The sequence below is a fragment of the Methanocaldococcus villosus KIN24-T80 genome (assembly GCF_000371805.1).
Taxonomy (GTDB): Archaea; AGJL01; Methanococci; order Methanococcales; family Methanocaldococcaceae; genus Methanocaldococcus; species Methanocaldococcus villosus.
In genome coordinates this window covers 857,891-915,561 of sequence record NZ_AQUK01000001.1, presented here as the reverse complement: position 1 = coordinate 915,561, position 57,671 = coordinate 857,891, and the positions used below count along the sequence as shown (strand labels likewise).

The following is a 57,671-nucleotide window of genomic DNA, read 5'->3' as shown; positions in this document are numbered from 1 at the left end:
TACATCTCCAAAATGTGTGGTAGATTAGGTTATAAATTCCAAATAAGAGTTTATCCTCATCAAGTTTTAAGAGAGCATAAGATGGCTACTGGAGCTGGAGCTGATAGGATTTCAGATGGTATGAGATTAGCTTTTGGAAAACCAATAGGTACTGCAGCAAGAGTTAAAGAAGGGCAAGCTATTATGAGTATTTGGGTAAATCCTGATAAATATGAGGCAGCTAAAGAAGCATTAAGAAGGGCTGCTATGAAGCTACCTATTCCTTGCAGAATTGTTGTTGCAAAGGGTAGAGAACTTTTAAAAATCTAAATATTTTTTTAAGATTTATATCTAAATATTTTAATAGATTGATTTAGATATTAATAAAATAAAAATCTTTTTATATTATTTTTCGGTGAAATAATGAATATAGAATTAAGAAAGATGGAGCATATATTAATATGCTTAAATTGTAATGTTGAATATGATAAAACAACATTATTAGAAGATATTGAACTAGTTCATAGAGGTTCAGGAAACGTAAATTATGATGATATAGATACTGAAATAAAATTATTTGGAAAAACATTATCTGCCCCTATAATTGTCTCAGGAATGACTGGGGGATTTAGAAAGGCTAAAGAAATTAATAAAAATATAGCAAAAGCTGTTGAAGAGTTAGGTTTGGGAATGGGGGTAGGTTCTCAGAGGGCTGGGATTTTAAATAAAGAGCTTGTGGATACTTACAGTGTTGTTAGAGATTATACTGATAATCTTGTTATTGGTAACTTAGGAGCTGTAAATTTTGTAAAAGATAATTGGGATGAGGAGATTATAGATTATGCTGTAGAAATGATTAATGCTGATGCAATGGCTATACATTTTAACCCTTTACAAGAGATTATCCAACCTGAAGGGGATTTAACATTTAAGAATATAAATAGAGTATTAGAAACTATTAAAAATTATAAAAAAAGCTATAAAAATATTCCATTTATAGCTAAGCAAGTAGGAGAAGGTTTTTCTAAAGAGGATGCATTGACATTAAAAGATTTTGATGCAATAGATATACAGGGAGCTGGAGGAACATCTTGGGCTAAAGTTGAGTTTTATAGAGTAAATAACAACGAAAAAAAAGAGATATTAAAAAACTTTATTAATTGGGGTATTCCTACAGCTCTATCTATATTAGAGGTTAAAAAAGTTTATGATAAAACACTAATAGGATCAGGAGGAATTAGAAGCGGGATTGATATAGCTAAATGTATAGCCCTTGGTTGTGATTGTTCAGCTGTAGCTTTACCTATATTAAAAGCTGCTCTAAAAGGGCATAATGAGGTCATAAAACTATTAGAAAAATACATTGAAGAGCTAAAAATTACCATGTTTTTAGTTGGTGCTGAAAACATTGAAGAGCTAAAAAATACACCTTATTTTATAAAAGGGGAATTGTCAAAAATTGTAAGAGGGAAAGGATGAAATTAGAGATTGTTGCTATTGGAGGTTATGAAGAAGTTGGAAGAAACATGACTGCTATTAATGTTGATGGGGAAATAATAATTATTGACATGGGTATAAGATTGGATAGAGTTTTAATACATGAAGATACTGACATATCCAAATTACACAGTTTAGAGCTAATAGAAAAGGGTATAATTCCAAATGATACAGTTATAAAAAATTTGGATGGAGAAGTTAAAGCTATAGTTCTATCTCATGGTCATCTAGATCATATTGGAGCTGTACCAAAATTAGCCCATAGATATAATGCTCCTATAATAGGAACTCCATATACTATTGAACTTGTTAAAAGAGAGATCTTAAGTGAAAAAAAATTTGATGTTAGAAATCCACTAGTTGTTTTAAATGCTGGAGAGGCTATAGATTTAACACCAAATATAACTTTAGAATTTGTGAGAATTACTCACAGTATTCCTGACTCTGTTTTACCTGTCTTACACACTCCATATGGGACTATAGTTTATGGTAATGATTTTAAATTAGACAACTTTCCTGTTGTTGGAGAGAGACCTGATTATAGGGCTATAAAAAGATTAGGAAAAAATGGTGTTTTATGTTTTATAAGCGAAACTACTAGAGTTAATCATGAGGGAAAAACTCCTCCAGAAATTATAGCTTCAGGATTATTAAAGAATGACCTATTAGCTGCTGATAATGATAAAAATGGTGTGATAGTAACAACATTTTCTTCACATATAGCTAGGATAAAATCTATAACTGAAATAGCAGAAAAAATGGGAAGAACTCCTGTTTTATTAGGAAGAAGTATGCTCAGATACTGTGGAATAGCTCAAGAAATAGGTATAGTTAAATTTCCAGAAGATTTAAGAATTTATGGAGATCCCTCCTCAATAGAGATGGCTTTAAAGATGATAATGAAAGAAGGTAAGGAAAATTATTTAATAATTGCTACAGGACATCAGGGAGAGGAGGGTGCAGTTCTATCAAGAATGGCTACAAACAAAACTAGTTATAAGTTTGATAAATATGATTGTGTAATATTCTCTGCTGATCCAATTCCAAATCCAATAAATGCTGCCCAAAGATATCTTTTAGAGTCAAGATTAAAACTTTTAGGAGTTAGAATATTTAAAGGAGCTCATGTTTCAGGACATGCTTCTAAAGAAGATCATAGAGACATGCTAAGATGGTTAAATCCTGAACACCTTATCCCATCTCATGGAGACTTTAACTTAACCGCTGAATATACAAAATTAGCTGAAGAAGAAGGGTATAGGCTTGGAGAAGATGTTCATCTATTAAGAAATGGACAGTGTTTAAGTTTTGAAAGAGTTATCTAATCAAATAAAATAGCATTTTTTTTAGGATCTAACTCAAATACAATTTCTCCATCTTTGAATACTCTAACAATACCTCCAGACTGAGAAACAGTTATAGCTATGGCATTTGTATTTTTTGTAATATCTGCAGCAGCCATATGTCTTGCCCCCAAACCACTAGGGAGTTTAACATTCCCTTTAGTTTCTAAATATCTCCCAGCAGATACAACTTTACCATCATCAGTTATAATAAAAGCCCCATCTATAGAACAGAGTTCTTTTATAGTTCCTTTAACATCTTTATCAAAAATCTTTGCATTATGTCCAGCAAATGGGTTTAATATCAATGGTTTTGAATTGTTCATAACATTTAAAGTATCTCCAATGACAAATATTGTCCCTACCTGCTTACCTTCTCTACCTTCTCTACCTATTTCTATAGCTAACTTTAATACTTCTTTAAATGTTTTTCTTAACTTCTCATCTAATGTTTCTAAAAGCTTATAGATCTTTAAAGATTTAATATGCTCTCTAATATTAATAACCATTATTGTATCTAACATTTTTAATTTAGGATCCCCCAAGACAGCAACAACAGTGTCTTTTTCTTTTAATAGATCTTGTTCAATAGCTTGTAATACCCCACTAGTAATTATCATTTGCCTATTTTCTTCTTTATATCTCACATATAGAGGGATTATATCTTTCTCATTTTTTAGTTTATTATATGTAGATATATTTGGAGTGATTACAATAATTTTTAATTTATCTATATTTAAAAATTTAAATATACTTTTACTACTTTTCTCTACTTTAATACTCTTTAATATTTCATAAGATTTTCCACTTTCAGTGAATAGAAGAAAAGCTTTAGCTTTTATATCATAAGCTAACTCAATACCATGTTTAATAATATATTTACTTATCATAGTTTTCACTTTTTTGCTTCTCTAACTAATAATTCAGCTATTTTTTTATCAGCATTTACTCCTAACTTTCTAAATCCTTCAGTTCCAGGTGCAGAGTTGAGTTCAATAACATAATACTTCCCCATTTTTGGAAGAATATCAACTCCTAAAATTTTAGCTTTAGATATTTCTGCACATTTTAATGCTATTTCTTTCACCTCATCATTTAAATTGATCTTTTCAACATTATTTCCTAAATGTATGTTTGTTCTAAAGTCTTTACTTACTCTACTATAACCTCCAACAATTTCATCATCTACAACTAACACTCTTATATCCTTATAATACCCATTATTTTTAAAGTTTATAAATTCTTGAATTATTTTACACTCATATATAGCATCTTTAGTTAACCTCCACAACTCTTCCTCATTCTTTGCCAAAAAAACACTAACTCCACATTTTGAGAATGATTTTTTTATAACTACTGGAAATTCTAACCCATACTTCTCCATAAATTTTATAGCATCATCATAATCTCTAATTAATGCAGTTTTGGGAGTAAGGATGTTATTCTTATGTAATATTCTAATAGTTTTGAATTTGTCAGATGTTAAATACACAGTTTCTAAAGAATTAACAAACTTGGCATCTAAACTATTCATAACTTGCCATGAATAAAGGGTAAGCTTATCATTATAGAATCCAATTCCACATCTTGAATGAATAAGATCAGTTTCTAAAGAAAAGTCATAAGTGATCAAATTATCATTTTCAGCCAATAAAAATATTTCTGCTTTCGCATTAAGCTTTTCTATCTCTTCCTTTAAAGCCCAAACAGTTCTTCCTTTAGCTTCTGGAGATAAAATGGTTATCTTAACCATACCTACTCCTCTAATGGAGCTCTTGCAAATGTGATATATCCAGTATGCCCAATCATTCTAGTAGATGGCCTTACACCTTTGTCTGAAACTTCTATCATCCTTTCCATTAATTCATAAGTCTCTATATCCCAAAATCCTTCCTCTTTTAACTTACTAACTGTCTTCTTCACTTGATCTATATATGGAAGATATGTTATTATCCTCCCTCTCTTTTTATTCAATACCTCTTTAGCATTTTCAATAACATTCCATGGATCGGGCATATCTAAAACGATAACATCCACATTCTTTTCATCTATTTTTTCTCTAACATCTCCAAATTTTAAAATTACATTAAAAAGCCCATCTTCTACTTCAATATCATCCTCAAAATCCTCATCTAAACCTAAAATTTTTTGATTCTTCTTTATTAAACCTACTCTTAATAAGTTTTTCCTAGCAACTTTAATTGCTTCTGGTTTTATATCATAACTTATAACTTTCCCCCCCCTTCCTACAGCATTTGCCAAATACATTGTTAAAACTCCTGCACCTGTTCCAGCTTCAACTATAGTTTCTCCTTCTCTAATCCCACCTCTTGCAATAATAAAACCAATATCTTTTGGCAGCAGTGCTGTTACTGTCCTTTTCATTCTTTTTAATACATCATAAAGGGTTGGCTCAACTAAATAAAACTTATGACCTAAATGAGATTCCAGCCTTTTTCCAATTTCTTTAGTTTCTACCACTCCCAAATCAGTACAAAATTTTTCAACACTTTTTTTTAATAGATATTTTTTCCCTCTTTCGTCTACTAATAATTTATAATCCATAATCTCACAGCCATCTATCTAATGTTTCCCCTTTTAATCTTTTACAAGTTTTCCATTTTTCTCTTGCTATTGGTGGTAATTTATTGTGTATTTCATAATATCTTTTTAAAAATTCTACAGTCTTTATATCTGAAGGATATCCACTTCCAAAGTCTCCAAATTCTTTCTTATATTCATTAATAATATTATCTCTAATAACTTTAGCTATTATAGAGGCTGCTGAGACAACGAAGATACTTATCATCAGCCTTATGTTCAGCTATAATTTCTATATCCAAGTCTTTAAATTTTCTCTTAAAAGATAACAAATTGGAAGAACATGCATCTATATAAACCTTTTCTATTTCAAACTTATTAATAAATTTCTTAATAATCTCTTTAAAAGCTTCTATTTCAATATCATTAAGATTTTTCTTATTCATCATTTTATTGAGCTCCTCTGGAGTTATGATTATCACATCATAATATCCAATTGATTCTAAAATATTTTTTAATCTTTCTCTTTCTTTTTTATTTAATTTCTTACTATCTTTTACTCCAATATTCTTTAATTTTTCTTCATCAGTGGCATAACCACAAATTACTAATGGACCAATAACACATCCTCTTCCAGCTTCATCTATTCCCAATATCATATAAAATCCCCTCCAATATACTTAAAAATTTTTCTATTTCTTCAAATTTTCCTATAGATATTCTTAAATATCTTTCATCAAGCCCATCAAAAGATGAACAGCTTCTAACTATAACACCTCTTTTTAATAACTCCTCATAAACCATTTTTCCATTTTCAATTTCAGCCAAAACATAGTTTGCCTGTGAAGGATAAACCTTTATTCCTAATCTTTTTAGACCGCTGTATAACATTTCTCTACTTTTTATTCCATTCTTTATACTAAAATCTAAGAATTCTTTATCTCTCAAAGCTTCTATAGCTGCAACTTGAGACAATCTTGTCAAACTGAATACAGGTTTGACCCTCATCATATAATTTATAATCTCTTCATTAGCTATTCCATAGCCAATTCTCATTCCTGCTAATCCAAAAACTTTTGAAAATGTCCTTAAAACTATAGCATTATTATATTTTAACACTTTCCTACTCCAATCATATTTTTTGTCAGCATATTCAATATATGCATGGTCAATAACTACAATGGCTTCAGTTTCTTTTAAAATCCTTTCAATATCTCTGTTTTCTATAACATTTCCTGTTGGGTTGTTAGGAGAACATAAAAATATTAGTTTAGTCCTATTGGTTATATTATTTAAAACACTTTCAACATCTAACTTAAATCCATTCTTTTTATCAAACTTAGCAAACTTTATTTTAGCATCGTATATTTGAGCAGAAACTCTATATTGTGTAAAAGTTGGAATTGGGATAATAACCTCATCTCCTTTATCAACAAATGTTTTAAAGAGAGTGTCTATCACCTCATCCGCCCCATCACCACCAACAATGATATTATTTTTATCAACATTTAAAAACATGCTTAATTCTTCCATTAAAATAGGGTTTATTGGTTCAGGATAATGATGAATATTATTGATCTCTTTCAATATAGCCTCTTTCACCTTTGGAGAACATCCCCAAGGATTCTCATTAGACCCTAGTTTAATGATCTCTTTTAATCCATACATTCTTTTTAATTCCTCTATTGATTTTCCTGGAACATATGGTTTTAATTTCTTCACAACCTCCCTTATCATTATAACACCTTTTGAAATTTTTAGAAAAATTAAAATTTCTAAAAATAAAATATAAATTTAATATTTTTAAAAGGTGAGTATATGGTAAAGATAGCTTTTATATCAACAGTAGATAATGATGACCTAACTTTTGAAGAAGCTTATAAAGAGATAAAAGATATTATAGAGTTTAAAATTTTGGATGCTAAATGTTCAGAAGAAGAATTTAAAGAGTTTTTAAAGTTTGTTAAGGATGCAAATATAGTATTTACAAAACTAATGGGTGGAAAAGAAGCATTTAAATATTATGATGAATTAAAAGAATTTTTATTAAAAAATAACATTCCTTTTTTACCATTACCTACTACAAGTGAGTTTTATCCAGAATTAGAAAGAGATGTCACAGTAAGTGAAGAGATAAAAGAAGAAGTTAGAAAATATTTAAGTTATGAGGGAGTTGAAAATTATAAGAATCTTTTATTGTACTTGGCTAACAAATTTGGAGATTGCTCTATACCTTATGACAAGCCAAAACCTATGCCTTGGCAAGGAATTTATTATAAAGGAAAATGTTATGAGAACTTAGAAGAATATTTAAAATTATTTAAAGATTTAAATAAACCAAAAATAGGAATTCTCTTTTATAGAAATTGGTTTATATCTAGAAATATTGAATATGTTGATTATTTAATAGAGATTATTGAAAAGAAAGGAGGAATTCCAATAGCTCTCTTTTCTTCTCACTTAAAAAATGAATTTGGTAGTTTAGGAATAGATGAGAATTTTAAAAGGTTTTTCTATTATAATAACAAGCCAATTATTGATGTTTTAATAAACACTACTATGTTTACACTCTCAATGGGTGTTAAGAATGATATTACTAATGAACCTGAATTTTTAATAGATTTAAATGTTCCTATTTTGCAGGGAATAGTTAGTACTGATTATATTGAGAACTGGATAAAGGGATATAGCATTAACCCAATTGATCTAGTTATTGGTATGGCAATGCCAGAGTTTGATGGGGCAATAATTCATTTTCCAATTGCTGGAAAAGAAAAAGTTAAAGATGGAGATGTAGGAGTTCCAATTATAAAATATAAAGCTATAAAAGATAGGGCTGAGAAGATTGTTGATTTAGCTATAAAATATGCAAATCTAAGATTGAAAAATAATAAAGAAAAGAGAATAGCAATAATACTTCACAACTACCCTCCAAGAAATGATAAAATAGCCAGTGCATTTGGTTTAGATAGCCCAGAAAGTGTTGTTAGGTTGTTAAAAGAATTAAAGAAGAGAGGATTTCATGTAGAAAGATTGTATAAAAATGGAAATGAACTAATAAATGAGCTTTTAAAATATCCTACAAATGATAAAAATTTCATAACTGATGAAATAATTAAAAAAGCTGTTGGAAAAATAAAGAGGGAGGATTATAAAAAATGGTTTAACTCTCTTTCTGAAAAAGTTAAAAAAGAGTTAATAGAAAATTGGGGAGAAATTCCTGGTAATGTTATGAATTTCAACGGAGAATTAATTATTCCTGGAATAATAAATGGAAATATCTTTATTTCTGTTCAACCACCAAGAGGGTTTAATGAAGACCCTTCAGCTATTTATCATGATCCAAAAAAACCACCAACACATTATTATATTGCATTTTATAAATGGATTAAAGAAGTTTTTAAAGCTGATGCTATTATGCATATTGGTAAACATGGAAGTTTAGAATGGCTCCCAGGAAAAGGAGCAGGATTATCTAAGGATTGCTATCCAGACATTTGTATGGAACTACCAAATATTTACCCATATATAGTCAATAATCCTGGAGAGGGTACACAGGCAAAGAGAAGGGGATATGCAACAATAATAAGCCACCTAATCCCTCCAATGACAATCTCTGAATTATATGGTGATTTAGAAGAGTTAGAAAGGATGATAGATGAATATTATGAAACTGAAAAAGAGAAAAAAGAATTTTTAAAAGAAGAAATAAAGAAAAAGATAAAAGAATTGAAATTAGATGAAGATCTAATAGATAAAAACATAAATGCAAATGATTTTGAAGAACTTTTAAGAGAGGTTCATAATTATCTACAAGATTTAAAAAATAGACAAATAAATGATGGTCTTCATATTTTAGGGAAACCTTTAGATGGAGAAAAACTAATTAATATGATATTTATGATTGTCAGATATCAGTTTGAATATCTAAAAACTATAGCTAAAATATTAAACTACGATTGGGATGAGTTGAATAAAAATAAAGGTAAGAATCATAAAATTATTGATAAAATAAATAAGATAGGTATAGAAGTCATTAAAGAATTTATTGAAAATGAGTTTAAAATAGAAAAAATAAGTGTTATAAAAGTTAATGATGAACTAAAGAAAATTCTTGAGATAATTAAGAACATTTATGATAATTTAATGAGAGTTAAAGAAGAAATAGATTATGCTGTCAATGCTCTACATGGTTATTATGTACCTCCCAAAGTAGCTGGTGCTCCTACAAAAGACATAAACTGTCTACCAACAGGAAGAAATTTCTATTCTTGCAATCCTCAAGAAATTCCTACAAAGGCTGCTTATGAAATGGGAAAAAGATTAGCTGAAGAGTTATTAAAAAAATATTTAGAGGAGGAAGGAAAATATCCTGAAAGAGTAGGATTGATTGTATGGGGCTCTCCAACTATGAGGACTAAAGGAGATGATGTGGCTGAATTTTTATACCTTTTAGGAGTAAAACCGGTTTGGAATAAAATGGGTAGAGTAGTTGATTTAGAGATAATTCCATTAGAAGAACTTAAAAGACCTAGAATTGATGTTATTGCAAGAGTATCAGGGTTCTTCAGAGATGCTTTTCCTCAACTTTTAAAGCTGATGGATAAAGCTGTCAATATGGTAGCTAATTTGGATGAACCTGATGATATGAACTTTGTTAAAAAACATTATAAAGAGGAAATTAAAAAGTTTAAAAAGTTTTATAGGATTTTCAGTGATAAACCTGGGACTTATGGGGCAGGAATATCTAACCTATTAGAGAGTAAAAATTGGAAAAGTTTGGAAGATCTTGCTAAAGTCTATGTAGAGTGGGGAGGTTATGCATATGGGGAAAACACTTATGGGGAAGAGGCTAAGGAACTGTTCAAATATAATTTATCAAAGATAGAGTTAACTGTTAAAAATGAAGATAGTCAAGAGTGGGATATTTTTGAAGGAGATGATTTTAATAGCTACCATGGAGGTATGATAGCTGCTGTAAGATATTACTCTAAGAAAAAACCAAAAAGTTATGTTGGAGACACTAGTTGTGGAATTAAAATAAAAAATCTAAAAGAAGAAGGTAAAGAAGTGTTCAGAACAAAAATATTAAATCCTAAGTGGATTAATGGATTAAAAAGACATGGTTATAAAGGAGCAAGTGATTTTTCAAAATATATAGATCATATCTTTCAATGGGATGCTACATCAGATATAGTAGAGGATTGGATGTATGAGAAGATAGCTGAAAAGTATGTTTTTGATAAAAAAATGGAAGAGTTTTTTAAAGAAAACAATCCTTATGCTCTTTTAAATATAACTGAGAGATTATTAGAAGCCATAGAAAGAGGTTTATGGAAAGCTGATGATGAAATGAAAGAGAAGTTAAGGAAGAAATATTTAGAAATAGAGGGTATGATAGAGGAAAGATTATGAAATTTTTAATTTTAAAAGTAACAGATAGATGCAATTTAAACTGTAAATATTGCTACTCTTTAAATAAAAATAATGAAGATATGAAATTTAGAATAGCTAAGAAAGCCATTAACTACCTCTTAAATTTTGATGATAATATAAAGATCCAATTTACTGGAGGAGAACCATTATTAAATTTCAAATTAATTGAGAAGGTTGTTAATTATACAGAAGATAAAGGAAATTTTAGATATGCTATTCAAACAAATGGTACTTTGTTAGGTAATTATGTAGAAGAAATTAAGGAGTTAGGTATAAATGTTGGGGTTAGTATTGATGGTTTGGAAGTTAATGATGAATTGAGACCTTATAAAGATGGTAGATGTTCAACATTAGATACAATAAAAGGGATATACTTATTGGAAAAATATGATATACCCTTTGGAGTTACTATTGTAGTAACAAATAAAAATCTCCCCTATTTGGAAGAGTTTGTTGGTTATTTAATTGCAGTAGGGGTTAAGAGTTTTAGTTTTGATTTATTAAAACCTAAGAAGAGAGAGGATTTAAAATTAATGCCAAATATTAGGGAGTTTGAAAAAGTTCTTAATAACTTATCTAAATATCCAGTATATATAAAAAATCTTTATCAAAGAAAAGATAATTACTGTTTTTTAAATAAAGGGGATTTATTATTTGTTAATGAAATTGGAGACATCTATCCATGCCCTACTTTAGAAGGATATTTTTATATGGGAAATATTAAGAATTTTAATGGAGAATTATTTAAGGCTAAATCTAAGGGATGCTTTGCAAGAGAATATTTATATAAAAAATTATTAAGGGAAGAAAAGTTATGGGCAGGATTGAATATTTAAAAAAAGAGTATTCTGATGAAGAAATATATGAAATATTAGAAAAACCTGTTAGAGAATGGTTTAAAAGGAAATATGGTTCATTTACTCCTCCACAGAGATATGCAATAAAAGAAATTCATGAGAAGAAAAATGTATTAATTTGTTCCCCAACAGGATCAGGTAAAACATTATCAGCTTTTTTGGCTGGTATTAATGAATTAATAAAATTAAGTATGGAAAAAAAGTTAGAGGATAAGATATACATTTTATACATATCTCCATTAAGGGCATTAAATAATGATATTGAGAAAAATTTAAAAGAACCATTAAAAGAGATTAAAAAGATAGCTAAAGAAATGAACATTGATTTAGATGAAATTAGGGTTGCTGTTAGAACAAGTGACACCACTAATTATCAAAAACAGAAAATGCTTAAAAAACCTCCTCATATTTTAATAACTACTCCAGAATCTTTAGCTATAGCTTTAAATTCTCCAAAATTTTCAAAATATCTGGAAGATGTTAGATATGTTATAGTTGATGAAGTTCATGCTTTAATAAATAAGAGAGGGGTTCATTTAACTTTATCTTTAGAAAGATTAAATTATAAAGCTAACTTTGTTAGAATTGGATTATCAGCAACAATATCTCCATTAGAGGAAGTAGCAAAGTTTTTAGTAGGGGATAGAGATTGTTATATAGTAGATGTCTCATATAAAAAAGAGATTGAAATAAAAGTTATATCTCCTGTAGATGATTTTATTTACAGTTCTTCTGAAGAGATTACTAACAATTTATATAAACTATTAAAGGATTTAATTTTAAAGCATAAAACCACATTAATATTCACTAACACAAGAAGTGCTACTGAAAGAGTAGTTTATAATCTAAGAAAGTTAGGTATAGATGCTGAAGCTCATCACTCATCTCTTAGTAGAGAGCACAGATTAGATGTTGAAAATAGATTAAAAAAGGGAGAAATTAAAGTAATTGTGAGTTCAGCAACTTTAGAGTTGGGTGTAGATATTGGAAGCATAGATTTGGTTATCTTACTAGGCTCACCTAAGAGTGTAGCAAGAGCTTTACAAAGAATTGGAAGAAGTGGGCATAAGTTACATGAAAAGAGTAAGGGAATCCTGATTCCATTTGATAGAGATGACCTAGTAGAAAATACAGTTCTTTGTTATAATGCAATAAATAGGAAAATAGATAGAGTTAAGATTCCAAAAAATTGCTTAGATGTCCTTTGTCAACACATTGTAGGCATGGCTTTGGAAAAGATTTGGGATGTAGATGAGGCTTATAATTTGATAAAAAAAGCTTATCCTTATAAAGATCTTAAAAAAGAAGATTTCTTAGATGTTTTAAAATACCTTTCTGGAGGTATTGAAGAAAAAAATGTATATGCTAAAATATGGTTTGAAGATAATAAGTTTGGTAAGAGAGGTAAGAGTGTTAGGGTTATATATTATATGAACACTGGGACAATTCCTGATGAAGCTAGTATAGAAGTTTATGAAGGTAGTAGATATATTGGTGAGATTGAAGAAGAGTTTGCTGAAAAATTGATGAAGGGAGATATATTTGTTTTAGCAGGGAAAACATATAAATTTTTAGGAGGGAAGGGTAATAGGATAATGGTTAAATCAGCTCCTGATGAAAAACCAACAATTCCATCATGGTTTTCTGAACAGCTACCTTTAGCCTATGATCTAGCCTTAGATATAGAAAAATTTAGAGAAGAAGCATTAAAAGAAGATTTGGAAAAACTAAGAGAAAAATATAATGTAGATGATAAAACAGCTAAAGCTATAAAAAGTTATATGATAGAGCAAGAAAAATATGCTATTTTACCTAATGAAAAGAGATTATTAATAGAGAGCTTTATAGAGGGAAAAAGGAGATATTATGTTTTCCACTTTGTTGCGGGTAGAAGAGCTAATGAAGCTCTAGCAAGAGCATTTGCTAATTATATATCAAAAATAAAGAATTGTAATGTTAGAATTTTAGTTAATGATTACAATATTGCTTTAATTTTACCTAAAAAAATTAAATTGAATAAAAAGGAAATAGAAAAACTTTTTAATATTGATATAATAGAAAATGTGAAAGAATCAATAGAAAGGAGTGAAATTTTAAAAAGAAGATTTAGGCATGTAGCAGTTAGAGGATTTATGGTGTTAAGGAGATATTTAGGTAAAAAACTATCAGTTGAAAAACAGCAATATAATGCTGAAGTTTTATTAGAATATTGCAAAGAGGTTAATCATCCATTATATAGAGAAACAGTAAGAGAGATATTAGAGGATTATTTAGATATAGATAATGCTTTAGATTATTATAAAAAAGTTAAAAAAAGAGAGAAAATATTTTTAGAGCTACTATACCCTTCCCCCTTTTCTTTCAATATATTTTCATCATCTTCAGATGTTGTATTAATGGAGGATAAAAGGAAAATGATAGCTGAATTGCATAAGAAGATAATGGAATTTATAAAATCCAAAAGATGTTAATACCTTATACTTAAATTTTATATAATTAAACAAACATAAACTTACTATAAAATTATTATGATTTGGTGATTGTATGGCTAAAAAGGAATTAGCTAAATTTCAAGGTAAAGGAATATTATTAAACCAATACACCATAAAAAGTCCAGTATTAAAATGGGAAAAGTTAGAAATTACTTTATATGAAGACTCTCTGTTATTTGAATTTAAAGATAAAAAGATAGAGGTAGAATTACAGTATGTTGAAGATGTTGGAGCAGGATTACCAAGAAGGGCTATTGAAGTTGCAAAAACTAGCTTAGAAGATATAACATACCACTCCTCAATAACTTATAAATTACCTGAATCAGATAAAACAATGATAGGTTTTGCTCCAGAAACATCTATATATGGTAGAAAACCAATAGAAAATTTCTTGAGAAAGTTATTTTATGCACTTCTAAATAAAAAGGAAGTAAAAGTTCAATATGGAGCTATAAAAGGAGGAACTGTTGATCCTAATGTTAAATGGGAGGATGGTTATTTAGTATTTGCTAAGGTTAAATCTCTACTCTCTCCTGGAGAAGTGTTAGCTGTAGCAGTTTTAGAAGATGGAAAACCTAAAGTTTATAATCTTTTTACAAACTTAGAATCTATTAGGATAAAGAAAAAAATGGTAGGAGAAGAAGAAAAAGATGTTCTTGAAATAAAACAGATTAAAGGAAATGAGAATATAACATCATATTTATATGTAGAGCCAAGAGAAAGGTTATTTATATTAAGATATATTGAAAACCTAACTAAATATAAAAATGTAGTTAAAGACTTATTACCAAAAACTGAGGATGAATTAACATCTGAGTTTGCTGCTGAAGAATTCTCAGGAGAAAGAATAAAAAGTGAATTAGAAAAACTAACTCCACAAGAGCAAGAAATATTGATGGCACTATACACAGGAATCTCATCATTAGATTTACCAAATATGTTAAATATGGATGTTGATGAAGTAGAGAGGATATTAGATGATCTGATTGAAAAGGGGTTAGTTACTTTAGTAAGAGTAAGAAAAGAAGTGGAATTGTCTGAAAAAGGTAGGGCAATAACTAATTATATAGTTAGTAATTTCTAAAACATAAAATTTATAAATACTTTTTTAAAATATTTTACTAAAACTTTTTAAATAGAGAGGGAGAAAATGAGCAAAGTTGTTAAAGTTTTGGTAGTTGATGATTCTGCATTTATGAGGAATATATTAAAAAGAATATTAACACAGACAGGAAAGTTTGTGGTTGTTGGAGAAGCTTCAAATGGTAAAGAGGCTATAGAAAAAGCTAAAGAACTACAGCCTGATTTAATAACAATGGATATTGTCATGCCAGAAATGGATGGAATAACAGCCACAAGAGAAATAAAGAAGATATTGCCAAATGTTAAAATTGTAATGTGTACTTCTGTAGATCAGGAAAAAAAGGTTATAGAAGCTTTAGAAGCTGGAGCTGATGGGTATATTGTTAAACCTTTCCAAGCACAGAAGGTTATTGATGAATTAAATAAACTCTTCCCTGATTAAATAATCCTTAATTTTTATATGTGATAAATATGAGATTCGGAAATGTAGAAATATCTCCAAAATCGTGGGATATAATTGTGAAAGCTATTATTGAAAGTACATTAGGGGACTCAAAAATGTCTGCAAATGCTCTAACTACTTTAGATCCTAGATATTTCAAAAAAATAGAAGATATAGGAAAATTTGCCTCTGAAAAAGCTATGAGATTTATAACAGATATGACAGGTTACTCTGCAGAGTTAAAAGTTTTTAATATTAGACTCATTACTCCTCCAGAAATTATAAGTGAGTATGGTGATGAAATAAAGATATTTACAAAAATAAACTTTAGTGGAGAGATTTCTGGTACTGGGGTTTTAATTTTCTCTGAAAAAGGAGCTTTAGAGATATCTAAAGCAATGTTATTAGGAATGGGTATGGAATGTGACAATGATGAAATGGATGATATGAAAATATCTGCTATAAATGAGATATGTAATATACTAATTTCAGCTTATGTTGACTCTTTTGCTAATTTTATGGACACTACTCTAACTATGACTCCACCAGAATTTATAACAGGTATGGGAGGAGAAATTTTAAATAAAATCTTCAAAGATAATAATATTAAAGATGATGATATTATAATGGCCTTCAAATCAACAATGCACATATGTGAAGTTGGAGAGAGCTTTGAGGTATTAATAGTGTTACCAAATGAATCTGTTGATAAATTGTTTAAAGCAATAACTGAAGGTAAAGTAAAAGATAAATTAAGTGTAAAATTTGAAAGTTAAATACTTAAATTTTTTGTGATATTATGGGATTTATTAAACCAATAAATAGGCTTATTAAGCTAGGTAAAGAAGCTACTGAGAATATGGCACATTCTTTTATGGAACTAACTGGAGAAAATGTAGAAGTAAATTTTTTAGGGATAAGGTTTGCTTTAATAGAATATATACCTGAACAATTTGGGGATGAGAATTATAAAGCTGCTAGAATTGACTTTGAAGGAGTTTTATCAGGTAAGGGGTTGATATTAATACCTGAAAAAGATGCCATTAAATTAGAAAAACTATTACTAATAGATATACTTTGGGATTCTCTTGTAAGTAAGTCAGAATTACCAGATTATGAAGAGATGGAAAGGTCACTAATTGGTGAAGTGGGGAATATAGTTATTACTTCCTTTCTAAATGTTTTTGCTAATAGATTAAATGGTGTAATTAATTTCACCCCTCCAGAATTCATTAAAGATATAGGATTCACTATTGTTGAATCTTTAATAACAGAGGTTGCTGAAAAGACTGATGTTGTTATGTTATACGACACAAAAGTTGAGATTATTGGTAGATTTCCTCTAAAATGTTACTTAATAATAATTGTTGATCCAGAATCTATTAAAAAATTAGATAAAGTAGTTGATATGGAAAGCTAATTTATTCTTCTTTTGGTTTTTGATATATCCTTTCCCTAGCATTATATGTTTTAAATAACTTTTTAGCCTCTCCATGTAATATCTCTGTTTTACCCAACACTAAAAATCCTCCAGGATTTAGAGCTTCATAAAATTTTAAAAATATTTCTTCTTGTATCTTTTTATCAAAATAAATGATAACATTTCTACATAATATCATATCCATATTTTTTAATGGAGGATCTTTTATTAGATCATGTAATTGAAATTTTACATATTTTTTAATGATCTGTTTTATCTGATATTCTTCCTCATTTAGTTTGATAAAATACTTCTCAATTATATGAGGGGGTAAATTTTTTAATTGTTTTATGTGATAAATTCCAATCCTAGCTTTATTTAAAACCTCCTTATCAATATCAGTCCCAATAATTGATGCCAATAATAACTTTCTTTTATGCTTCTCTATTGCTTCATTTAATATAATAGCTACTCCATAAGGCTCTTCCCCAGAAGAACAACCTGCACTCCAGATTCTCAGCTTTCTTATTGATCTATCAGCTACCCAATTATCAATAATTTTCATTATCTCCTTATATACAGTAATATCTCTCCAAAATTCAGTAACGTTAACTGTTAAAGTGTTAGCTAACTCCTCATGCTCTTCTTTATGGGTTTTAAGATATTCATAATATTCTTTAAAACTTTGACATTTTGTAGCTTTCATTCTTACTCTTATTCTTCTTATAATATAACTCTCTTTATATTGAGTAACATCAATTTTTAAAGTGTTTTTTATAAATGATAGTATTCTTTTAAAATACATCTTTTCTATAGGATCCAAACTTTCTACATCATCCCTTGATATCATCATTATTTCACTTTTTTATTGTTTTTAATTCAATTATTATTCTATTAATATTTATATATCTTTTATATTGTTCATATTTTATGAATTATAATTCAAAATAGTAAATTTTAAATAATACTTTTATGCTATTAACATATTGATGCCATACTGGAGGTGAAAAATTTGAGGAAAATCTTAATAATCCTACTAACAATCCTAATCTCTACATCTTTCTTGGCAGGATGTGTTAATGAAAAAAGTTCTCAGAAAGAAACTCAGAAAATAATTACCATTAGAACTACAGGAGCTACTTTTCCAAAGTATCAAATAGAAAAGTGGATTGCTGACTTCCAAAAAGAGTATCCAAATATAAAGGTTGAATATGAAGGTGGAGGTTCTGGGCATGGTCAGGATGCATTTTTGAAAGGGTTAACACATATAGGTAGAAGTGATCCACCAGTTACTGAAAAGATGTGGAAAAAATTCTTATCTACAGGAGATCAGCCATTACAATTCCCTGAAATTGTTGGTGCTGTTGTTGTAACTTACAATGTTCCAGAAATAGGAAAAGCTACATTAAATTTAACTCCAGAAGTCATAGCAAAGATATTTAAAGGAGATATAAAATATTGGGATGATCCAGCTATAAAAGAATTAAATCCTGGTTTAAATCTACCTCATAAAGAGATTGTAACAATACACAGATCTGATGCTAGTGGAACTACAAAGATATTTACAACATATTTAAACTTAGCTACAAATGGATTGTGGCCAAGTGATTATGTTGGTAAAAATTGGCCATCAAATTTAGGAGGGATTGGAGGTAAAGGAAACCCAGGAGTTATAGCAATTTTAGAAAAAACTCCTTATTCAATAGCATATACTGAGCTTTCATATACTATAAAGAATAATTTACCTGTAGCAGCTATTAAAAATAAAGCTGGAAACTTTGTAACTCCTACAGATGAAACAATAAAAGCAGCTGTAGCAGCTGTTAAAGCAAATATTCCTGATCCTACAGAAGGTTATAAGGAAGATCTAAAACAGTTATTAAATGCTCCTGGAAAAAATGCATATCCAATTGTAGCATTTACACACTTCTTAGTTTGGGAGAATAAAAATAAAAAGCACTATTCCACAGAAGAAGCTAAAGCTGTCAAAACATTTGTAAAGTGGGTATTGACTGAAGGACAGAAGCCAGAGCACTTGGCTGAAGGTTATGTAGGCTTACCACCAGAAGTAGCTCAAATAGGCTTAAAGGCTATAGACATGGTTAAGGAGTAAAAAACATAATCAATAACTTTTTTATACCTTATTTTTTACTTTTTTAAATGTAATTAACATTTGGAGGGATTATATGAATTTTAAGAAAATATTTAAAAAGATTGATAGTTTTGTTATTATAACCTTTCCAGCAATTTTAATTGTTTTTTTAATTTTTATTACAATGTTATTATCATATTTTATTAATGCCTATCCAGCTATAGAGAAGTTTGGAATAGATCTTTTTATAAAAAATATATGGATAGCAGCAGAGGAAGCTTCAAGAGAAAAATATGGATTAGCTGCTGCCATATGGGGAAGTGTATATACAGCTACAATAGCTGTTATTTTTGCTATTCCTATAGCAATATGTTTTGCGATTTTTGTTAATGACTATGCTCCAAAATGGCTAAAGCAGATTTTAGTTATTATCTCAGACATTATGGCAGGATTACCTACAATAATATATGGTATTTGGGGGGCATTCTTTTTAGTTCCTATATTAAAAGACACTGTAATGAAGATATTATATGAACATTTCTCTTTTATTCCATTATTTAATTACCCTCCAATAACAGGTTATTCATATTTTGCTGCAGGAATACTGTTAGGTATTATGGTCACTCCTTTTGCTTCAGCTATTATTAGAGAAGCTTATGCTATGATACCACAAGTTTATAAAGAAGGGCTGTATGCTTTAGGTTGTACAAAATATGAGGCCACAAAACAACTTATTAAATACATATCACCAGCTATAGTCTCAGGATTTATATTAGCATTTGGTAGAGCTTTAGGAGAAACAGTTGCTGTTTCATTAGTTATAGGAAACTCATTTAATTTAACATACAAACTCTTTGCTCCGGGTTACACAATCTCTTCATTAATAGCTAATCAATTTGGAAATGCCAATCTCTATGAATATATGCTCTCTACCTTGTATGCTGCAGGTTTAGTGCTATTTATAATTGGATTAGTGGTTAATATTATTGGAGTGATTTATTTAATGAAATGGAGGAAGCAAATAAGTCATTGAGGGGTTTTTATGAGTCATAAAAGAATTAGAATGATAAAAGATAAATTATTTTTGATTGTTATAGGATGTTTGACATTCTTGGCTGTTTTACCATTATTCCATATTATATTTTCTATAATATTAAAAGGTCTACCTGTGGTTTTAGAGGGAGGATTGAAATTTTTAACAGCTACTAAAAGTGAAGGAGGGATAGGACCAGCCATAATTGGAACATTATATTTAACTTTTCTAGCTTCTTTAATTGGCCTTCCATTAGCATTTTTAGCAGGAACTTATGCTTATGAGTTTCCAAAGAGCTTTATAGGAAAAGCTACAAGGGTTTTACTGCAGATTATGTTAGAGTTTCCAACAATTTTAGTGGGAACATTCATAATGGCAGTTGTTGTAGTTCCTCTTGGGTCATTCTCAGCTATTGCTGGAGCTTTAGCTTTAGCTTTAATTATGACTCCTTATGTTGCAGTATATACAGAAGAAGCCATGTCTGAAATTCCAAGAATATATAAAGAGGGGGCTTATGCTCTTGGCTGCACAAGAGCACAAGTAATATTTAAAGTTATAACAAAAATGGCTAAAAAAGGAATACTCACAGGTATGTTAATAGGAATGGCAAAAGTTGCAGGAGAAACAGCACCACTTATTTTTACTATTGGGGGGTTATATGAGAGTTATCCTGATCTATTAAACCCCCTTAAACCCATTGGGGCTATACCTATGTTAATTTATGAACTTATAAATAGCCCTTCACCTGAAGACCATAAAATGGCATGGGGGACGGCTTTAATTATGTTAATCATATTCTTATCAATTTTTATTCCCATAAGATATGCTTTAAGAGAAGATATTAAAATATAATTGGGAGGGATTTTATGGAAAAAATAAAAATGGAAACAAAAAACTTAAATTTATGGTATGGAGAAAAACAGGCTTTATTTGATATTTCCCTTCCTATATATGAAAATAGAATAACAGCATTAATAGGTCCATCAGGATGTGGAAAATCAACATTTTTAAGATGTCTTAATAGATTGAATGATCTTATTGAAAATGTTAGAATAGAAGGAAAGGTATTTTTGGATGGGAAGAATATATATGATAAGGATGTAGATGTTTATGAGTTAAGAAGAAGAGTGGGTATGGTCTTTCAAAAACCTAATCCATTTGCAATGAGTATTTATGATAATGTAGCCTTTGGACCAAGAATTCATGGAATTAAAAATAAGAAAGAACTTGATAAGATAGTAGAATGGGCTTTAAAAAAAGCTGCTCTATGGGATGAGGTTAAAGATGAATTACATAAAAATGCTCTTAAGCTCTCTGGAGGGCAGCAACAGAGGTTGTGCATAGCAAGAGCCATAGCAGTAAAGCCAGAAGTGTTATTAATGGATGAGCCTACATCTGCATTAGATCCTATATCTACATTAAAGATAGAAGAGTTAATTACTGAACTTGCTAAAGACTATACTGTTGTTATTGTAACTCATAATATGCAACAGGCTAGTAGAATATCTGATTATACTGCATTCTTTTTAATGGGAAAATTAATTGAATTTGATAAAACAGAAGAGATTTTCTTAAATCCAAAAAAGAAAGAAACTGATGATTATATTAGGGGTAGATTTGGTTAAATATAGAGGGGAAAATTATGAGAAGATTTGAAGCTATCATAAAAGAACTTGAAGGAGATTTAATGGAAATGGCCAATCTTTGTAAAGAACAAACTGAAAATGCTATTAAGGTTTTTATGGAAGGGGATAAAAATAATGCTAAGATCATAAGGAAAAAAGATGTAGATATTGATCTTATGGAGATTAATATAGAGGACAAATGTATAAAATCCCTAGCTCTATATCAACCTGTAGCAGAAGATCTTAGGGAAATAATAACAGTATTAAAGATTTCTTCAAAGCTTGAGAAGGTTGGTGATAATGCTTCAAAGATTTGCAAACTTTTGTTAAAATCTGATATTGAAGGAAAAAGATATAATGAGTTATTAATTGTTATGAAAAATTATTTATTAGATATGCTTGATGAAGCTATGGATGCATTCAAAAATAGAGATGAAAAGTTAGCTATAGAAGTATATAATATGGATAAGAAGTTACATGAATTGTTTGAACAATTGTATAGAAGTATGCTAACAAAAATTATAGAAAATCCAAATAAAATCACTCTTTACACTGAGATCATTTTTGCAGGAAAGTATTTAGAGAGAAGTGGTAACATTGTAGCTTCTATAGGTGATAGAATAGTATTCATGCTAACAGGAGAAAGGATAAAAGAGTGGGAATTAGAGGAAGAAATAAAAAAATAAATTAATTTTCTAATAACTATATCAATCTTTTTAATTAACTTTTCTTGCCTTTATATATCCTCTTGTTAAAATTTGTATGAGAAAATCGGGAAAAAGTAATAATGATTTTTTCAAATTAAAATTGAGATTTTTTAATTATTTTTGTTATTTATTTTTATTTTTATGGTTTTATGTTTAGTTTGTTTTTATTTTAGTTAGATAAGTTATAATTGTTTATATTTTATGATACAGTTGTGCGTTATATTTATAAATAATTTGCATAATCTTTCTTAACTTTATAAAGGTTTTAATAATTGGGTAGTAAGAAAAATCGCATGGGAAAAGAAAGATTTATATAGGAGTTTTGGCGAATATAGTTAGTGGTTGCATAGGGTTTGAATCGCTTATCCATTAAAACAAGGATGGAAACATCATCAATATCTTCACAATATACATAATTTTGTAATGTTTGAATCGCTCATCCATTAAAACAAGGATGGAAACCATCGACGTAAGTGTCAATGTCATCAATGGCCAGGTTTGAATCGCTTATCCATTAAAACAAGGATGGAAACAGCATATCTAACCATGTCAAGCAAGTATTCAAGGTGTTTGAATCGCTCATCCATTAAAACAAGGATAAAAAACATTATAAAAATAAAAGAGCCATCTATAAATTTTAAATATAAAAAATAAAAAAAGTTTATCTATATAATACTGAAAGATGTGCAGGTTCTTCTTTTTTAATTCTTTTGCCCATAACTTTCTCAACAGCCTTTCTAAAGTCATCCATAGTTACATAATCTCTAAATTCTCTGATAGCATTCATCCCTGCTTCAGTACATATAGCTTTTATATCAGCACCTACACAACCTTCTGTAATTTTAGCTATTTCTTCTAAATCCACATCTTTTAAGTTCATATTTCTTGTATGGATTTTTAATATCTCTAATCTTCCTTTTTCATCTGGAGGTGGAACTTCTATAATTCTATCAAATCTTCCAGGCCTTAAAATGGCTGGATCTAAGATATCTAATCTATTTGTTGCTGCTATAACTTTAACATCTCCTCTTGGATCAAACCCATCCATTTCTGCTAACAATTGCATTAGTGTCCTTTGAACTTCCCTATCTCCACCAGTTAGTGCTTCTGTCCTTTTTGCAGCTATAGCATCTATTTCATCAATGAATATTATAGAAGGAGCCTTTTCTTTAGCTAATTTAAATATATCTTTAACCAATTGAGCCCCTTCTCCAATAAACTTTTTAACTAACTCTGAACCCACAACTCTTATAAATGTTGCATTAGTTTCTGTAGCTACAGCTTTAGCTAATAATGTCTTTCCTGTTCCTGGTGGTCCATATAAGAGAACACCTTTTGGTGGTTCAATACCTACTTTTTCAAATAGTTCAGGATGTTTTAATGGCAGCTCAACAACTTCTCTAATTTCCTGTATTTGTTTATCTAATCCTCCAATATCACTATATCTAACATTTGGTCGTTCATCTACTTCCATAGCTTTTGCTCTGTAATCTTTACTCTCTGGCAAAATATCAACAACAGTCAAAGTCTGCTGATTTAAACACACCCTTGTCCCAGGAGTTAATTTGTCAGGATCTACAAAGTGAGAAACACTTACTAAAAAGTTTGGTCCAGTAGAGCTTTTAACAACAACCTTTCTATCACTTATTTTATCTACAACTGTCCCTACAATCAATGGAGGTACTCTCATTCTATCTAATTCTCTTCTTAAAACTTCAATTTCTTTTAAAAGTTGTAAATTTTCCCTTTCTAATTCCTTCTTTTCCATTTCTAATTTTAATATCTTACTCTCCAATTCAGCTATTTTAGATTTTTCTTTTATCTCATTTTCTAAAATATTATCTTTTTTAAGATTATCTGTAAATTTTTTATCCTCCTTTTTTAGACCTGTGATAAATTCTTCAAAAACCATAAATATCACCAATACAGAATTAGCTTTATATTTATATATAAATTTAACTACATAATATATAGCAATATTATTCTTTTATCTTCCAACTTCTATATAAGTAAATAGCCTTTACAGGGCAGGTGTTGTAGCAAGCTCCACAAAATTCACATTTATCATAATCTATAACCCCATAATCTATACATTCATTTGGACATGCTTTATTACACAATCCACATTTTATACAAAGGCTCATATCAGTTCTTATAAATGATCTTTCCTTATCTACAACTTTTTTAAATCCTGTTGTATTAGGAATTATATCTCTTGGACAGTGAATTGAGCAGTTTTCACAAGCTATACAGTTATCCTTAAACATAATTGTCTTATTAGTTTTATCTATTATTATAGCATTCATTGGACAAACATTTGAACAAGTTCCACAAACTATACATCTATCATCTTTGATATTTTCAAATATCTTTTCTTCTATTTCTATAGCATTCTCTGGGCAGTTATTTATACAAATTTCACATAGAGAACAACCACCTATAATTATATCTCCTTTCAACTCTCTAACATTTTGTGGACAAACTTCCACACATTTCAAACATTTCCAACATAGATCTGGAGAATAATATAATCTATTATCTTCAAATTTTAAAGCTCCACTTTTACATTCCAAGGCACACAAACCACAGTTTATACAGTAGTTTTTAGGTTTAATTTTTTTATCTTCTTTTAATTTAACTACTTTAAAATTCTCAACTTTTAATACACTGTTTGGGCAGATATTAACACAGTTAAAGCATAATATACAACCCTCTTTTACCTCTCCATATTCAATAGCATCTACAGGGCAGTGTTCATGACATAAATTACAGAGTGTACAGGCATTAACATTAATTGGTTTAATTGTATCTTTAGGGCAAAGATATGAGCATCTCAAACATCCAACACATTTATCTTTATCTATTTTTATATTTACTCTCTTCTCTTTTATTTTTCTCATTTCTTCTATATTTTCTCTCTTTAAATCAACTTTTAAAATTTTAGATAAAGCTTTTAAATATATATCAGCAAGTTTATCTCTTTTAGTATTTAATAACTCATAAGAGCTGACCCTTGCATTGTATGGGCAAACCTCTACACATGCCCCACACATACTACATATACCCATTGGAAACTTTCTTCCCCCCTTTTCAACAAGCTTTATTATCCCTATAGGACAGGCTTTTTCACAAAGGCCACAACCATTACATCTCTTTCTATCCACATAATAACCTCCAAATTCATTCTTCCTTATTGCTTTATTTGGACAAGCTTCGGCACATTGACCACATGTTAGGCAGGAAAAGCTTTTATTATTTAATAAAAAAATAGCATCTGTAGGACAAGCTTCAATACATTTGGATGTTTTTGTATAGAAAGGACAGGATTTACACTCATCCTTTGGTCGACACTTATCTAGTAGAGTTATAATCATTTTCTCACCATATTACCAAAAATAACTCCTAAAACAGCAGACACATAAGAAAATGATATAGGTAAATTATAGTAAGGAAAACTTCCTAAAAAGTAAGCTATTACTATAGATAAGATAATTATTAGTAATTTATTCCTTATCTTCTCTCTATATTTTATCCCTACTATAAACCCTACAATAAATGACAGTACTGATGGATACAATAAGCTTATCATCTCTACCACTTCTCTTCAGATTTCTCTATCCTTTCAATTATAACCTTTTCACAGGATAACAAAAATGATGCTGTAGATAACCCTGCAAGAACTTTTAATCCAACAAATATATTTAAATAAGGGATTATCCCAGCTGTTACAATCTCTTTTGGAGATGGGAATATTATAAAACCATTCACAGAGTAGAAGTTAAATAAATAATACCCTCCAAACACCATCCCTAATAAGCCTATTAATAAATATCCTAATGCCCCTAATGCCTCTAATTTCTCTAAATACTTATGATCAAACCATAGTGGAGTTTTTGAACCAAAGGCCACAACAGATAATATAAATGCCCCAGCTATTAATGCTCCCCCCTGAAAACCTCCTCCAGGGGTTATATGACCTCCTAATATAGTTATTATACCCAAACCAACCATTAAAATACTCATAGGAAAAGCTAAAAACTCAATTATGTTTGTAAATTCTCCCCATTTTTGAAGAGTTATATAATCATCTGATTCTGGAATCTTAAAAAGTTCTTTTAAAAAACTGTTATCATATAAAGATTTTCCAAATATAACCCATGATATCATGACAGCTACAACTAAAACTAAAGCTTCTCCTAATGTATCATAAGCCCTCCAATCAAAAACAACAGCACAAACATAGTTTGGGATAATATAGTTTTTTAAATAAATCAAATTAACACCTGGAGAAACATGGATATTCCACAATGCTAATAAAAGTGATACACCAAATATTAAGAATGAGATAGAAACTATTATCTCTCTACTCATATTATTTCACCTTAGCTATAAATATTATTAAAGCTAAAGCTCCTAAAAATATGGAAAACCAAAAAAGTTGTGTATTAATATTGTTTGAATTCTCCTTTTTGAAGTGGAATATTAGAGAGGGCACTGAAAATAGCAAAGCTAAAGACATTAAAGAGATAATAACCATCATTGTGTTTCCATAAATCCTTCCTACTATAATAGATCCAAAGATAAACATTAAATATAAGCTCCAATCTCCTGTATAGTAAGCTCCAACTGTAATTCCATCTTTATCTTTCAACCTCTTTAATAGTTTATCATAATCCATATCTATCACAAATTTGTCATTATAAATAATGATAAATTTGTTAAAATATATAAAATATTGCTAACATCTTAAGATTTATATATAAAAATTAAAGAGTGGAATTATGCTCATAAATGGTAATTGGATTGAAAGGGAAGATTTGGAAGTTATAAATCCATATACATTAGAAGTTATTAGAAAGATCCCTGCATTAAGCAGAGATGAGGTAAGAGAGGCTATAGATATAGCTTGTAGTTGTAAAGAAGATATGAAGAAGTTATCAATTACAAAAAGATTTAACATTTTAATGTATATAGCCAAGAAAATTAAAGAAAAAAAAGAAGAACTAGCTAAACTTTTAGCTATAGATGCTGGAAAACCAATAAAACAGGCAAGAGTAGAGGTAAATAGGAGTATAGAGACTTTTAGATCTGCAGCTTTTTATGTAAAAGAATTCAGAAATGAAGTTATCCCATCAGATAGATTGATATTTACAAGAAGAGAACCTATTGGATTAGTTGGAGCAATAACTCCATTTAACTTCCCATTAAATCTCTCAGCACATAAAATAGCTCCAGCTATAGCTGTTGGTAATTCAATAGTTCATCATCCCTCACCAAAAGCTCCATTAGTTTGTATTGAATTAGCTAAGATAATATATGAAGCTTTCAAAAAATATAATGCCCCTTTAGGAGGATATAATTTATTAACTGGATTAGGAGAGGTTGTGGGAGAAGAAATTGTTGTTAATGATAAGGTAGATATGATATCTTTTACAGGAAGCATAAAAGTTGGAGAAATGATATTAGAGAAAGCTAAGAAAAAAGTTTGTTTAGAGCTAGGAGGGGTTAATCCAAACATTGTCTTAGCTGATGCTGATATAGAAAGAGCTGTTGATAGTTTAGTAAAAGGTAGCTTCATCTACTCTGGACAAGTGTGTATATCTGTAGGCAAAATAATAGTTGATGAAAGCATAGCTGATAAATTTATAAAATTATTTTTAGAAAAAACAAAAAAATTGAATGTAGGAGATCCTTTAAATGAAAAAACAGATTTAGGTCCAGTAATAAGCCTAGAACATGCTAAATGGGTTGAAGAGTTAATAAATAAAGCTATTGAGGAAGGAGCAGAGTTACTATTGGGAGGAAAAAGAGTTAAAGCAGTTGTATATCCAACAGTTTTAAAGGTTGATAATGATAATATTATTTGTAATACTGAAACCTTTGCCCCTATAGCCCCTATAGTTGTAGCTAATGAGGAGCATATGTTAGATTATGCTAATTCAGAATATGGGCTGCATGCTGCAGTATTTACAAGGGATATTAATAAAGCTTTATATTTTGCTGAAAACTTAGATTATGGTGGGGTTATAATAAATGACTCTTCTCTATATAGGCAAGATAATATGCCATTTGGTGGTATTAAAAAGAGCGGGTTAGGGAGAGAAGGGGTAAGGTATGCAATGGAAGAGATGAGTTATATAAAAACGGTTGTTATCAATAAATAGGTGATAATTAATGAAAAAAATAAAACTAACAGAAATGGTTAAACTACATGGATGAGCTTGCAAACTGCCCAGCACTGAGCTTGAAAATTTAGTTAATGGAATAGTTTTTGAAGAAGATTTAAAAGATGTGGTTGTTGGTTTAGGGGATGATGCAGCTGTAATTAAAAGGGGGGATATACTAATAGCAAAAACTGTTGATGTTTTTACCCCAATAGTTGATGATCCTTATATACAGGGAAAAATTGCAGCTTGTAATTCAACAAGTGATATTTATGCTATGGGATTTTTAGATATTATAGGTGTTCTATGTATAATTGGTTTTCCTGAAAAATTCCCTATTGAAATTTCTAAAGAGATGTTAAGAGGATTTCAAGATTTCTGTAGGGAGAATAAAACATCTATAGTTGGTGGGCATACTATAATAAATCCTTGGCCATTGATAGGAGGAGCGGTTACAGGAGTTGGAAAAGAAGAAGAATTATTAACTAAAGCTGGAGCTAAAGAAGGAGATTTATTAATTTTAACAAAACCATTAGGAACACAGACAGCTATGGCTTTAAGTAGGGTTCCTGATGAGTTTAAGGAGTTTATAGGTTTAAGTGAGGAAGAAATAAAGGAAATTATAGATAAAGCAATTGAACTTATGACAACATCAAATAGATATGCTTTAATGGCATTAAGAAAAGCTGAAGAGAGAGTTGGTGATAGAATAGCTAATGCTTTAACTGATGTAACTGGTTTTGGAATATTAGGACATAGTAATGAGATAGCTAAATTCAGTAAAAAGCTTATAGAAATTAAAGCACTACCGTGTATTAAAAAAACACCAGAATTAAGTAAAATGTTTGGACATCCATTATTAGAAGGTTATGGAGCTGAAACTGCAGGAGGGTTATTAATATCTGCTAAAAAAGAATATAAAGATGATCTAATTGATGAATTAGAAAAAGTAGGATATGCTTTTGAAGTTGGAGAAGTTAAAAGAGGAGAAGGAAAAGCAGTGCTAAAAAACCCAAAGATTATTGAAGTTTAAGCTCAGTGCTGGGCAGTAAGTTAAAAATGTTTGATGGGTATGCCAAACCCTTTCATGGGAGGCATACCCAATTACCATCCTAAAAGAGCTAATATAAAACCAACAACTCCAATAAGTGTAGCCATGTAACTTATAGGATAAATATGCTTAAAGAGTAATAGAGGGGAGAATGCTCTAACTACTGCAGCTAATATTGGAAAGATTATAGCTATGGCAAAACTTTCAAGAATAGTTATTGGTTGTTCAATGTTAGGAATTATGTTCAAATATAGTACAGCAAATAATATTCCTAAAGTTATCATTAGTAACTCAGTTAGAGCTAAATAAAAAGCTCTATATTTTCCCATTAGTTCTAATGTAGCCCCTTCAATAACATCAGCTTTTGTATGGCTAATAGAGAATGGATACTCTTTTATCATTATTAAATAACCAATAAAATAACAAACAGCTCCGAACACTCCTGATAAAGAGAATAAGAAAACTCCTGAGAGATCATTTATAAATATACTCTTACTATTAACAAATGGTAAAAACAATGATAAATAAAATGGAAATGATCCAATAGTTATTAGTTTAAAGTTTCTAATGGCTGAGAGCTGTTCTAATGAATATTTTATAACATTTATAAACTTTGCTCCTTTGCAATCATCTTCAAAAGGCATATTACAACCCATAATAGAGTTAGAAAGTGAGCCAAGAATGATGTACATCATCTCTTCTATCTTTAACAATCCTACTATAAATATGAGGTTAGCTAAAAAATTGTTTAATGAAATAACTATCAATATAGCTGATAAAACAGCTATAGAAAGTAGAGGCAGGTTATTATATAACTTATACAATTTAGCATCAGGTGTTTGTGTTTCTTTAAATATAAATTTAAAGAATGCCCAAAATCCTGGAGACAGTATTGAAGGTCCTATTCTTTGCTGTATTCTTGCCTCTATTTTCCTCTGAATTCCAGGAATATATGTTGAGATAGCAAAAGCTAAAATTGGAATGGCTAATGCAGAAAGTTCTTTCATTTTCTCTCCCCTAATATTTTTGGTATGGCTTTAACTATCCCTGCAATTATATCTTCAGGCCTTGGGGCACAGCCAGGAACTTTAACATCCACTGGAATAACTTTATCAACAGGAGCTACAACAAACTCTGATGGTCCAAGATCTCCATAAATATTCTTATAAACCCCACCCATAAGAGCACAAGATCCTACAGCTACTACAGCCTTTGGCTCAGGTATTTTCTTATAAATCTCTTTTAGAGGTTTTAAATTAGCTAATGTTACACATCCAGAAACAATTAATATATCAGCCTCCCTTGGATTAAATGTGAGAAACACATTATACTGCTCAGCATCATAATAAGGTGAAAGAACTGCATTAACTACTTCTATATCACAACCATTGCATCCTCCAGTATATGCTAAAAAAACATGAATACACTTTTTCCTAGCAAGTGTTTTCATACCTTCACCTAAGATTTATCATTATTAATAATGATAGAATTTAAGAATAAAAATTTTATTATATATTTTAATAAATTTAAATATTACTTATTTATTATAGGATTGATATAGTGAGAAATATGCTTAAAAAAATGATTATTTTAGTTGGGATTCTACTATTAATTAGTGCAATTTATGGAGAAGCTTTAAATTTAGGAAGTTTAAATGTAACAAAAAAACAAAAAATGAAAAATATATCATTTACCATAAATAAAGTTAAAAATCAAAAATATACGTTAAATTTTATACATTATGGAAATATTAATGAAAATATGAAAGTTTATTTATATTTAAATGATAATTTAATTTATACCATAGGTGATTCCAATGATGGTTCAGGACATTATAAAAAAAGAAAATCTTTAGATATAACCAAGTATTTAAATGATGGAAGTAATATTCTTAAATTGGAGGGAGAAAATCTTAATACAGCTAATTATTCAGTATATTATAAGTTAGAGAATATAACAATTTCCACTCCCACAACAAAAACCCCAATTCCCTTAGGAGCAGTAATATTAACATTAATAGCAATTCCATTAATAATATTAAGAAAAAAGGTGAAATAGTGAGAAAATTTTTACTTACTTTTTTATTTTTAATTTTATTTTGTGGATGTTTAAATAATACCAAAATTGCCGATGATAAACCAAATATAAATAATAAATTAAACATCAACAATTTTTGGGTTTATTACGGCTCAGATAATATAGAAAAACTTTCAAAGTATGATTTAGTTATTATAGAGCCATACAACTACAAAAAAGAAGACATTCAAAAATTAAAGTTATTAAATCCAAATATAAAGGTTATTGCCTATCTAAGCATAGGAGAGGTTAGCAAAGATAGACCTTATTTTAAAGAATGCCAAAAAATAATTATTGGAAAAAATCAAAATTGGAACTCTTATTATATAAATATCTCATCTCCAATATGGCAAAAGATAATTTTAAATGAAGTTAAAAAGTTTAAAAATATGGGATTTGATGGAGTGTTTTTAGATACAGTTGATAGTGCAATCTATACAAATCAAAAAAATGAGGTTATTGAATTAATCAAAAAAATTAGAGAAGAAAATCCAGATATTATAATCATCCAAAATAGAGGTTTTGAGATTATTGAAAAAACTGCCCCATACATAGATGGAGTTCTTTTTGAGGATTTCACAACACACTATGATTTCAAAAATAAGAAGGCATATTATTGGGAAGGTAGTGATCTAAATTGGATAAATGCCCAAAGTGAGAGATTAAAAAATTTAAAGGAAAAATATCACTTAGTTATTCTAACATTAGATTATGTTAATGATATTGAGATGACCAAAAAATGTATTGAGCATGCTAAAAAATACAACTTTATCCCAATGACAACAAAGGATATTACTTTAAATTCAATTAACTAAATTTTTCAACAACCTCTCTATATATTTAATATCTTCCTAACCTTTTTAAGTAGTTTGCTGTAAATCTCAATGTTCTTTCTATCCCCTAAAGCACCATAATGATTCTTTCCTTTCCAAGGGTTTTTAAAAAGATCAATTTTTTCTTTTAAAAATTCTTTTGTTCTAATTTCCAATAAATTTAAAAATTCTTTTGGAGAAATCTCAGAAGGTTTATCTATATTTAATTCAGGAAAATTTATATATGCATTATTGAGCTCCCAAATAAAATGAGCATCACTACCAAAACCCATTGGGAAGTTATATTTTATAGCATATTCAAAAGCTTTTATATTAGGCTCTAAGCTTCTACATCTACTGTTAAACACCTCTACAATATCTACATATCTTAAAAACTCCCTATCTTCAAGAATATTAAACTTTATAAGGCTTCTCTTTCTCTTACTATCAAATGGATGTGGTATACAGATTAAACCTCCCTGCTCTTTAACTTGATCTAAAGCTTCAAATATGTCTAAATTTCCTGGTATTTCTTCTTCTATAAAAAGAGCTAAAAACTCTCCCCTGTTTGTAGCTACTTCCTCTCCAGGTATAGCAAAATCTAACTTAGTCAGTTTATTATGATCACATACAGCAGGTATGAGGTTATATTTCTTACACATCTTTCTTAATAATGATTTTGGATTTAAAGAACATTTACTATTAATTGAATGAACATGAATATCAACTTTCATCTTTTATCCCACTCAAAATTTTAATTTCTTCATCAACATTAACAGGTTTTAATGCCCTAACAATAAATTGATCTTTAACATTACCATAAAATATAATCTCCTCTCCTAATAATTTCTCTTTGAAGTTTTCTATTAAAACATTAAAGATTTTTAATAGCCTTTCAACCTTTTTATTATACAGTCTGCATGTAATAACCCCTGTACCATCATCTAAAATAACATTTAACCTTAAAACCTTTTCAGCCTCTACTTTACAGTCTTCACATACCTCCTCTGTTATAATCTTCCTACAGTTTGGACACATGTAAATAAATGGTTCTTCATTTAAAACCTCAACTATTGTTCCCCTTATCTCAACTTTATCTCCAGGTAGGAGATCAGCTATAAACTTTCTTTTTATTACTCTTTCATCACTCTTCTCTATCCTTCCAAATCTTCCCAAATAGAGGTCTATATAATCATCCCTCTCTTTTGCATATGCATGATACACTTTTATAAAATCTCCTTCTTCTATATCTATATCTAAATCCTCCCAAATAGATAACCTTATTCTCCCTGTGTCATCCTCTAATAAAATATTTTTAACCTTTCTCCCATCAAACTCATGCTCAGTTATGTCAACAACTATTGCTATTAAGTTTATATCTTCCCAATCTACTTCTTTATTTACAATATCTTTTATTTTAACGAATTTTATTTTATATTCACTTTCTCCTTCTTTTATAACTTCTGAATCTATTGTGGCTATAAGGTCATATCTTATATTTCCCTCTCTATCAATGTAAGATTTAACTTTACAATTAGTAACCTTTATTATATCTCCTTCTTTTATATTTTCTAAAAGATTTATCAATCCTTTCCAAAAAGTTATCTTAACTTTTCCACTACCATCATCTAACAGTATCTCTTGAACCTTATTTCTTTTCCCATCAATATTAACAATCTTTTTATTCCCTAAAGCTAAAACTTTTCCTCTAACTGAGACAATTTCATTTTCATAGTTATGAAGATCCTTTATATTTACCACTTCACTTTCAATTTTCTCTCCTCTTTCAATAATTTCTACCTCATCAGCTACTATCTCTAAACCTCCATAGTAACCCTCTTTTACCACTCCTTTTACTTTAACAAAATCTCCTCTCCTAACATCTATTTCAGTTAGTTCATTCCATAAAACAACTCTTATTACTCCAGTCTCATCTCTTAAATTAAAAGACTTTAATTTTAACTTTTTATTATCCTTTTCAAACTCCTTTACAGGGAAGGCTAAAACTACTTCCCCCTCTAACTCAACAACCATTCCTGGGATGAGATCAGAGATTTTATATTCAGGTAATTCTATTTTATAATCTTCTAAAATCTCTATCTCTGTCTCTGGTAAAGATGTAAGTTCTAATCTTTTATTCCATTTCCTTGCTTTAACCCTTTTTAATCTTATTACATCTCCCTCCTTTATTTCAATGTCTGCCAATTCATTCCATAAACTTACAGTTATTGATCCAGATTTATCAGCTATTATTATTTTTCTTACTTTTTTACCATCATACTCCTTCACATCATAAACTTTTCTAACAACACCAATAATATCAACAATCATCCCTTCTTTTATATCTTTTATTAAAAATTCTTCCTCTTTTAAATCAATTCCATGCTCTTTTGCTATTAAATATAGTATTCCAGTTTTTAATAATATTCCTCCATATTCATTGTATTTTTCATCAATCATCTTATCCAATGTTTGTTCATCAATTTTCAATTTTTCCATAACCTTTTTCTTTAGTTTCTTATACTCATCTAAATCCATTTTCAATCACCTTAAGCCAAGAACAGACTTTACATATTTCATTATTTGATGGAAATCCACATATTTTACATCTTTTAATTTCCTCTTTATAACAGATATAATTTAATAACCGCTCATATCCTTTAACTATACTAAACTTAACCTTTGGATCAATATTTTCTAATGTTTTAATAACTTCCTTCATTCTGTGTCTGTAAGATAAAGATGAATATGGGCAAGGTTCAGATTGGTATACTATCCCTTCAATGTCAGCATACAGTTTAACTTCCTCTTCAGGAATGTATTTTAATGGTCTAATTCTTTTAACAAATTTTTTATCTTCTATATCCTTACCAAAGTGAACAATATTTTTTATATTTCCCTCTACATAGTTCATAAGTATTGTTTGCGCCATGTCATCTAAATTATGTCCAATGGCTAAGTAATCATAACCTAAAGCATATTTATTTAATATATACCTCCTTAAAACCCCACAAAAAGAGCAGGGTTTTCCAATATTTAACTTATCCTTATGCTCCAAAATTTCATCTAAGTTATAACCAATTTCCTCTTTAAAAGATATAATTTTCAAATCTAGCTCTTCTCTTTTGCAGAACTCTTTAACATATTTAATAGCCTTATCTCTAAATCCTCTTATACCTTCATTAACAAAAAAGCATGTTAATTTACAGTTTGGAATGTTTTTAAATAAGTTTTTTAATAATTTTGCCATAACTAAGCTATCTTTTCCTCCACTAATGGCTATAGCTATCTTTACATTATTTCTTATAACATCTTTTATAGTCTTCTTCACCCTCTTTTCAACTGATTTTTTAAAACACTCTTCACACAAATATTTATTAGCATATCTCTGATAATAAACTGCCACTTTTCCACATGAACATAACATAAGATCACTCTATTGATATTGCCTGATCTGGGCATTGTAAAACACAGAGGTTACATCTACTACACTTCTCAGGATACTTTGCTATAGGTGGGTAAATACCCTTTTTATTTAACTTATCTGATTTTTCAAAAACTTTTTTTGGACATACAAAGATACATATGTAACATCCTTTACAGAATCTTTCATTTATTTCTATCAAACCCATCACCTCCTATAAAAGCTTATATATTTTCTTAGCTTCATCATCAACTAATTCATAAACTTTAACATTCTTATCAGATATTCTCTTCAATGTTTCAGTAGGAAAGATTTCAATAAAAACAGACATCAACTTTACTTTATAATTTTCTTTAAACTCTTTAAGTTTTTCTACAAACTCATCACTAACTTCAGCAAATCCATCAGTTATTAATAGGATATCAGCATCCATATATTTTTCTTTAATAACATCCATAGCTCTTGATATTGGCTTTTCAAAGTTTGTTCCTCCACCATAAAACACAGAAGCTATTTCAATAACATCTTCATATTTTATATTCTTAGGATCTATTTCTTTCTCAAACCTAACATCATCATCAAAAGCTATATAATAAATCTTTCTCTTTTTTCTTTTAGCTATCTCTATTAATGATAAAACCACTGCTTTAGCCCATATCTCTTTCTCTCCAAACATTGATCCACTATGATCTAAACAAACTATTATAGCCCCCTCACTGTCTTTATAGCTTATTAAAGAATAGTTTAATAGCTTTTTTTCTATAAATCTTCTAATAAATTCATAATATAAAATTTCATCTGAAAGATAAGCAATTTCTTTTGGTAGGAGGTATTTTATCTCATTTCCTAAGCTTACTGAATATACTTCAGATAACTGCTGTTTTACATTATTTTTATATGTATTTATAGCCAATAGTTTTAATTTTCCAAGCTTTTTTATAATCTTTAATAATTTTTTATCTTGTAATATTCTATTTGCCAGTTTTAGCTTATCTTCTGGATCATTATAATTTTTTTCCCCTTTTCCAAATCCAAATGAATTTATCCCCTCAATAATTTCTAAAATGTTCTTTGAATTTTGCTTTAAAATTTCCCTAACCAAATCAGATGCACTACCATTAAATTTTTTAAAATTCTTAAATATTTCTTCACAGAGTATAACAGTAGCTATTCCAGCATTAGTTTCATCCAGCTCAGTTAAGAGCCTTATTTTTTCATACTCTATATTCTTTATTAATCCTTTTAATATAGCTTTATTTATCCTAAATTTCTCTTCAACAGCCTCATTAAACTCTACAACATATTTAAAAAATGCATAAAAAATATCCTCTGATAGCTTCTCATGTATAGGGTGCAAATGAGAATAATAACTTAAAAGTTTTTGAAAATATTTGTTACTATTTAAAAACCTTTCAAATGCTTTTTTATCAAATGCATCATGTTTTATAACATTTTTCATTTTTTATCACTTTAAAAGCTCTTCAACATATTTCTTAAAACTGTATATTTCCTCTATTGTATCATCTATGTATTGATGTGGCTTATTCTCATCAATAGCCTTAGCCCTAACTTCTTTTAATGTTAAAACCATACTATTTAACTTTCCAAGTATCTCCAAGCATTTTCTATACTCTACTCCCCCTAACTTTATTCTCTCTTTGTCAATATTTTTTAATTCATTTACTAAGCTATTTAATATCTCTCTCTGTTCAAATGCATATCCAGAAAAATGATTAGATATTTTAAAAATTTCTATAGATGTTTTATAAAATTCTTCTGGTTCATTCCAAAATATAAATCTTAAAATTTCTAAATCTTCTATTTCAGCTTTTTCCTTCCCATTTAAGTAAGAATAACATTTTATAGCTTTAACAGCTTTTTTTAATCTTCTATCTGATATATTTATCCCTTCTCCTTCCAAAGATAATTTTATTTTTATAATATCTTCTTTTATATTGTCTATCTTCACATCCATAGCTTCTTTTTGCAATTCTTTTAGCTCATCTATTTCAATTTTAGTTTTTGCCTTATAATCCTCTAAATCTAAGAGTCTTATCAAATTATTATATCCTCTAATCCCCCTAACAATTTTTCTGAATAAAAATCTATCATAAAAAGCTAATAACTCTGACTCTTCAGGGAGCTCATTAGATGCAGAGAAAAGGCTTATTAAAGGAACTTTCTCTATTTTATCCCCATTATGATAAATTCTTTCATTAATTATAGATAAAAGTGAATTTAAAATTGAGCTGTTAGCTTTAAATATCTCATCTAAAAATGCTACCTCAGCCTTTGGCAAATATCCCTCTGTTTTTCTTACATATCTATCATTTTCTTTTAACTCTTTTATACTTAAAGGGCCAAATATCTCATCTTCTGTAGTAAATCTTGTTATTAGTTTCTCAAAATAATTAGCATTTATGTGCTCAGCTATTGCCCTTATTAACTGTGATTTAGCAGTCCCTGGAGGTCCTAGGAAAAGTGTGTGTTCTCCAGCTAATATAGATGTTAATGCTATATCTATCTCTTCCCTTCTTTCTAAGAAATAACTGTTCAACTCTTCCCTTATTTTTTGTAACATGGTATCACTTTATATTTATTTAAATAACCCCTTGGAGTGATCATTTTATTATCTATTACATAAGTTTCACTGTTCCCAATAATTATAATTGTGTTCATATCTATATATTCTAAATATTCATTTAAATTTTTATAGAGATCTTTAAAATCAGTAATTCTCTTCTCCTCATTTTCTCTACCAGCATTTTTTACTATACCAATAATATAATTTTTATTAAACTCTCTCATGATTTCTACTGCTTTTAAAAAAGGTTCTTTCCTTCTCTTACTTAATGGGTTATATATACAGATAACATAATCTCCTTCTAATGCTAATTTAAATCTTTTTAATATTTTATCCAAAGGTGTTAAGAGATCACTAAAACTTATTACAACAAAATCATGCAAAGGAGACCCTAAAATAGAAGCTGCTAATAAACAAGCTGTGATACCAGGAATAACTTTTATTTTAACATTATAGTTTTTTATATAATTTAATTCATAGGCTAAACTAGCTAATCCGTAAACATTTGGATCTCCTGTAGAAACTAAAGCCACATCTTTATTTTTAGCCTCACTTAATGCTTTTTCCACTCTATCTATCTCTTTAGTCATTCCTGAAGTGTAAGTTGGCTTATTAAATTTTTCAATATATTTTTTATACCCCTTATAACAAACTATTAAATCTACATTATTTAATATTTCTTCAGCTTCTTTAGTTAGATACCTCTCCCCACTACCTAAACCAACAATATATAACATAGATCTCATCCTCTTAAGGTGAAATAATGAAAATTTCAATATGTGGAAAAGGAGGTTGTGGAAAATCAACAGTAACAGCTTTATTAGCTAAAGAGTTATCTAAGAATAAAAAAGTTTTGGTCATTGATGGGGATGAATCAAATATAAGCTTACACAGACTCTTAGGTTTGGAAAAGCCAAAAGATATAATTGATATTATAGGAGGTAGAAAGGTTTTAAAAAAGAATATGAATAATATTAGTGAAATATTAAAAGATATAGATGTTGATAGTATTGCTTCAAAGGATGGAAATTTAATGTTAATATCTGTAGGAAAAATCAGAGATTTTGGGGAAGGTTGTGCTTGTCCTATGGGGGTTCTACTAAAAGAGCTTATTAAAAATTTAGATTATGATTATGTCTTAATAGATACTGAAGCAGGTATAGAACATTTTGGGAGAGGGGTAGAAGAGAATGTTGATGTAATTTTAGTTGTAATAGATCCAACATATGAGTCTATAAGATTAGCTAATGAGATTGAAAGGATGGCTAAAAATATGGGAAAGAAAGTTTATTTCATAATAAATAAAGTTGATGATAATATTAAAGATATGATAATGGATAAAATAAATAAAGATAGAGTTATAGCAATTATTCCAAATAAAAGGGAGATATTAGAAAAAGGTCTTTTAGGGGAAAGTTTAGATAGTATAGAGGAAATAAAAGATATTGTAAAAACTATAAGTTAAGTTATAGGTATTGTGGTTGGTTATATAATAGAAGCCCAAACTACTGGGAATTTCACAGTTTATTAAATTTTAGGGAGTTTAGAGTAGTACTCAGTTAGTGAATAATTCAACAAGTAGTAGAGCTAATAAATCAAAAAAATTTAATAGGAGATTATGGATGTAAAAAATGTTATAAAAATGGATTAAAGTATCTTTATGAAGGAAAATTTAATAAATCAAGTAAATATTTGGATAAGGTAATTGAGTATTATGGAATATATAGTTAAATTTTAGCCATTAACTTTAAATCTCCAAACTTTCTCCATTGTTTAATAAAACAACTCTCTCTCCAAAAGCCCATCTGAATAATTCAGGATTTTCAGTATGCACTGGAATTATGTAGTCAGGATCTATCTTTTCAATAACCCTCCTCAGCCCTTCTTTTGAAATATGCCCTGATGTATGAAATCCTTTTTCAAATATTGGTTTCCCATTTTCATCAACTTTAAAACCATAAATTTCAAAGTTAAAGTGTTTAAGCCAATTCCACAATCTTAAAAAGCTAAACTCCTGCTCTTCCCCAAATGCCTCACTTGAAGAGTAGATATAAATCCCCCCATCTGGATTAACATCCAATAGGTGTGGCATATCATAGAATGAGAAGCATAAAATATAGTTCTCACAATTTTTCCTAATTTCAAATGGAGAGATGATATAATTACAATATATGTCTAAAATCTCCTCTTCCCACTTATATTGAGTGGCTTTAAGATTTTCATAAATTTTTACATCATCATCAATTATATCAATCTTATCCACTTCTTTTAAAGCCCATAAGAAATATGCATCTTTTGTAGTTATAACCAATTCCCTACCAGTTTTTTTAGCAATTTCTTTAAAAATTTCTAATCTTTCAAAATTTCTTGGTGAAAAATCAGCAATAACTAACCCTTTAGCATTTTCAATGATTTTTAAAGAGTTGTTATAAACATCCTCCTCACTGACATTGACATCATTATCCCTATTAACCCTCGTTCCCTCAGTAATTAAAACACTTGCATTTTTAGCCTCTTTAATAAATTTTTTTGTTTTATCCTTATTTTTCCCATGTTCCCTAAAATCCCCTGTATATGCTACACTTACATCACCTTCAACAATATAACCAACAGCCCCATAGATTGAATGATCCACCTCAAATGCTTTAATTTCAAATCCAAAATCTTCTTCATATAGCATTTTAACTTCATTTTGGTTAATTTTCTTCACTTTATTAGATGAGTTCTGCCCAGGTCTATAAAAGATAAATTCTTCAATATTTTTATTGTCATCTGTAAGAATAATTTTTCTTGAACAGTAGGGGGATTTTCTATCTGATTCAAGAACATATCCCTTTTCATCTTTTGGTTTTTTTATACTATAGTAAGGCAAATCTATCCCTAAGTGTTTGCCAGTTGAAGTATCTCTTAATGCCTTTAGAATTGTCATTGTTATTGAAGATCCAACCATAGGAATTTCTTCATTGAGAATAGCAACATTTCCAACATGGTCAAGATGAGCATGGCTTATTAAAACAGCATTAATAGGAATTTTTGGATACCTATAAATACCTAAATCTTTGGGAATTAAATCACTTCTGTAAATATTTAGTTTTGGTATTAAATTGAGATGCCACAAATCATAAATACCTCTTGCAGATCTCTCACTTAAATATTCCTCATAATATTTTGAGTAATTGGCAAAATTCATTCCAAAATCTAAAAATATCCCATTATATCCCTCTTTTATATAAATTTTATTTCCACCTATTGTATTTGCTCCATCATAGATGGTTATTTTCATCCTCCCCCTCAAAGACATTTTTTAACTTTATTAATGAATTTCTTTGTTAATATAATTCCATTAATTGGAGCAAGAATTAAGATGATTATAAGAACTGAAAAGGCAATATATCAAAAGTACTTCCAAGGACAATCTTAAAGAATAAGTATGCATAAGCCACTAAGAAGATAATAAAGGAAATTGTATAACATATTAAACCAAGGATTCCTTTAAGCCCAACCCCCAATAAGTGTAAAAATAAACCCTACAAACACTAAAACTAAAAAATTTAAATAAAAGTTTTTAAAATCCCTTTAGTTTCACCAAAATTTATTTAGCAATTTATTAATGGCATTTAAAAATTCCTTATCTATCTCATTATTTTTTAATGTTTCAAGGTTATATACTAAGAGATAAATCTCTGTTCCATCAAAAAATTTACAGTGATCAACAATTGTTTTGAAATTGTTATAATTTTTAAACTTTGGGAATATCAAAGCTGAAGGAACTTTATATTTTTTAGCATAAGTGTAGATCTGCCTAAGGATGTCTGGAGAAGGGTTTTTTTCAATTTCTTTGTATTTTGCATCTAATACAAACTTTACTTCTCCATTTTTATATACTATAAAGTCAGGTTTTTGTTTTATTTTATCTAAATATTTTGTTTCTTTAAGTAAATTAAATTCTTCCTGATAGCCAATGGAAAATTTTCTTTTTAGTATGTTGCATATAAACCTCTCAAACAATTCATTCATATCTATGAAGAAACCAACAGCATCTTCTCCTCTAAGTTCTCCTAAGGAAGTTAATAATATCTTAGCTAAATTAAAGGATTTTTTGAATCTATTGTTTAATCTTGTGAATTTAACCTTTTTAAAATCTTCAACATTTATCTTTTTTAGTTCAATGCCATCAAATATTAACATTAGCTCACTTAGATATTTTTTATTGATCCTTATTTTTGTTTTCCTTAAAGAAGTTATAACAGTATAATAAAATATCTGATTCAATAAATTATTTTCATCAAATAAGAAATATTCAACAAAAAATCTATCTCTTTGATGAGGAAGTTTTCTTATCTCCTTCTCAATCAACAACTTTCCTTTTAGAAATTTTTCTTCCCCTCTAATTTTAATATAATCCTTATAAATTCCTCTTTTTATTTCTTCCAATAGAGATTTTGCAAATAGATAAATGAAAATTTCATAAAAGGCTTTTGATAGACTGTTTATTGCTTTAACTTCTTTCTCTTCTAATTTTAAATCAAAGGCAAAGTTAAGCATGTTTAGGAAGAGATATTCTTTTTCTTCACTATTTTTAAAGATTTTTGGTAAAATTTGAATAGAAACATCTTTTATAGAAGCAAATCCAACATAATTGTTGGCTTTTATTTTGTTATAGTAAAGGGTGAATATCTTATCTTCAGATCCACCATTTATTTTTTTAAATAAATTAAAAATCTCCTTTTCATTTAGGTTTAGTTCATTCTTTAGCTCTTCTACATCTTTCTCCTGATATTCATAAAAAGTAATTAACATAGATAATCACTTATATCTTATTGATAGCATTTTTAAACTCTTCTCCAGTTAACCTTTTTATTTCATAAGAGTTTTCCTTTTTCTCAATAAAATCTTTAAGAACTTCTTTTAATCCATCAACATCTCCATAGAAATACTCCTCCAATAGTGGGATAATTTCATGATACCAAACAAACTCTAAGTCTTCAAGATCTTTAATATTTAAAAAATATGAATGCCCTATTCTATGATCTCTATCTTTTAATTTCATGAGTTTTTCATTTAGAGATTCTAATAACTTTTTTAAATTAATTCCTTCAATTTCTTTATTTATTAAATCATAATTTGGCTCAATTTCCAAAAATCCAAACCTTCTCCTCAAAGCAATATCTAATAATGCTATACTCCTATCTGCAGTGTTCATAGTCCCAATTATATAGAGATTTGGAGGGACTGCAAAAAGCTCTTTTGAATAAGGTAGCTCAACAATAATTTCATTGTCTTCACTTAGTCTCTTATCTTTCTCTAAGAGAGTTATTAACTCCCCTAAGATATTAGAGATATTCCCTCTGTTTATTTCATCTATTATTAGGTAGTATTTTTTAGCATTTTGGAAATCTTCTTTTTTAAAGACATTTTTTGTTTCTTCATGCTCTTTAAGTTTTTTAATGACTTTTTCTTTTATTTCATCATAGCTTAATTTGTATTGAGAGTTTTCATCTTGAATATAGCCAATATTATTAATTATTTCTTTTAGTTCACTATACATAGCAAAGTAGTAAGAATTTAATCCAGTATCTTTAATTTTTTTAATATCTCCCGGTCCTTTAATTTCATAACCTTCAATTAAGGCCTTTTTAAATATCTCCTCCAAATCTGATTTATCCAAAGATTTTTCGTTTTTACTTTCTATTTTTATTTTTATACTTTTTATTCTGTCTTCTTCATACTTATAGTCTATTATCTCAAATTCTTTACCCATTTTAGTTTTTAATACACTACCAACAGGATATCTGTCCTCAAATTCCTTTAAAGCTTTATCTAACAACCTATCTAAATCTATTTCCTTTTTAATATCTTCTTTATCTTTCAAAACTTCCCAAATTGCTAAAATACATAATCTTTTAAATATTCCATCCTCTACTTCATAAGTTATATTTCCATCTTCAGTTGTTTTTGGCTTAAATCCTTCTATAAAATCTTCATAGGAGTAAGATTGATGGAAAGTTATAAATTTATAATATCCTTTACCCTCTACATATTTTAAAGCTGAATATGTTTTCCCTGTCCCTGGAACTCCATATAATATTATTTGCCCCTTTTTCTCTAAGATTTTGTCTATTTTTTCTTTTAGTTCTTTTGAAATAATATTTTCTTCACTATTTTTGACCTTATCACTATCTTCATTTAATATTTTCTCAAAAATCTTTATAAATGTATCCCAATTATCAATTTTTTGTAGAGTATCACTTTGAGTAAATGAAAAATCTAATTTAACTCCTTTTTTACTAAACCAAATGAATTCTACATTTCTTGAATGATTATAGTCTGAGGGCACATCAGTAGTTAAATATTTATAATCTCCAGTTATTTTACAAATCCCAACAACTTCCTTTAAACCTCGTCTTAAGACAACAATATCTCCTATATTCATATTTTTGTAAAAGTCAAATAACATCTTATGTGCTGCTCTTGGTTCTTTGTTATATTCTTCACTATATTTTTCCATTATAAGTTTTTTAATATCGTCTGGGTTATTTAAATCTTGCTTGGATAAATTTCCAATATCTCCCCAACCAATGAATATTTTATTATTTTTATAAAATTCCTCTAAGTATTTTGCATTTTTTCCAGGAGCCAATAGCCAAACTTTTGTTTTATCAAAGAAGTTAAACATTATGTCGATTTCTAAATTTATAAACCCATTTGAAAATTCTGATAATTTTCCTACAATTTCTTTATATTTTTGCTTTAACATTTCAAATGCTTCTTTAAATTCATTGTAATTATATTCCCCAAAGTCATAAAACTCTTTTAAAATGTTTCGAGAACAAGTATTCATAATTGGTTCTCTTTCAATATGCAATTTTCCGTATAATTCACCAAAGATATTGTATAATTGTTTTTTTAATTTTGACTCCCCATAATTTTCAACCCCTTGTCTATTAAATTCGCAAATTAAATTGTATGTTTTATTTATCCATTCATCTTTGAATTCATTAGAGTTTTTTACTTCAATAATAATATCTACAAATTTTTTAAGTTGTTCTTCGGGTGCGTTGCTTATAAACCCCTTAAATACTCCAACATTTCCGCCCGCAAATATTAATTTCCATCCACAATCTTTATCTTGGTAAATGAACAATTTTTTAATAAGTTCCTCTGTATTTTCCTCACCAACTTCCAGTTTTTCAACAATGTTTTTGATTTTTTCTATAATCTTTAACCAATTAGATTCAGAAGTTAAGTCATAATGTGGTAGATACCTTTTACCTACAAAATTAACAAAGTTTTTCCAAAGTCTTAACCTTTTTTCTAATTCTGGTATTTTATTTTCTATAACTTTAACTGTCATGTTCTCACCTCCCTCAAATTTTGATAAATAATAAGCAACTTCAAGCATTGAATCAATTCCAAGCTCTTCTCTAATTTTATTAGTAGTTTTCATAAATTGCTTAAAATCTTCTATATTTTTACAATGTATTCCCCAAAATATATTTATGTTAATATCTTTTCTAAGAGCTTCTGAAACAGTTTTTTTATGGATGGGCATATAACACTTATAATTCAAAATTGTTGCTAAAATTGATAATATGGTAGTTCCAACTTCTTTAATTTCACTATTATTAAGTATTTCTTTAATTTTATTTCCAAAATTATCTATCATATTATTGAAATTATCATTATTTGTCTTAAGAACAATTTCTTTTAGTAATTTTCTGATTAATTCATTATTGACAGACTCAGAATTTAAATACGATTTTAGTATTGGACTTTTAAATAAATCTATACTTTTAACTGATTTTTTGATTTTTTTCAATTTCTTCATCAGTTAAAATAGTATTAAACTCTAAAGAATCTAAAAGTATTTTCTTAGCATCCTCAATATTTTTAATAATTTCATCTTTCTCTTTTTCCCACATATTTACATATTTATCTCTCATTTTCTTTATAATTTCTTTGAATTTTTCTTCATTTATCATAACATCACCTTTAGTAGATTTTAATTTATATAGATAAATTATAACCATCTCAACTCCTTAAGTTTTTTATCAATCTCTGCCCTCCTCTTTGGTTTAGTATAAAATGTTGCCTCCAAATCATCCCAATTAACAGTATCTCTACCATCTTGCTTAATATACTCTTTATCTAACAAACTTCTAATCCCAATTTTTACAACAGACTCATCATACTCAATATTTTTAGGTAAATCATTAAGATTTTTAATAATATCTCTTAAACTAACCCTGTGTGGACTTTCTCTAAGAATCTTTAATATTTTCAATTCCAAATCACTCAATCTCTTATTGGAATAAATCATTTCCCAATTTTTAAACACTATAAGCTCCCCATTCTTAAAATGTTGCCAATTTTCATTAGTTAGTGGATTTGTTGCTATTATGAATCCTTCTTCTTTTGGATTTTTTATATCCCCTAAATTTACAGTATAATCTTCATCTATTAATTTAATTGGTTTATATGGTGGTGTTCTCTTTAAGAAATATAAATCTCTTTTTCCTTCATAATCTTTATAAGCAAACAAATATTCCCCATCAGAAAACAGGCAATTAAATGGACCACAAGAGTTAATCTCATAAAGTATATCTAATAGAGCGTCAAATCCTTCTCCATAATTAATTTTATTATTTTTAATTTGGGACAACAAATAGCAGAATGCATATTCTGAATCTGTTTCTCCGATTGGGTAGAATTCATCAAGTTCTAAATCCCAATAATCATATAAAGTGCCATTATGGGCAAAAACTATTTCTTTATCATCTAGTTTTCTAACAAATGGATGTGTATTGACATAAGACACTTTTCCAGCACTAGCTTTCCTTATATGGGCAATGAATATCTTTGATTTTATATTAATCCATCTAATACAATTAGCCAATAAAGCATCATTCATTTTAATTGGCTCTTTTATTACTCTAACAAACTCATCTGGATAGAATGCAATCCCCCAACCATTTGGGTGCATATCACTTCTCTGCTTAAAGCTATTCAGAGATAATCTAACATTAACTTTCTTATTAAAACAAATTCCCAATAATTCACACATATTTACCCCTCATAGTAATCTTTATAATCCCCAGATTTTACTAAAATTCCATAAGGTTCAGGATAGAAGTATAGCCAAGCCTCTATCTCTTCCCCATTTTCTAAGATTATTGGGACTTTCTTTCTTCTATAGCAATGAGGATGATCTTCAAGAGCATCTATCTTTTTTAAGATCTCTTCATCAACCTCATAAACCTCCCCAACTATATGAGACACCTTCTCATCTTCCACAACATAGGGGATTATATCAGCATACATAGCATATTTTTCTTTAGTTCTACCTTTTCCAATGAATTTTGAGTTTTTTAATAACTTATTATTCCAAAAACCTCTCCTTAAAGTTCCATAGACGAAGATATATTGCATAATTTCACCATTTTAAATGTCAAAAAATATATGGTGAAATATATAAAATATAATATTCACTATATTAGTAAGCTTACCATACTTACTATTCTTAATTATTTCTGTGGTGAAACAATGAATAAGTTAAATAAAATCAGAGGAGGAGTTCATATAGCAGTTCAAGGATATGAAGTTGATAGAATCACTGAAGTTCCAATTAAAAGAAGGGCTGAAAAAGTTTATTTAATTTGTATGCCAGATGAAGAAGATTCAGAAAGGGGAAAAGCATTTAAAAATATGATTAAAGAGAGATTTGAGAAAAATAAAATTGATTATGAAATCCTTGAGGCTAATATATTTAATTTAGATGAAATTGTTAAGAAAATAAAATATGCAATAAATAAAGAAAGAAAGGAATTTGAAGAGGTTAAATTTTATATAAATGTCTCCTCTGGCTCTACAATTGGATGCATTGCTGGAATAACATGTGCAATGATTTTAAATAGAGAAAACTCAAAAATAATTCCATATTATGTAATTCCAAAAAAACTATTAGATAGTTTGAGTGATGAAGAATGTGAAAAGTTGAGGGAAGAGTATAAATATCTCCCAAGAAGTTTTGGAGTTAAAGATGTAGTGTTAATTTACCCATTTAATATAAGCCTCCCAAAGGAAGAGTTGTTGATATTTTTAAAATTCATTAATAGGGCAGGAGATAGGGGATTAACTATAAAGGAGTTAAGCATCTTAACAAGGGAAGAGTTTTTAGATGTAAATTTAAATAATGAAGAGAGTATAATGAGATTAATTAAAGCTGTTGAACATATAGACTCAGATCCATCAAGAATTAGAATTAAGAGATATAGAAGAACTATTCAAAAATTATTAGAGATAGTTGAGGATGATAAAGAGGAGCTAAATAAGATTGTCAATTGGAGAAATAGAACAAAATTCTCAGAAAATAAAACTCCACAAAGTGATCTTGTCTGGGTTAATAAGAATGTTATAGAAAAACTTAAGGAATTTGAGTTAATAGTGGATGAGAAAATAGGAAGGTCAAGATATATTAAAGTAAATGAGAAAGGGAAAATGTTGCTAAATTATATTTAAATAATGCTGGAAAAATATTTTGAAATAATTCAATTAAGAATTGAAAAAGCTTACACCAAGCATATGACTTTGGATAAATTTTTCAGTACATGCGGGATGGATAAGCCTAAGAAATAGTGAATAAAATAAATTCAAAACCATTTATAATTCGTATGAAGATGAACTTGAAGTTCTAACAATCAAAAAATGAGTAGAAGAATTAAAATATATATACTTCAAAGTTGGAAAAGATAGATATAAATTTAAATTTAAGTTAGGTGATCTTATGAAAGAGTATTTTGAAGAAAGTGCAAAGGTTAAGTTAAAATTTATTGAAGAAAATGAAGAAAATTTAAAAAAATCCATTGAAATAATAGTAAGAGTATTAAAAAATGGTAATAAAATCTTAATTTGTGGAAATGGAGGTAGTGCAGCAGATGCTCAGCACTTTGCTGCCGAGATTGTTGGAAGGTTCAAGTTAGAAAGAAAAGGATTGCCTGCAATTGCATTAACAACAGACACATCTATTTTAACAGCAATTGGAAATGATTATGGGTTTGAGATGATTTTTGAGAGACAAGTTGAGGCATTGGGTAAAAAGGGTGATGTTTTAGTTGGAATATCTACAAGTGGGAATTCAAAGAATGTTATAAGAGCGGTCAATAAAGCCAAAGAAATGGGCATTTATACAATTGGTTTGTTGGGAAAAGGAGGGGGTAAGTTAAAAGATATTGTTGATTTGGCATTGGTAGTTCCATCTAATGATACAGCAAGGATACAAGAATGCCATTTAACAATATACCATGTGATTTGTGAAGAAGTTGAGAAAAGATTGTTCATGTAGATTAAATTATTTTAAAATTTAACATTGTAAAATTTTTAAAGATAAGGGATAATATGATAATTAAAAATAGAACATTGTTAAAAGACATAATTAGAGAGTTAAAAAGCCAAAATTTAAAAATAGTCTTTACAAATGGATGTTTTGATATAATTCATAGGGGGCATGTAGAGTATTTAAATAAAGCAAAAAAATTAGGAGATGTTTTGATAGTAGGAATAAATTCAGATGAATCTATTAAAAAAATAAAAGGAGAAAAACGCCCTATAATCCCACTATACTCAAGGGCTTATGTTTTGGATAATCTAAAACCAGTAGATTTTGTAGTCCCTTTTGATGAAGACAGCCCAATTGAATTGATAAAAATAATAAAACCCCACATCCATGTAAAAGGTGGGGATTACAAAGAGGAAGATTTACCAGAGGCAGAGGTTGTTAAAAGTTACGGTGGGGAAGTAAAAATAATCCCACTAATTGAGGGTTTTTCAACAACAAATATAATAGAATGGATCTTAGAAAGATATAGGTGAAAGGATGATAGTGGTTTTAGGAGAGGTGATGCTCGATAAATACACATATGGAAATGTTGAAAGAATAAGCCCTGAAGCACCAGTTCCAGTATTAAATGCGATTGAAGAAAAATATACACTTGGAGGAGCAGGAAACGTTGCAAATAATATTGCCTCTTTAAAGCATGATGTATTTTTAATAAGCATCATTAATAGAGATGAATTTGGGAAGTGTATTGAAAAACTGTGTAATGAAAATGGCATCAAATATTATTTTATATCAGATGGGAGGCCTACAATAGTGAAGCATAGATTTGTAGCTATCGGGTACAATCAACAACTTCTTAGGGTGGATTATGAAAAAATATATCCAATAAATGAAGAAATTTCAAACAAAATTTTAGATAAAATTAAAAGACTCAACAGTAAATCAAATATATTGATAATTTCCGATTATGCAAAAGGCCTCATAACAAAAGAACTTATGGAAAAAATTAAAAAAGAATTTAAAGGGAAAATTCTAGTAGATCCTAAACCAAAAAACATAGAATTTTATAAGGACGTTTATTTAATAAAACCAAATCTAAAAGAGACTTCCCAAATTATTGGAAGAGAGATAGAAAACAAAGATAATATCATAGAAAAGATAGGTTTGGAGTTGGTTGAGGAATTTAACTCAAATTTCGTCATCACAAGAAGTGAAAAGGGTTCTACATTGGTAACTCTTAATGGAGAAGTCTACCACATCTCTACAAAGGTTAAAGAAGTTCATGATGTTTCGGGAGCAGGGGATACATTTATTGCTGTTTTGGCTTATGCTTTAGACAAAGGTTATGATTTAGTTGATGCGGTTAAATTGGCAAATAAAGCAAGTTCAATTGTTGTTGGAAAGGTTGGAACTGCAACAATTAGCTTAGATGAGTTGTTTAATGATAAGTAAATTTTTGGTGATAAAGTTGAATAGGGCAATATTTCTTGATAGAGATGGGGTTATTAATAAAAGATTAATTGGAGATTATGTTAAAAAAATAGAGGAGTTTGAATTACTACCAAAAGTTAGAGAAGCGTTAATTGAATTTAAAAATATGGGTTATTTGTTAATAGTTGTAACCAATCAGCAAGGGATTGCTAAGGGCATTATGACAGAGGAAGATTTAAAAGTTGTTCATAATTATATGCTTAAGTTATTGCCTGAAATTGATGATATCTTTTATTGTCCTCATTTGGATGGGACTTGTAATTGCAGAAAACCAAAGAATGGCATGCTTTTAAAAGCCAAGGAAAAATGGAATATTGACTTTAGTAGAAGTTGGATGATTGGAGATAGTGAGAGTGACATAATTTGTGGAAAGAGTGTTGGATGTAAAACAATAAGGATTTTATATGATAATGAAAAAACTGAGGCTGATTTTATTGCAAAAGATTTATATGACTGTGTTAAGATTATAAAGAATGAAAAAACAAAATAGTAATGACATACTCCTAAAGGAAAAATTGTTGTATCCTGAAATTATTTCGTTGTTCATGTTCATGTTATCACCTCTTTATTACATTTGGTATTTTCGAAGTATACTTCGTATGGGTTTTAAAACTTAATAAACGGTGTGGTTTTATTTGGTTGTGCCATTCAACGAATTTTTTCAGGTTGTCGCTTGCGTAGCAGGCGAGCAACGAAAACCGAAGGTTTTCGTCTAATTCTTTCTTTTCTTCTTTCCCTTCTGGATAAGGTCGAACTTCTTCAGTATAGTATATATACGATTGTGTGGAATATATATTGTGCTTATTCTCTATGTATTTCTCTAAATGCACTGCACTGGTTCCTTTATACTCCTCAACTGCTTTAAGGAACTAAATCAATGTCTTCCTTCGATAAAAAGAGTAGTAAAGTATTTAAAGAATTTGTGGAAAGAAAGTGTTTCTAAAAGTGTTAATGTTTTCATATCGGTTTGTTCAATATGGGTATTGAAGAGTAAATACCCAATATTGAACTTAGGCGTTATCAGACACATGAAAGAGTTTCTATCCCTTTATAGTGAATATAAAAACCTAATTATATACTTAAGATGTTGGCAAGAAAAGATTACGTTTATAGAGTATTTGATGATAAAAAGGATAAAGAAAGTCCTAAAATGTGAAAATATGAATATAATTTCAATATTAAGAAGTATTGATAGATATATTGGAAATTTAATAATATTATTTTTATCAATTTTTAAAACCAGAATACATAAAAATTTAGTAAATGTAAATCCAAAAAGTATTTTAATTATTAGATTATGGACTTTAGGAGAGAGTCTATTAACTCTTCCAATGATAAAAAGGTTAAAAGAAGAAGGTTATAACATTTCTATTTTAGTAACAAAGAGAAGTAAGGGTGTTTTTGAAAATATTGATTTTGTTGATGAGATAATTGATTTAAAAAATTTTTGGAAGATTTTAAAGAATTTTAAAAAATATGATGTAGTTATTGATACAGAACCCTATCTTAACATTTCAGCTATATTGGGTTGGTTTTTAGGTAAGTATGTTATTGGGTTCGACGGACTTTTTAGGAGTAAGATTTACGATTTTAAGATCAAATATAATGATAAAATACATGCTGTTTACAATTTTTGTAATTTATTAAAACCATTAGGTATAGAGTATAAACCAAAAAGATTAGTTCCTTTAAAGTATAATAAAAAAGATATTGACAAAGTAGAAAATTTATTAAAAAAATATAATTTAAATAATAAAAAATTAATTGGCATTCATTGTGGGACTGCTGAAACTGCTCCTTGGAGAAGTTGGAAAAAGGAAAAATTTGCAAAATTAATTGAAAAATTAGTTGAAAATGGTTTTTATATTATTTTAACTGGAAGTAAAAATGACTATGGCATAAATGAAGAAATACTAAGCTTGATAGATAAAAAATATAAAAATAAAGTCTTAAATTTTGCAGGAAAAACTAACTTAGGAGAATTTGCCTACTTATTAAAGAAGTTTGAAATTTTTATTTCCAATGATACAGGACCTATGCATCTAAGTGCTGCAATGGGGACTAAAACTATAGGTTTATTTGGCCCTAACTTACCAGAAAGATTTGCACCTTTTGGAGAGAAAAATATAGCAATCTATAAAGCTAAAGATTTAGATTGTTCTCCATGCATAAATGTTCATAAAGGAGAATTTAAAAAATGTAAGTTAAATGGGAAATGTATGGATATGATAGAGGTTAAAGATGTTTTGGATGAAATAAGAAGGGGATAAAATGAAGCATTATAGAGAGATAGATAAAATATTGTTTTTAAAAGCTCTTTATTTTCTAAAAAATAAAGGATTTAATCCTAAAAATATGGTAGATATAGGATGTGGAGATGGACATTTAACATTAAAAATAAAAAAAGTTTTTAATATTCCGATAAATAATGTTTATGGAATAGAATATGACAAAAATTTAGTTATATCATGTAAAGAGAAGGGGATTAAATGCTTTTTATTAGATTTAAATAAAGATAAAATTCCATTTGAAGATAATAGTGTTGATTTAATTACTGCTAATCAAGTATTAGAACATATTTTTGAAATTGATGATCTGTTGATTGAGATTAAAAGAATCTTGTCTCCTAATGGGTATTTTGTTGTAAGTACTCCAAACTTAGCTGCATTACATGAAAGAATATCTCTACTATTGGGTTATAATCCCTCGACTTGGCATACTGCGAAGATTCAGATAGGATTGAGAAGAGGAGAACCAACTAATAATAGAGAACATGTAAATGGCTTTACAATTAAAGGACTAAAATATTTATTGGAGTATTATGGCTTCAAACCAGTGAAACTTTTTGTAGGGAAGGTTTTTATTAAAGATGATCTATATATTCCTTTTTTAGAGAAGATATTTCCTAGCCTGGCATTAACTCAATGTTGGATTTGTAAGGTGAAAAAATGAAAATTTTATTGTTTAAAATTGGAGCTATAGGAGATGCTTTAATGACCACTCCTTTAATTAGACAACTTAGAAAAAATTTCCCAAATGCACAGATTGATTATTTAATTGGAAAACATGCACATGCAGTTTTAGAAGGAAATATTTATTTAAATAATTTGTATAATTTTGATGAATATATATTCATCAAAAAAGATATTAATAAATGGTTGAGATTAATATTTAAGATTAGAAAAAGAGATTATGATATAGTTATAGTGTTAGATAAACATTGGATTTTTAATTTAACTGCTTTTCTGAGTGGTATTAAAAAGAGAGTAGGATTTGATAGGTTTGGTGAAGGAAGATTTTTAACACATAAAGTTCCTTATTTTGGAAGAAAACATGAAATTTTTTATTATTTAGATCTATTGAATGGGTTAGAAATTGAACCAAATTATGATGATTGGAAAATGGATATATTTTTAAGTGAAAAAGAAATGGAATTTGCCGAGAAATTTTGGAGAGTTAATAATTTAAACAATAAAACAGTTATTGGTGTTTGCCCTGGTGGAGCTAATAATCCAGGTATTGGCAATGACGATTTAAGAAGGTGGGATATTATAAAATATATAGAATTAATAAAAAAATTAAAAGAAAATGAATATGAAGTTTTGTTAATTGGTGGTAAAACTGATAGAAGCATTGAAGAAAAAATATTAAAAGAAGTCAGATGTTTCTCCACAGTTGGAAAAACAACATTAAAAGAAAGTGCATCATTATTAAAAAAATGTGATGTTGTAGTTTGTAATGATAGCGGACCTATGCATTTAGCAGCAGCAGTAAATGAAAAAATTATTAGTATATTTGGACCTACTCATCCTTCTGAAAAAGCACCATTACATAAAGAAAGCATTTATTTATGGAAACAAGTTGGTTGTAATCCATGTTATGATTTATATGGTAGACATCCAAATCCGTGTCCTTACAAAAAGAAATGTATGAGAGAAATAAAAGTTGAAGAAGTTCTGGATTTTATTTTCAAAATGACAAATTAAATTTAATTTAATTTTGAGTTATATAAATAGGTGATATAATGAAATTCCTCTTTGTAGCTGAGTATTTTCCACCTTTTGTTATGGGTGGAGCTGAAATTAGTCTAAAAATTTTAGTTGATGAACTTGTAAAACATGATCATGAGGTTACAGTTTTAACACCAAATTATAATTCATTTAAAACTGAAATTGAAGAAAATGATAAATTTTTGGAAAATTAGATGAATATAGAGATGTTATTAAAAAATAAAAGAATCAGAATTTTTAGTTCTCCAATCTACAAGAGAGGGGTTTGGAATATTGTTAATAGAAGCAAATGCTTGCTATAAACCAGTAATTGCATATAAATCAGGAGGAGTTGTTGAAGTTGTTGATAATGGCTTTAATGGATTTTTAGTAAAATAAAGAGGCATATATGAATTAAGTGAAAAAATAACATATCTTTTAAAAAATAAAGATGTTGCAAAAAGAATGGGAAAAAATGGAAGGAAAAAGTTGAAAAAATGTTTACATGGGAAAAATTGGTTGATAAAATTGAAGAGGTTTATAAAAGCTTGTTAATATAATAAATTTTAAAAGTGATTAATAAAAACTATAAAAATTATATAGATTGGAGGGGGATAAAATGAAAGTTTTAATAACTGGAGGGGCTGGTTTTATAGGTTCAAATCTTGCTCTAACATTGCAAAAAAATTATGAAGTAGTAGTTTTAGATGATTTCTCTTCGGGACATTTTAAGAATCTTATAGGTTTTGAAGGGGATATAATTTCTGAAAGTATTTTAGATGTAGATTTAAATCAATTTAAAGATGTTGATATAATATTCCATCAAGCTGCGATAACAGACACAACTGTATCTGATCAAAGACTTATGATGAAAATAAATACAGAAGGGTTTAAAAGATTCTTAAATTTTGCTATTGAAAACAATATAATATTTATCTACGCTTCTTCAGCTGCTACTTATGGAAATGCTCCAGCACCTCAAAAAGAGGAAGATGCTGGAAAGCCAAATAATATTTATGGTTTTTCAAAGTGGATATGTGATTGTATAGCAAAGAGGTATATGGAAAAATATCCTGATGCTCATATAGTAGGTTTAAGGTATTTTAACGTATTTGGACCAAGAGAGCAATTTAAAGGTAAAATGGCTTCTATGGTTTGGCAATTGATGAAACAGATGTTAGAAGGAAAAAGACCAAGAATTTTTAAGTGGGGGGAACAAAAAAGAGATCAAGTTTACGTAAAGGATATTGTAAATATAAACTTACTTGCTATGAAAGCTAAAGAAAGTTGCATAGTAAATGCTGGCACTGGAAGAGCTGTAAGTTTTAACCATATTATTGAAGTTTTAAATAGTATTTTAGGATTTGAATATGAACCTGAATATATTGATAATCCATATGGGGAGTTTTACCAAAACCATACAGAAGCTGATCTAACTAAGGCTAAAAAATATCTTGGATATAAACCAAAATGGACTTTTGAAGACGCTGTTAAAGATTATGTCAAATGGCTAAAGAAAAATAATTATATAACCGTCTTAAAGTGATATAATGAAATTCCTCTTTGTAGCTGAGTATTTTCCACCTTTTGTTATGGGTGGAGCTGAAATTAGTCTAAAAATTTTAGTTGATGAACTTGTAAAACATGATCATGAGGTTACAGTTTTAACACCAAATTATAATTCATTTAAAACTGAAATTGAAGAAAATGATAATTTAAAAATTATAAGATTTAAATCTTTTAGAAGCTTCCTATTTAAAAAAAAGGAAAAAACTTCTCATAAAATTTATAAAAAAACAAAACCATTTTTTTATTTATTTTTGAATCAATATATCAATTATTCATCTTATGAGATCAGAAAAAATGTTGAAAAAATTTTGAAAAAAGATAATTTTGACATAATTCATGCTAACAATTTAGAATCAATTCTGGCTTTGAATTGTATAAAAACATCTGCTAAAAAAATAGCTCATTTAAGAGATTTCGGCTTATTTTGTTATAATAGAGGTTTAGAAAATAATGGTAATCTTTGTAGTGGCTGTTCTACAAATAATTTGAGTAGCTGTATGTATACTAAAGGAATTATTAATAAACTTTTATTATTAGAAATGAAAAAAAGAATCAAAATTCTATCTAAATTATCCTCCTTTGATTTATTGATTGCAATAAGTAAATTTGTTAAGCAACAGTATGTCAAT

Annotated in this window: 57 protein-coding genes and 1 pseudogene (2 of these 58 running past the window's edge); 32 read left to right on the top strand and 26 right to left on the bottom strand. The window is 28.5% G+C overall.

Going from position 1 to position 57,671, the window contains the following annotated elements; all coding sequences use genetic code 11:
• From rplJ to METVI_RS0105280, 3 genes are all read left to right on the top strand, one after another.
• Positions 1-309: the 3' portion of a 50S ribosomal protein L16 gene (rplJ, locus tag METVI_RS0105290; protein ID WP_004590973.1), read on the top strand. It extends 216 nt beyond the left edge of the window; only the last 309 of its 525 coding nucleotides appear in the window; the start codon falls outside the window, past its left edge; the stop codon is at positions 307-309.
• 93 nt (positions 310-402) lie between these two features.
• On the top strand, positions 403-1,458 hold the full coding sequence (fni, locus tag METVI_RS0105285) for a type 2 isopentenyl-diphosphate Delta-isomerase (RefSeq protein ID WP_017981101.1): 1,056 nt from the start codon (positions 403-405) through the stop codon (positions 1,456-1,458).
• On the top strand, positions 1,455-2,801 hold the full coding sequence (locus tag METVI_RS0105280; RefSeq protein WP_004590971.1) for an RNase J family beta-CASP ribonuclease: 1,347 nt from the start codon (positions 1,455-1,457) through the stop codon (positions 2,799-2,801). The genes fni and METVI_RS0105280 overlap by 4 nt, the downstream gene beginning before the upstream one ends.
• Here METVI_RS0105280 and METVI_RS0105275 read toward each other — a convergent pair.
• The 5 genes and pseudogenes from METVI_RS0105275 to hisC form a co-directional block, all read right to left on the bottom strand.
• Positions 2,798-3,709 carry a diadenylate cyclase gene (locus tag METVI_RS0105275; protein ID WP_004590969.1) on the bottom strand — a complete coding sequence of 304 codons (912 nt, stop codon included), beginning with the start codon at positions 3,707-3,709 and terminating at the stop codon, positions 2,798-2,800. The two genes, METVI_RS0105280 and METVI_RS0105275, sit on opposite strands and share 4 nt — an antisense overlap.
• Before the next feature lie 5 nt (positions 3,710-3,714).
• The gene (gene cofF / locus METVI_RS0105270) at positions 3,715-4,572 is read right to left on the bottom strand and encodes a coenzyme gamma-F420-2:alpha-L-glutamate ligase (protein ID WP_004590967.1); all 858 of its coding nucleotides are present in this window, start codon (positions 4,570-4,572) and stop codon (positions 3,715-3,717) included.
• 2 nt (positions 4,573-4,574) lie between these two features.
• On the bottom strand, positions 4,575-5,384 hold the full coding sequence (locus METVI_RS0105265; RefSeq protein ID WP_004590964.1) for a tRNA (adenine-N1)-methyltransferase: 810 nt from the start codon (positions 5,382-5,384) through the stop codon (positions 4,575-4,577).
• Between the two features lie 4 nt (positions 5,385-5,388).
• Positions 5,389-6,019: pseudogene (gene rnhB, locus METVI_RS07195) on the bottom strand (ribonuclease HII).
• Positions 6,000-7,097: a histidinol-phosphate transaminase gene (hisC, locus tag METVI_RS0105255; RefSeq protein WP_004590958.1), complete on the bottom strand. Its 1,098-nt coding sequence runs from the start codon at positions 7,095-7,097 to the stop codon at positions 6,000-6,002. The pseudogene rnhB and the gene hisC overlap by 20 nt, the downstream one beginning before the upstream one ends.
• A gap of 81 nt (positions 7,098-7,178) precedes the next feature.
• Here hisC and cobN point away from each other — a divergent pair, with 81 nt between their 5' ends.
• The 7 genes from cobN to METVI_RS0105220 all read left to right on the top strand — a co-directional run bounded on the left by cobN (position 7,179) and on the right by METVI_RS0105220 (position 17,090).
• Positions 7,179-10,775: a cobaltochelatase subunit CobN gene (cobN, locus tag METVI_RS0105250; RefSeq protein WP_004590957.1), complete on the top strand. Its 3,597-nt coding sequence runs from the start codon at positions 7,179-7,181 to the stop codon at positions 10,773-10,775.
• On the top strand, positions 10,772-11,632 hold the full coding sequence (locus tag METVI_RS0105245) for a radical SAM protein (RefSeq protein WP_004590955.1): 861 nt from the start codon (positions 10,772-10,774) through the stop codon (positions 11,630-11,632). Before cobN ends, METVI_RS0105245 begins: the two co-directional genes overlap by 4 nt.
• The gene (locus tag METVI_RS0105240) at positions 11,611-14,124 is read left to right on the top strand and encodes an ATP-dependent helicase (RefSeq protein WP_017981100.1); all 2,514 of its coding nucleotides are present in this window, start codon (positions 11,611-11,613) and stop codon (positions 14,122-14,124) included. Before METVI_RS0105245 ends, METVI_RS0105240 begins: the two co-directional genes overlap by 22 nt.
• A 73-nt stretch (positions 14,125-14,197) precedes the next feature.
• A complete protein-coding gene (locus METVI_RS0105235) occupies positions 14,198-15,229 on the top strand; it encodes a CheF family chemotaxis protein (protein WP_004590954.1) in 1,032 nt (343 codons plus the stop codon).
• Positions 15,230-15,295: 66 nt separating this feature from the next.
• Positions 15,296-15,670, top strand: coding sequence for a response regulator (locus METVI_RS0105230; protein WP_004590952.1), 375 nt, complete (start codon positions 15,296-15,298; stop codon positions 15,668-15,670).
• Between the two features lie 29 nt (positions 15,671-15,699).
• Positions 15,700-16,446: a chemotaxis protein CheC gene (locus METVI_RS0105225; protein ID WP_004590950.1), complete on the top strand. Its 747-nt coding sequence runs from the start codon at positions 15,700-15,702 to the stop codon at positions 16,444-16,446.
• A gap of 23 nt (positions 16,447-16,469) precedes the next feature.
• Positions 16,470-17,090 (top strand): chemotaxis protein CheC, encoded by a 621-nt coding sequence (locus METVI_RS0105220; RefSeq protein WP_004590948.1) that lies wholly within the window; start codon positions 16,470-16,472, stop codon positions 17,088-17,090.
• 1 nt (position 17,091) lies between these two features.
• Here the strand turns inward: METVI_RS0105220 and METVI_RS0105215 are convergent, their stop codons facing one another.
• Complete coding sequence (locus METVI_RS0105215) at positions 17,092-17,943, bottom strand: CheR family methyltransferase (protein WP_017981099.1); 852 nt, start codon at positions 17,941-17,943, stop codon at positions 17,092-17,094.
• 159 nt (positions 17,944-18,102) lie between these two features.
• On the opposite strand from METVI_RS0105215, the gene pstS reads away from it, so the two are divergent.
• From pstS to phoU, 5 genes are all read left to right on the top strand, one after another.
• Entirely contained in the window at positions 18,103-19,203 is a 1,101-nt protein-coding gene (pstS, locus tag METVI_RS0105210; RefSeq protein ID WP_004590944.1) for a phosphate ABC transporter substrate-binding protein PstS, read from the top strand.
• A 73-nt stretch (positions 19,204-19,276) separates the two neighbouring features.
• Entirely contained in the window at positions 19,277-20,215 is a 939-nt protein-coding gene (gene pstC, locus METVI_RS0105205) for a phosphate ABC transporter permease subunit PstC (RefSeq protein WP_004590943.1), read from the top strand.
• A 9-nt stretch (positions 20,216-20,224) separates the two neighbouring features.
• Positions 20,225-21,067 (top strand): phosphate ABC transporter permease PstA, encoded by an 843-nt coding sequence (pstA, locus tag METVI_RS0105200; RefSeq protein WP_004590942.1) that lies wholly within the window; start codon positions 20,225-20,227, stop codon positions 21,065-21,067.
• A gap of 14 nt (positions 21,068-21,081) precedes the next feature.
• The gene (pstB, locus tag METVI_RS0105195; protein ID WP_004590941.1) at positions 21,082-21,840 is read left to right on the top strand and encodes a phosphate ABC transporter ATP-binding protein PstB; all 759 of its coding nucleotides are present in this window, start codon (positions 21,082-21,084) and stop codon (positions 21,838-21,840) included.
• 17 nt (positions 21,841-21,857) lie between these two features.
• On the top strand, positions 21,858-22,526 hold the full coding sequence (gene phoU, locus METVI_RS0105190) for a phosphate signaling complex protein PhoU (protein ID WP_004590940.1): 669 nt from the start codon (positions 21,858-21,860) through the stop codon (positions 22,524-22,526).
• A gap of 682 nt (positions 22,527-23,208) precedes the next feature.
• On the opposite strand, the gene METVI_RS0105185 is transcribed toward phoU, so the two are convergent.
• The 5 genes from METVI_RS0105185 to METVI_RS0105165 form a co-directional block, all read right to left on the bottom strand.
• Positions 23,209-24,459, bottom strand: a complete 1,251-nt coding sequence (locus tag METVI_RS0105185) for a proteasome-activating nucleotidase (protein ID WP_004589961.1) — start codon at positions 24,457-24,459, stop codon at positions 23,209-23,211.
• A 67-nt stretch (positions 24,460-24,526) separates the two neighbouring features.
• Positions 24,527-25,921 (bottom strand): 4Fe-4S binding protein, encoded by a 1,395-nt coding sequence (locus tag METVI_RS0105180; RefSeq protein WP_004589960.1) that lies wholly within the window; start codon positions 25,919-25,921, stop codon positions 24,527-24,529.
• Positions 25,918-26,136 carry a hypothetical protein gene (locus tag METVI_RS0105175; RefSeq protein ID WP_004589959.1) on the bottom strand — a complete coding sequence of 73 codons (219 nt, stop codon included), beginning with the start codon at positions 26,134-26,136 and terminating at the stop codon, positions 25,918-25,920. Before METVI_RS0105175 ends, METVI_RS0105180 begins: the two co-directional genes overlap by 4 nt.
• Positions 26,137-26,138: 2 nt before the next feature.
• Positions 26,139-26,918 (bottom strand): Na(+)/H(+) antiporter subunit B, encoded by a 780-nt coding sequence (locus METVI_RS0105170; protein WP_004589958.1) that lies wholly within the window; start codon positions 26,916-26,918, stop codon positions 26,139-26,141.
• 1 nt (position 26,919) lies between these two features.
• Complete coding sequence (locus tag METVI_RS0105165) at positions 26,920-27,225, bottom strand: hypothetical protein (protein WP_004589957.1); 306 nt, start codon at positions 27,223-27,225, stop codon at positions 26,920-26,922.
• A gap of 103 nt (positions 27,226-27,328) precedes the next feature.
• Between METVI_RS0105165 and METVI_RS0105160 the strand changes: the two genes are divergently transcribed.
• Entirely contained in the window at positions 27,329-28,711 is a 1,383-nt protein-coding gene (locus METVI_RS0105160; RefSeq protein WP_004589956.1) for a lactaldehyde dehydrogenase, read from the top strand.
• Between the two features lie 10 nt (positions 28,712-28,721).
• Positions 28,722-29,744, top strand: a complete 1,023-nt coding sequence (gene selD, locus METVI_RS0105155; protein ID WP_081604669.1) for a selenide, water dikinase SelD — start codon at positions 28,722-28,724, stop codon at positions 29,742-29,744.
• A 71-nt stretch (positions 29,745-29,815) separates the two neighbouring features.
• Here the strand turns inward: selD and METVI_RS0105150 are convergent, their stop codons facing one another.
• Both METVI_RS0105150 and METVI_RS0105145 read right to left on the bottom strand, forming a co-directional pair.
• Positions 29,816-30,769 carry a respiratory chain complex I subunit 1 family protein gene (locus METVI_RS0105150; RefSeq protein ID WP_004589954.1) on the bottom strand — a complete coding sequence of 318 codons (954 nt, stop codon included), beginning with the start codon at positions 30,767-30,769 and terminating at the stop codon, positions 29,816-29,818.
• The gene (locus METVI_RS0105145) at positions 30,766-31,212 is read right to left on the bottom strand and encodes an NADH-quinone oxidoreductase subunit B family protein (RefSeq protein WP_017981098.1); all 447 of its coding nucleotides are present in this window, start codon (positions 31,210-31,212) and stop codon (positions 30,766-30,768) included. The genes METVI_RS0105150 and METVI_RS0105145 overlap by 4 nt, the downstream gene beginning before the upstream one ends.
• A 119-nt stretch (positions 31,213-31,331) precedes the next feature.
• On the opposite strand from METVI_RS0105145, the gene METVI_RS0105140 reads away from it, so the two are divergent.
• A complete protein-coding gene (locus tag METVI_RS0105140; protein WP_004589952.1) occupies positions 31,332-31,820 on the top strand; it encodes a hypothetical protein in 489 nt (162 codons plus the stop codon).
• A complete protein-coding gene (locus METVI_RS0105135; protein WP_017981097.1) occupies positions 31,820-32,653 on the top strand; it encodes an endo alpha-1,4 polygalactosaminidase in 834 nt (277 codons plus the stop codon). Before METVI_RS0105140 ends, METVI_RS0105135 begins: the two co-directional genes overlap by 1 nt.
• 17 nt (positions 32,654-32,670) lie before the next feature.
• Here the strand turns inward: METVI_RS0105135 and METVI_RS0105130 are convergent, their stop codons facing one another.
• The 7 genes from METVI_RS0105130 to cobJ are packed head-to-tail and all read right to left on the bottom strand — an operon-like array spanning position 32,671 to position 39,395.
• On the bottom strand, positions 32,671-33,384 hold the full coding sequence (locus METVI_RS0105130) for a PHP domain-containing protein (protein ID WP_004589949.1): 714 nt from the start codon (positions 33,382-33,384) through the stop codon (positions 32,671-32,673).
• Entirely contained in the window at positions 33,374-35,188 is a 1,815-nt protein-coding gene (locus tag METVI_RS0105125; RefSeq protein ID WP_004589948.1) for an OB-fold nucleic acid binding domain-containing protein, read from the bottom strand. Before METVI_RS0105125 ends, METVI_RS0105130 begins: the two co-directional genes overlap by 11 nt.
• Positions 35,175-36,077, bottom strand: a complete 903-nt coding sequence (locus METVI_RS0105120) for a TIGR00269 family protein (RefSeq protein ID WP_017981096.1) — start codon at positions 36,075-36,077, stop codon at positions 35,175-35,177. The genes METVI_RS0105125 and METVI_RS0105120 overlap by 14 nt, the downstream gene beginning before the upstream one ends.
• Positions 36,078-36,081: 4 nt before the next feature.
• Entirely contained in the window at positions 36,082-36,282 is a 201-nt protein-coding gene (locus METVI_RS0105115) for a 4Fe-4S dicluster domain-containing protein (RefSeq protein WP_201763957.1), read from the bottom strand.
• A gap of 6 nt (positions 36,283-36,288) precedes the next feature.
• Positions 36,289-37,533, bottom strand: a complete 1,245-nt coding sequence (locus tag METVI_RS0105110) for a vWA domain-containing protein (RefSeq protein WP_004589867.1) — start codon at positions 37,531-37,533, stop codon at positions 36,289-36,291.
• Positions 37,534-37,539: 6 nt separating this feature from the next.
• Positions 37,540-38,655, bottom strand: a complete 1,116-nt coding sequence (locus tag METVI_RS0105105; protein ID WP_004589868.1) for an AAA family ATPase — start codon at positions 38,653-38,655, stop codon at positions 37,540-37,542.
• Positions 38,640-39,395, bottom strand: a complete 756-nt coding sequence (gene cobJ, locus METVI_RS0105100) for a precorrin-3B C(17)-methyltransferase (protein ID WP_004589869.1) — start codon at positions 39,393-39,395, stop codon at positions 38,640-38,642. Before cobJ ends, METVI_RS0105105 begins: the two co-directional genes overlap by 16 nt.
• A gap of 26 nt (positions 39,396-39,421) precedes the next feature.
• On the opposite strand from cobJ, the gene METVI_RS0105095 reads away from it, so the two are divergent.
• Positions 39,422-40,123 carry an ATP-binding protein gene (locus tag METVI_RS0105095; RefSeq protein WP_004589870.1) on the top strand — a complete coding sequence of 234 codons (702 nt, stop codon included), beginning with the start codon at positions 39,422-39,424 and terminating at the stop codon, positions 40,121-40,123.
• Positions 40,124-40,405: 282 nt separating this feature from the next.
• Here the strand turns inward: METVI_RS0105095 and METVI_RS0105090 are convergent, their stop codons facing one another.
• The 6 genes from METVI_RS0105090 to METVI_RS0105065 all read right to left on the bottom strand — a co-directional run bounded on the left by METVI_RS0105090 (position 40,406) and on the right by METVI_RS0105065 (position 48,087).
• Complete coding sequence (locus METVI_RS0105090) at positions 40,406-41,941, bottom strand: MBL fold metallo-hydrolase (RefSeq protein ID WP_004589871.1); 1,536 nt, start codon at positions 41,939-41,941, stop codon at positions 40,406-40,408.
• A gap of 299 nt (positions 41,942-42,240) precedes the next feature.
• A complete protein-coding gene (locus tag METVI_RS0105085) occupies positions 42,241-43,458 on the bottom strand; it encodes an McrC family protein (RefSeq protein WP_004589872.1) in 1,218 nt (405 codons plus the stop codon).
• Positions 43,459-43,468: 10 nt separating this feature from the next.
• The gene (locus METVI_RS0105080; RefSeq protein WP_004589873.1) at positions 43,469-46,477 is read right to left on the bottom strand and encodes an McrB family protein; all 3,009 of its coding nucleotides are present in this window, start codon (positions 46,475-46,477) and stop codon (positions 43,469-43,471) included.
• Positions 46,452-46,640, bottom strand: coding sequence for a hypothetical protein (locus METVI_RS0105075; RefSeq protein WP_236610555.1), 189 nt, complete (start codon positions 46,638-46,640; stop codon positions 46,452-46,454). The genes METVI_RS0105080 and METVI_RS0105075 overlap by 26 nt, the downstream gene beginning before the upstream one ends.
• A 38-nt stretch (positions 46,641-46,678) precedes the next feature.
• On the bottom strand, positions 46,679-47,722 hold the full coding sequence (locus METVI_RS0105070; RefSeq protein WP_004589875.1) for a class II glutamine amidotransferase: 1,044 nt from the start codon (positions 47,720-47,722) through the stop codon (positions 46,679-46,681).
• 2 nt (positions 47,723-47,724) lie between these two features.
• A complete protein-coding gene (locus METVI_RS0105065; protein WP_017981095.1) occupies positions 47,725-48,087 on the bottom strand; it encodes a gamma-glutamylcyclotransferase family protein in 363 nt (120 codons plus the stop codon).
• Between the two features lie 114 nt (positions 48,088-48,201).
• Here METVI_RS0105065 and METVI_RS0105060 point away from each other — a divergent pair, with 114 nt between their 5' ends.
• From METVI_RS0105060 to METVI_RS0105005, 12 genes are all read left to right on the top strand, one after another.
• Positions 48,202-49,176 (top strand): HFX_2341 family transcriptional regulator domain-containing protein, encoded by a 975-nt coding sequence (locus METVI_RS0105060; RefSeq protein WP_004595169.1) that lies wholly within the window; start codon positions 48,202-48,204, stop codon positions 49,174-49,176.
• Positions 49,177-49,441: 265 nt separating this feature from the next.
• Complete coding sequence (gmhA, locus tag METVI_RS0105055; protein WP_004595167.1) at positions 49,442-49,999, top strand: D-sedoheptulose 7-phosphate isomerase; 558 nt, start codon at positions 49,442-49,444, stop codon at positions 49,997-49,999.
• 53 nt (positions 50,000-50,052) lie between these two features.
• Positions 50,053-50,526 (top strand): D-glycero-beta-D-manno-heptose 1-phosphate adenylyltransferase, encoded by a 474-nt coding sequence (gene rfaE2, locus METVI_RS0105050; RefSeq protein WP_017981094.1) that lies wholly within the window; start codon positions 50,053-50,055, stop codon positions 50,524-50,526.
• Positions 50,527-50,530: 4 nt separating this feature from the next.
• Positions 50,531-51,445, top strand: coding sequence for a bifunctional heptose 7-phosphate kinase/heptose 1-phosphate adenyltransferase (locus tag METVI_RS0105045; protein ID WP_004595165.1), 915 nt, complete (start codon positions 50,531-50,533; stop codon positions 51,443-51,445).
• 16 nt (positions 51,446-51,461) lie between these two features.
• Positions 51,462-51,974, top strand: coding sequence for a D-glycero-alpha-D-manno-heptose-1,7-bisphosphate 7-phosphatase (locus tag METVI_RS0105040; RefSeq protein ID WP_004595163.1), 513 nt, complete (start codon positions 51,462-51,464; stop codon positions 51,972-51,974).
• A 670-nt stretch (positions 51,975-52,644) separates the two neighbouring features.
• On the top strand, positions 52,645-53,754 hold the full coding sequence (locus METVI_RS0105035; RefSeq protein WP_017981093.1) for a glycosyltransferase family 9 protein: 1,110 nt from the start codon (positions 52,645-52,647) through the stop codon (positions 53,752-53,754).
• Position 53,755: 1 nt separating this feature from the next.
• Positions 53,756-54,436, top strand: a complete 681-nt coding sequence (locus METVI_RS0105030; RefSeq protein WP_004595134.1) for a class I SAM-dependent methyltransferase — start codon at positions 53,756-53,758, stop codon at positions 54,434-54,436.
• Positions 54,433-55,470: a lipopolysaccharide heptosyltransferase II gene (gene waaF / locus METVI_RS0105025; protein WP_017981092.1), complete on the top strand. Its 1,038-nt coding sequence runs from the start codon at positions 54,433-54,435 to the stop codon at positions 55,468-55,470. Before METVI_RS0105030 ends, waaF begins: the two co-directional genes overlap by 4 nt.
• Before the next feature lie 38 nt (positions 55,471-55,508).
• Positions 55,509-55,688, top strand: coding sequence for a hypothetical protein (locus METVI_RS0105020; RefSeq protein ID WP_017981091.1), 180 nt, complete (start codon positions 55,509-55,511; stop codon positions 55,686-55,688).
• A 79-nt stretch (positions 55,689-55,767) separates the two neighbouring features.
• On the top strand, positions 55,768-55,872 hold the full coding sequence (locus METVI_RS07350) for a glycosyltransferase (RefSeq protein ID WP_004595030.1): 105 nt from the start codon (positions 55,768-55,770) through the stop codon (positions 55,870-55,872).
• Positions 55,873-56,092: 220 nt separating this feature from the next.
• Positions 56,093-57,019 carry an ADP-glyceromanno-heptose 6-epimerase gene (gene rfaD, locus METVI_RS0105010; RefSeq protein WP_004595028.1) on the top strand — a complete coding sequence of 309 codons (927 nt, stop codon included), beginning with the start codon at positions 56,093-56,095 and terminating at the stop codon, positions 57,017-57,019.
• 4 nt (positions 57,020-57,023) lie between these two features.
• A protein-coding gene (locus METVI_RS0105005) for a glycosyltransferase (RefSeq protein ID WP_017981090.1) crosses the window boundary here: on the top strand, positions 57,024-57,671 show its 5' portion. 597 nt of this gene lie beyond the right edge of the window; only the first 648 of its 1,245 coding nucleotides appear in the window; the start codon lies at positions 57,024-57,026; its stop codon lies beyond the right edge, outside the window.

Excerpts from the sequence above, each read along its gene's own strand:
- fni (WP_017981101.1), top strand. The coding sequence starts at position 403 with ATGAATATAGAATTAAGAAAGATGGAGCATATATTAATATGCTTAAAT.
- METVI_RS0105280 (WP_004590971.1), top strand. The coding sequence starts at position 1,455 with ATGAAATTAGAGATTGTTGCTATTGGAGGTTATGAAGAAGTTGGAAGA.
- METVI_RS0105275 (WP_004590969.1), bottom strand. The coding sequence starts at position 3,709 with ATGATAAGTAAATATATTATTAAACATGGTATTGAGTTAGCTTATGAT.
- cofF (WP_004590967.1), bottom strand. The coding sequence starts at position 4,572 with ATGGTTAAGATAACCATTTTATCTCCAGAAGCTAAAGGAAGAACTGTT.
- METVI_RS0105265 (WP_004590964.1), bottom strand. The coding sequence starts at position 5,384 with ATGGATTATAAATTATTAGTAGACGAAAGAGGGAAAAAATATCTATTA.
- hisC (WP_004590958.1), bottom strand. The coding sequence starts at position 7,097 with ATGATAAGGGAGGTTGTGAAGAAATTAAAACCATATGTTCCAGGAAAA.
- cobN (WP_004590957.1), top strand. The coding sequence starts at position 7,179 with ATGGTAAAGATAGCTTTTATATCAACAGTAGATAATGATGACCTAACT.
- METVI_RS0105245 (WP_004590955.1), top strand. The coding sequence starts at position 10,772 with ATGAAATTTTTAATTTTAAAAGTAACAGATAGATGCAATTTAAACTGT.
- METVI_RS0105240 (WP_017981100.1), top strand. The coding sequence starts at position 11,611 with ATGGGCAGGATTGAATATTTAAAAAAAGAGTATTCTGATGAAGAAATA.
- METVI_RS0105235 (WP_004590954.1), top strand. The coding sequence starts at position 14,198 with ATGGCTAAAAAGGAATTAGCTAAATTTCAAGGTAAAGGAATATTATTA.
- METVI_RS0105230 (WP_004590952.1), top strand. The coding sequence starts at position 15,296 with ATGAGCAAAGTTGTTAAAGTTTTGGTAGTTGATGATTCTGCATTTATG.
- METVI_RS0105225 (WP_004590950.1), top strand. The coding sequence starts at position 15,700 with ATGAGATTCGGAAATGTAGAAATATCTCCAAAATCGTGGGATATAATT.
- METVI_RS0105220 (WP_004590948.1), top strand. The coding sequence starts at position 16,470 with ATGGGATTTATTAAACCAATAAATAGGCTTATTAAGCTAGGTAAAGAA.
- METVI_RS0105215 (WP_017981099.1), bottom strand. The coding sequence starts at position 17,943 with ATGATGATATCAAGGGATGATGTAGAAAGTTTGGATCCTATAGAAAAG.
- pstC (WP_004590943.1), top strand. The coding sequence starts at position 19,277 with ATGAATTTTAAGAAAATATTTAAAAAGATTGATAGTTTTGTTATTATA.
- pstA (WP_004590942.1), top strand. The coding sequence starts at position 20,225 with ATGAGTCATAAAAGAATTAGAATGATAAAAGATAAATTATTTTTGATT.
- pstB (WP_004590941.1), top strand. The coding sequence starts at position 21,082 with ATGGAAAAAATAAAAATGGAAACAAAAAACTTAAATTTATGGTATGGA.
- phoU (WP_004590940.1), top strand. The coding sequence starts at position 21,858 with ATGAGAAGATTTGAAGCTATCATAAAAGAACTTGAAGGAGATTTAATG.
- METVI_RS0105185 (WP_004589961.1), bottom strand. The coding sequence starts at position 24,459 with ATGGTTTTTGAAGAATTTATCACAGGTCTAAAAAAGGAGGATAAAAAA.
- METVI_RS0105180 (WP_004589960.1), bottom strand. The coding sequence starts at position 25,921 with ATGATTATAACTCTACTAGATAAGTGTCGACCAAAGGATGAGTGTAAA.
- METVI_RS0105175 (WP_004589959.1), bottom strand. The coding sequence starts at position 26,136 with ATGATAAGCTTATTGTATCCATCAGTACTGTCATTTATTGTAGGGTTT.
- METVI_RS0105170 (WP_004589958.1), bottom strand. The coding sequence starts at position 26,918 with ATGAGTAGAGAGATAATAGTTTCTATCTCATTCTTAATATTTGGTGTA.
- METVI_RS0105165 (WP_004589957.1), bottom strand. The coding sequence starts at position 27,225 with ATGGATTATGATAAACTATTAAAGAGGTTGAAAGATAAAGATGGAATT.
- METVI_RS0105160 (WP_004589956.1), top strand. The coding sequence starts at position 27,329 with ATGCTCATAAATGGTAATTGGATTGAAAGGGAAGATTTGGAAGTTATA.
- METVI_RS0105150 (WP_004589954.1), bottom strand. The coding sequence starts at position 30,769 with ATGAAAGAACTTTCTGCATTAGCCATTCCAATTTTAGCTTTTGCTATC.
- METVI_RS0105145 (WP_017981098.1), bottom strand. The coding sequence starts at position 31,212 with ATGAAAACACTTGCTAGGAAAAAGTGTATTCATGTTTTTTTAGCATAT.
- METVI_RS0105140 (WP_004589952.1), top strand. The coding sequence starts at position 31,332 with ATGCTTAAAAAAATGATTATTTTAGTTGGGATTCTACTATTAATTAGT.
- METVI_RS0105130 (WP_004589949.1), bottom strand. The coding sequence starts at position 33,384 with ATGAAAGTTGATATTCATGTTCATTCAATTAATAGTAAATGTTCTTTA.
- METVI_RS0105125 (WP_004589948.1), bottom strand. The coding sequence starts at position 35,188 with ATGGATTTAGATGAGTATAAGAAACTAAAGAAAAAGGTTATGGAAAAA.
- METVI_RS0105120 (WP_017981096.1), bottom strand. The coding sequence starts at position 36,077 with ATGTTATGTTCATGTGGAAAAGTGGCAGTTTATTATCAGAGATATGCT.
- METVI_RS0105115 (WP_201763957.1), bottom strand. The coding sequence starts at position 36,282 with ATGGGTTTGATAGAAATAAATGAAAGATTCTGTAAAGGATGTTACATA.
- METVI_RS0105110 (WP_004589867.1), bottom strand. The coding sequence starts at position 37,533 with ATGAAAAATGTTATAAAACATGATGCATTTGATAAAAAAGCATTTGAA.
- METVI_RS0105105 (WP_004589868.1), bottom strand. The coding sequence starts at position 38,655 with ATGTTACAAAAAATAAGGGAAGAGTTGAACAGTTATTTCTTAGAAAGA.
- cobJ (WP_004589869.1), bottom strand. The coding sequence starts at position 39,395 with ATGTTATATATTGTTGGTTTAGGTAGTGGGGAGAGGTATCTAACTAAA.
- METVI_RS0105095 (WP_004589870.1), top strand. The coding sequence starts at position 39,422 with ATGAAAATTTCAATATGTGGAAAAGGAGGTTGTGGAAAATCAACAGTA.
- METVI_RS0105090 (WP_004589871.1), bottom strand. The coding sequence starts at position 41,941 with ATGAAAATAACCATCTATGATGGAGCAAATACAATAGGTGGAAATAAA.
- METVI_RS0105085 (WP_004589872.1), bottom strand. The coding sequence starts at position 43,458 with ATGTTAATTACTTTTTATGAATATCAGGAGAAAGATGTAGAAGAGCTA.
- METVI_RS0105075 (WP_236610555.1), bottom strand. The coding sequence starts at position 46,640 with ATGATAAATGAAGAAAAATTCAAAGAAATTATAAAGAAAATGAGAGAT.
- METVI_RS0105070 (WP_004589875.1), bottom strand. The coding sequence starts at position 47,722 with ATGTGTGAATTATTGGGAATTTGTTTTAATAAGAAAGTTAATGTTAGA.
- METVI_RS0105065 (WP_017981095.1), bottom strand. The coding sequence starts at position 48,087 with ATGCAATATATCTTCGTCTATGGAACTTTAAGGAGAGGTTTTTGGAAT.
- METVI_RS0105060 (WP_004595169.1), top strand. The coding sequence starts at position 48,202 with ATGAATAAGTTAAATAAAATCAGAGGAGGAGTTCATATAGCAGTTCAA.
- gmhA (WP_004595167.1), top strand. The coding sequence starts at position 49,442 with ATGAAAGAGTATTTTGAAGAAAGTGCAAAGGTTAAGTTAAAATTTATT.
- rfaE2 (WP_017981094.1), top strand. The coding sequence starts at position 50,053 with ATGATAATTAAAAATAGAACATTGTTAAAAGACATAATTAGAGAGTTA.
- METVI_RS0105045 (WP_004595165.1), top strand. The coding sequence starts at position 50,531 with ATGATAGTGGTTTTAGGAGAGGTGATGCTCGATAAATACACATATGGA.
- METVI_RS0105035 (WP_017981093.1), top strand. The coding sequence starts at position 52,645 with ATGAATATAATTTCAATATTAAGAAGTATTGATAGATATATTGGAAAT.
- METVI_RS0105030 (WP_004595134.1), top strand. The coding sequence starts at position 53,756 with ATGAAGCATTATAGAGAGATAGATAAAATATTGTTTTTAAAAGCTCTT.
- waaF (WP_017981092.1), top strand. The coding sequence starts at position 54,433 with ATGAAAATTTTATTGTTTAAAATTGGAGCTATAGGAGATGCTTTAATG.
- METVI_RS0105020 (WP_017981091.1), top strand. The coding sequence starts at position 55,509 with ATGAAATTCCTCTTTGTAGCTGAGTATTTTCCACCTTTTGTTATGGGT.
- rfaD (WP_004595028.1), top strand. The coding sequence starts at position 56,093 with ATGAAAGTTTTAATAACTGGAGGGGCTGGTTTTATAGGTTCAAATCTT.